At 61.7% G+C, this 57,671-nt stretch carries 43 protein-coding genes and 1 pseudogene (2 of these 44 running past the window's edge); 28 read left to right on the plus strand and 16 right to left on the minus strand.

The window, feature by feature from the left end:
* Nucleotides 1-540: the 3' portion of an isocitrate/isopropylmalate dehydrogenase family protein gene (locus NDI79_RS16260; protein WP_310929663.1), read on the plus strand. Its footprint begins 522 nt before the window's first position; only the last 540 of its 1,062 coding nucleotides appear in the window; its start codon lies off the left edge, out of view; it ends in the stop codon at nt 538-540.
* Between the two features lie 68 nt (nt 541-608).
* Here the strand turns inward: NDI79_RS16260 and NDI79_RS16265 are convergent, their stop codons facing one another.
* The gene (locus NDI79_RS16265) at nt 609-1,721 is read right to left on the minus strand and encodes an endonuclease/exonuclease/phosphatase family protein (RefSeq protein WP_425499625.1); all 1,113 of its coding nucleotides are present in this window, start codon (nt 1,719-1,721) and stop codon (nt 609-611) included.
* 686 nt (nt 1,722-2,407) lie between these two features.
* Between NDI79_RS16265 and NDI79_RS16270 the strand changes: the two genes are divergently transcribed.
* Nucleotides 2,408-3,274, plus strand: a complete 867-nt coding sequence (locus NDI79_RS16270; protein WP_310929665.1) for a hypothetical protein — start codon at nt 2,408-2,410, stop codon at nt 3,272-3,274.
* Nucleotides 3,275-3,376: 102 nt separating this feature from the next.
* Nucleotides 3,377-3,586 carry a KTSC domain-containing protein gene (locus NDI79_RS16275; RefSeq protein WP_310929666.1) on the plus strand — a complete coding sequence of 70 codons (210 nt, stop codon included), beginning with the start codon at nt 3,377-3,379 and terminating at the stop codon, nt 3,584-3,586.
* Between the two features lie 889 nt (nt 3,587-4,475).
* On the opposite strand, the gene NDI79_RS16280 is transcribed toward NDI79_RS16275, so the two are convergent.
* Both NDI79_RS16280 and NDI79_RS16285 read right to left on the minus strand, forming a co-directional pair.
* Entirely contained in the window at nt 4,476-5,177 is a 702-nt protein-coding gene (locus NDI79_RS16280; RefSeq protein WP_310929667.1) for an acetate--CoA ligase family protein, read from the minus strand.
* Complete coding sequence (locus tag NDI79_RS16285; RefSeq protein ID WP_425499619.1) at nt 5,174-6,586, minus strand: acetate--CoA ligase family protein; 1,413 nt, start codon at nt 6,584-6,586, stop codon at nt 5,174-5,176. The genes NDI79_RS16280 and NDI79_RS16285 overlap by 4 nt, the downstream gene beginning before the upstream one ends.
* Nucleotides 6,587-7,159: 573 nt before the next feature.
* Here NDI79_RS16285 and NDI79_RS16290 point away from each other — a divergent pair.
* The 10 genes from NDI79_RS16290 (at nt 7,160) to NDI79_RS16335 (ending at nt 18,395) form a co-directional block, all read left to right on the plus strand.
* Complete coding sequence (locus NDI79_RS16290) at nt 7,160-7,921, plus strand: IclR family transcriptional regulator (RefSeq protein ID WP_310929670.1); 762 nt, start codon at nt 7,160-7,162, stop codon at nt 7,919-7,921.
* A 97-nt stretch (nt 7,922-8,018) separates the two neighbouring features.
* Nucleotides 8,019-9,326 (plus strand): ABC transporter substrate-binding protein, encoded by a 1,308-nt coding sequence (locus NDI79_RS16295; protein WP_310929671.1) that lies wholly within the window; start codon nt 8,019-8,021, stop codon nt 9,324-9,326.
* Nucleotides 9,327-9,396: 70 nt separating this feature from the next.
* Nucleotides 9,397-10,365 (plus strand): branched-chain amino acid ABC transporter permease, encoded by a 969-nt coding sequence (locus NDI79_RS16300; protein WP_310929672.1) that lies wholly within the window; start codon nt 9,397-9,399, stop codon nt 10,363-10,365.
* Nucleotides 10,362-11,486, plus strand: coding sequence for a branched-chain amino acid ABC transporter permease (locus NDI79_RS16305; protein ID WP_310929673.1), 1,125 nt, complete (start codon nt 10,362-10,364; stop codon nt 11,484-11,486). Before NDI79_RS16300 ends, NDI79_RS16305 begins: the two co-directional genes overlap by 4 nt.
* Nucleotides 11,479-12,294 carry an ABC transporter ATP-binding protein gene (locus NDI79_RS16310; RefSeq protein WP_310929674.1) on the plus strand — a complete coding sequence of 272 codons (816 nt, stop codon included), beginning with the start codon at nt 11,479-11,481 and terminating at the stop codon, nt 12,292-12,294. The genes NDI79_RS16305 and NDI79_RS16310 overlap by 8 nt, the downstream gene beginning before the upstream one ends.
* Nucleotides 12,291-12,998, plus strand: coding sequence for an ABC transporter ATP-binding protein (locus tag NDI79_RS16315; RefSeq protein ID WP_310929675.1), 708 nt, complete (start codon nt 12,291-12,293; stop codon nt 12,996-12,998). Before NDI79_RS16310 ends, NDI79_RS16315 begins: the two co-directional genes overlap by 4 nt.
* A 109-nt stretch (nt 12,999-13,107) precedes the next feature.
* The gene (locus tag NDI79_RS16320; protein WP_310929676.1) at nt 13,108-15,051 is read left to right on the plus strand and encodes a 3-hydroxyacyl-CoA dehydrogenase/enoyl-CoA hydratase family protein; all 1,944 of its coding nucleotides are present in this window, start codon (nt 13,108-13,110) and stop codon (nt 15,049-15,051) included.
* A 47-nt stretch (nt 15,052-15,098) separates the two neighbouring features.
* Nucleotides 15,099-16,289, plus strand: a complete 1,191-nt coding sequence (locus NDI79_RS16325) for a thiolase C-terminal domain-containing protein (RefSeq protein ID WP_310929677.1) — start codon at nt 15,099-15,101, stop codon at nt 16,287-16,289.
* Nucleotides 16,286-16,771, plus strand: coding sequence for a Zn-ribbon domain-containing OB-fold protein (locus NDI79_RS16330; protein ID WP_310929678.1), 486 nt, complete (start codon nt 16,286-16,288; stop codon nt 16,769-16,771). The genes NDI79_RS16325 and NDI79_RS16330 overlap by 4 nt, the downstream gene beginning before the upstream one ends.
* A 1-nt stretch (nt 16,772) precedes the next feature.
* Complete coding sequence (locus NDI79_RS16335) at nt 16,773-18,395, plus strand: long-chain fatty acid--CoA ligase (protein ID WP_310929679.1); 1,623 nt, start codon at nt 16,773-16,775, stop codon at nt 18,393-18,395.
* Between the two features lie 151 nt (nt 18,396-18,546).
* Here the strand turns inward: NDI79_RS16335 and NDI79_RS16340 are convergent, their stop codons facing one another.
* The 3 genes from NDI79_RS16340 to NDI79_RS16350 form a co-directional block, all read right to left on the minus strand.
* Nucleotides 18,547-19,035 carry a DUF3237 domain-containing protein gene (locus NDI79_RS16340; protein WP_310929680.1) on the minus strand — a complete coding sequence of 163 codons (489 nt, stop codon included), beginning with the start codon at nt 19,033-19,035 and terminating at the stop codon, nt 18,547-18,549.
* Nucleotides 19,036-19,187: 152 nt separating this feature from the next.
* Complete coding sequence (locus tag NDI79_RS16345) at nt 19,188-20,648, minus strand: YjiH family protein (protein WP_310929682.1); 1,461 nt, start codon at nt 20,646-20,648, stop codon at nt 19,188-19,190.
* 1,583 nt (nt 20,649-22,231) lie between these two features.
* Nucleotides 22,232-24,073 carry an ABC transporter substrate-binding protein gene (locus NDI79_RS16350; RefSeq protein ID WP_310929684.1) on the minus strand — a complete coding sequence of 614 codons (1,842 nt, stop codon included), beginning with the start codon at nt 24,071-24,073 and terminating at the stop codon, nt 22,232-22,234.
* A gap of 359 nt (nt 24,074-24,432) precedes the next feature.
* On the opposite strand from NDI79_RS16350, the gene NDI79_RS16355 reads away from it, so the two are divergent.
* The 4 genes from NDI79_RS16355 to NDI79_RS16370 are packed head-to-tail and all read left to right on the plus strand — an operon-like array spanning nt 24,433 to nt 28,709.
* On the plus strand, nt 24,433-25,443 hold the full coding sequence (locus NDI79_RS16355) for an ABC transporter permease (RefSeq protein WP_310929686.1): 1,011 nt from the start codon (nt 24,433-24,435) through the stop codon (nt 25,441-25,443).
* Nucleotides 25,430-26,473: an ABC transporter permease gene (locus NDI79_RS16360; protein WP_310929687.1), complete on the plus strand. Its 1,044-nt coding sequence runs from the start codon at nt 25,430-25,432 to the stop codon at nt 26,471-26,473. Before NDI79_RS16355 ends, NDI79_RS16360 begins: the two co-directional genes overlap by 14 nt.
* Before the next feature lie 3 nt (nt 26,474-26,476).
* The gene (locus NDI79_RS16365; RefSeq protein WP_310929689.1) at nt 26,477-27,556 is read left to right on the plus strand and encodes an ABC transporter ATP-binding protein; all 1,080 of its coding nucleotides are present in this window, start codon (nt 26,477-26,479) and stop codon (nt 27,554-27,556) included.
* Complete coding sequence (locus NDI79_RS16370; protein WP_310929691.1) at nt 27,543-28,709, plus strand: ABC transporter ATP-binding protein; 1,167 nt, start codon at nt 27,543-27,545, stop codon at nt 28,707-28,709. Before NDI79_RS16365 ends, NDI79_RS16370 begins: the two co-directional genes overlap by 14 nt.
* A gap of 110 nt (nt 28,710-28,819) precedes the next feature.
* Here NDI79_RS16370 and NDI79_RS16375 read toward each other — a convergent pair whose 3' ends face one another.
* Entirely contained in the window at nt 28,820-29,098 is a 279-nt protein-coding gene (locus tag NDI79_RS16375) for a hypothetical protein (RefSeq protein WP_310929693.1), read from the minus strand.
* Nucleotides 29,099-30,281: 1,183 nt separating this feature from the next.
* On the opposite strand from NDI79_RS16375, the pseudogene NDI79_RS16380 reads away from it, so the two are divergent.
* A pseudogene (locus NDI79_RS16380) lies at nt 30,282-30,554 on the plus strand (primase-associated protein); the annotation flags it as partial.
* A gap of 139 nt (nt 30,555-30,693) precedes the next feature.
* Here NDI79_RS16380 and NDI79_RS16385 read toward each other — a convergent pair.
* The gene (locus tag NDI79_RS16385) at nt 30,694-30,861 is read right to left on the minus strand and encodes a hypothetical protein (protein ID WP_310929695.1); all 168 of its coding nucleotides are present in this window, start codon (nt 30,859-30,861) and stop codon (nt 30,694-30,696) included.
* Nucleotides 30,862-31,312: 451 nt separating this feature from the next.
* Here NDI79_RS16385 and NDI79_RS16390 point away from each other — a divergent pair, with 451 nt between their 5' ends.
* The 3 genes from NDI79_RS16390 to NDI79_RS16400 all read left to right on the plus strand — a co-directional run bounded on the left by NDI79_RS16390 (nt 31,313) and on the right by NDI79_RS16400 (nt 34,470).
* Nucleotides 31,313-31,972 (plus strand): helix-turn-helix domain-containing protein, encoded by a 660-nt coding sequence (locus NDI79_RS16390; protein WP_310929696.1) that lies wholly within the window; start codon nt 31,313-31,315, stop codon nt 31,970-31,972.
* Nucleotides 31,973-32,463: 491 nt separating this feature from the next.
* The gene (locus tag NDI79_RS16395; RefSeq protein ID WP_310929697.1) at nt 32,464-33,837 is read left to right on the plus strand and encodes an aminomethyltransferase family protein; all 1,374 of its coding nucleotides are present in this window, start codon (nt 32,464-32,466) and stop codon (nt 33,835-33,837) included.
* 207 nt (nt 33,838-34,044) lie between these two features.
* Nucleotides 34,045-34,470 carry a cupin domain-containing protein gene (locus NDI79_RS16400; protein WP_310929698.1) on the plus strand — a complete coding sequence of 142 codons (426 nt, stop codon included), beginning with the start codon at nt 34,045-34,047 and terminating at the stop codon, nt 34,468-34,470.
* A gap of 53 nt (nt 34,471-34,523) precedes the next feature.
* On the opposite strand, the gene glyA is transcribed toward NDI79_RS16400, so the two are convergent.
* The 4 genes from glyA to folP all read right to left on the minus strand — a co-directional run bounded on the left by glyA (nt 34,524) and on the right by folP (nt 41,309).
* Entirely contained in the window at nt 34,524-35,768 is a 1,245-nt protein-coding gene (glyA, locus tag NDI79_RS16405; RefSeq protein ID WP_310929699.1) for a serine hydroxymethyltransferase, read from the minus strand.
* Between the two features lie 147 nt (nt 35,769-35,915).
* Nucleotides 35,916-36,782 (minus strand): methylenetetrahydrofolate reductase, encoded by an 867-nt coding sequence (locus NDI79_RS16410; RefSeq protein WP_310929700.1) that lies wholly within the window; start codon nt 36,780-36,782, stop codon nt 35,916-35,918.
* A gap of 147 nt (nt 36,783-36,929) precedes the next feature.
* A complete protein-coding gene (locus tag NDI79_RS16415; RefSeq protein ID WP_310929701.1) occupies nt 36,930-38,144 on the minus strand; it encodes a DUF8073 domain-containing protein in 1,215 nt (404 codons plus the stop codon).
* A gap of 762 nt (nt 38,145-38,906) precedes the next feature.
* The gene (gene folP / locus NDI79_RS16420) at nt 38,907-41,309 is read right to left on the minus strand and encodes a dihydropteroate synthase (RefSeq protein WP_310929702.1); all 2,403 of its coding nucleotides are present in this window, start codon (nt 41,307-41,309) and stop codon (nt 38,907-38,909) included.
* Between the two features lie 368 nt (nt 41,310-41,677).
* Here folP and NDI79_RS16425 point away from each other — a divergent pair, with 368 nt between their 5' ends.
* The 4 genes from NDI79_RS16425 to NDI79_RS16440 all read left to right on the plus strand — a co-directional run bounded on the left by NDI79_RS16425 (nt 41,678) and on the right by NDI79_RS16440 (nt 49,276).
* Nucleotides 41,678-42,652 (plus strand): formyltetrahydrofolate deformylase, encoded by a 975-nt coding sequence (locus tag NDI79_RS16425; RefSeq protein ID WP_310929703.1) that lies wholly within the window; start codon nt 41,678-41,680, stop codon nt 42,650-42,652.
* 581 nt (nt 42,653-43,233) lie between these two features.
* Nucleotides 43,234-45,786 (plus strand): GcvT family protein, encoded by a 2,553-nt coding sequence (locus NDI79_RS16430; protein WP_310929704.1) that lies wholly within the window; start codon nt 43,234-43,236, stop codon nt 45,784-45,786.
* A 93-nt stretch (nt 45,787-45,879) separates the two neighbouring features.
* Nucleotides 45,880-47,142 (plus strand): threonine ammonia-lyase, encoded by a 1,263-nt coding sequence (gene ilvA, locus NDI79_RS16435; protein ID WP_310929705.1) that lies wholly within the window; start codon nt 45,880-45,882, stop codon nt 47,140-47,142.
* Between the two features lie 340 nt (nt 47,143-47,482).
* Nucleotides 47,483-49,276, plus strand: coding sequence for a BCCT family transporter (locus NDI79_RS16440; RefSeq protein ID WP_310929706.1), 1,794 nt, complete (start codon nt 47,483-47,485; stop codon nt 49,274-49,276).
* 62 nt (nt 49,277-49,338) lie between these two features.
* Here the strand turns inward: NDI79_RS16440 and folE are convergent, their stop codons facing one another.
* The 4 genes from folE to NDI79_RS16460 form a co-directional block, all read right to left on the minus strand.
* A complete protein-coding gene (folE, locus tag NDI79_RS16445; RefSeq protein ID WP_310929707.1) occupies nt 49,339-50,073 on the minus strand; it encodes a GTP cyclohydrolase I in 735 nt (244 codons plus the stop codon).
* Between the two features lie 56 nt (nt 50,074-50,129).
* The gene (locus NDI79_RS16450; protein ID WP_310929708.1) at nt 50,130-50,510 is read right to left on the minus strand and encodes a Rid family detoxifying hydrolase; all 381 of its coding nucleotides are present in this window, start codon (nt 50,508-50,510) and stop codon (nt 50,130-50,132) included.
* A gap of 138 nt (nt 50,511-50,648) precedes the next feature.
* Nucleotides 50,649-51,221, minus strand: coding sequence for an anthranilate synthase component II (locus NDI79_RS16455; protein ID WP_310929709.1), 573 nt, complete (start codon nt 51,219-51,221; stop codon nt 50,649-50,651).
* A 1-nt stretch (nt 51,222) separates the two neighbouring features.
* A complete protein-coding gene (locus NDI79_RS16460; protein ID WP_310929710.1) occupies nt 51,223-52,734 on the minus strand; it encodes an anthranilate synthase component I family protein in 1,512 nt (503 codons plus the stop codon).
* A 343-nt stretch (nt 52,735-53,077) separates the two neighbouring features.
* On the opposite strand from NDI79_RS16460, the gene NDI79_RS16465 reads away from it, so the two are divergent.
* From NDI79_RS16465 to pdxA, 3 genes are all read left to right on the plus strand, one after another.
* Nucleotides 53,078-53,971 (plus strand): bifunctional methylenetetrahydrofolate dehydrogenase/methenyltetrahydrofolate cyclohydrolase, encoded by an 894-nt coding sequence (locus NDI79_RS16465; RefSeq protein ID WP_310929711.1) that lies wholly within the window; start codon nt 53,078-53,080, stop codon nt 53,969-53,971.
* A gap of 1,536 nt (nt 53,972-55,507) precedes the next feature.
* Nucleotides 55,508-56,764: a four-carbon acid sugar kinase family protein gene (locus NDI79_RS16470; RefSeq protein ID WP_310929712.1), complete on the plus strand. Its 1,257-nt coding sequence runs from the start codon at nt 55,508-55,510 to the stop codon at nt 56,762-56,764.
* Nucleotides 56,757-57,671: the 5' portion of a 4-hydroxythreonine-4-phosphate dehydrogenase PdxA gene (pdxA, locus tag NDI79_RS16475; protein WP_310929713.1), read on the plus strand. The gene runs 87 nt beyond the window's last position; the window shows 915 of its 1,002 coding nt (coding positions 1-915); the start codon lies at nt 56,757-56,759; its stop codon lies off the right edge, out of view. The genes NDI79_RS16470 and pdxA overlap by 8 nt, the downstream gene beginning before the upstream one ends.

The raw sequence follows: 57,671 nt of genomic DNA on the forward strand, positions 1-57,671 counted from the left end.
GCCGCCCGCGAGGGGAAACTGACCAACGTCACGAAGTCGAACGCGCAGGCGTACGGTATGGTGTTCTGGGACGACGTGGTCGAGGAGGTGAGCGCCGACTACCCCGGCGTGGAGGTGGAGCGACTGCTGGTCGACGCCGCGAGCATGGACTTCGTGCGCCGCCCCGAGGAGTTCGACGTGATAGCGGCGTCGAACCTCTTCGGCGACGTCCTGACCGACCTCGGCGCCATTATCTCCGGAAGTATCGGGCTGGCACCCTCCGCGAACGTCGACCCGACGGGGACGTATCCCTCGATGTTCGAACCGGTCCACGGGAGCGCCTTCGACATCACGGGCGACGGCGTGGCGAACCCTCTCGCGACCGTGCTCTCGTGTTCGATGATGCTCCGGAACCTCGGCGAGGAGGATGTCGCGGACGCCCTCCGCGAGGGGGTCGCGGCACAACTCGCCGACGAATCGGCGCCCCGAACGCCGGATATCGGCGGCGAGGGGACGACCGAAGAGGTCGTCTCCGACCTCCGAACCCGACTGCTCGGGTGAGTACAACCGGGACCGCGAGGTGTGTCGCCTCCGCCGACTCGGAACTCCTCGCTCTCGGCAGACTGCGGCTACTTTCCTTTCTTCCCGGGGTTCGTCGCGATGTCGGCCCAGACGAGTCGGTGGTCCGACGCTTCGTCGACGTCCTCCAGCAGACCGTCCTCCGTCGTGGCCTCGCTCGGCCAGACGACCGACGAGTCCCGCAGCGAGAGGTCCGGAGAGGGGAGGACGTAGTCGATGAGTTCGACGACGCCCTCCACGTCGCCGCCGGAACGCGTCCCGGTGGGAAGGCCGTACTGGAACCCGCCCGGACTCGTCGGGAGGCGGTCGGTGTTGAAGTCGTCGTTGTCGACGAAGAACTTCTGTGCGGGTTGGAGCGGGCGGGCGTCTCGACCCCGGCCCGGGCCGGCGTTCATGTCGCCCATTAGCACGTACGACGCGTCGTCGTCGAGACCTCCGTGCTCGCCGCTGTCGTCGTAGATGTACTCCTCGCCGGCGACGTAGTCCGCGAAGAACCGGACCTCGTCGTGGTTCCACTTCCCGTTGAAGTTGTTCGCGCCGTCGAAGCCCGGCGGCGTCGGGTGCGCGAACAGGCCGTGGACCGTTCCCCCCTTGACTCGGAACGGAACGTCGACGTGCGTCTTCGAGGAGAGCCGGTAGACGTCGAGTTCCTCCTCGGTGAGGTAGAGCGCCGTCCCGTCGCCTTCGGGGTCCGTGACGACTCCTTCCTCGCCCTTCACCGGGATGAGGTTGTCTGGCATATCGGCCCACTTGAACGTCTGGAAGGTCCGTATCTCCGATTCTACGATCGGGTACTTGCTCGCGACCGCGAACGCGTAGTGGCCGGGGAACTCACCGAACCCGAACGCGTCGCCGGGCCGCGCACCGGCCTCTCCGTCCTTGTTGAAGTCGTAGTCCTCGTCGGGGAGGACGCCCGTGTTGCTGGTCGGCTGGTACGTGTGTTCGTAGTCGATACCGTCGAGGTCGTCCCGTTGCGGAACGCTGAGGTAGTTCTCGACGAACGCGTCGATATTCGTAGTATCGGTGTGTTCGCCCTCCTGCAGGTTGTTCGTGAGTTCGTTGACGACGAGGACGTCCGGTTGAGCCTCCTGAACGACTCGGGCGGCCGCCTCCGCCTGCTCGTCGCCTTGCTCTTGAACCTGCCCCGTCTCCAGTTCGATCACGTTGAAGGCCGCGTAGCGCACCCCGCGCCGCCGGTTTCGATTCCGTCGCCCCTGTCGACCGCTAGCGACACCGGTCAATCCGGCAGCTGCTGCCGTACCGCCTATCGTCTTGAGTAGCGTTCGTCTCGTTTGAAATAGCGACATCGAGTACGTTGATACAACGGGTTGTTATTAAATTCATAATATGTGTATCGGAGAAATTTTCTAATCCGAACTAATATCTCGCCGGTCGACGATTCGCAGTAGCGGTTCCGACGACAGTTCCCTGCTTCCGTGATTGATACTCACTGACATCTCGTAGCCCGGCCGAAACTCGCCGAGGAGGGATCCGCCGTCGCCGCCCACGCGAGAAACCTCCGTCCTCGGACGTTGGCGAGAATGCGGACGAACGCACGGTCTCGACTCAACAGACGTGTGATCTTCCGAACCGCCGGAATAGCGGTTCGCAGGTCGTCTCTCCCGGATTCTACGGCTTGAATGGGGTGGGATGAGGGGACAGCGCTGACCCCCTTAAATCTACTTTGCTTTATTGGACTAAAACAAAGTAGACTGTAAACTCGCCTGAAGCACGGAATTTGCCATCTATACGCCACCACTGTACAGATTTCAAATATATAAACTACCAGTCGCTATACCAATTCTGTTCGTACGAAGACTTTTTGTTTGAAGGCAGAGAGAGTCAATTGATGTCCGAGGAAAATAACAAGACATCTACGAGCACCGACGATACGGCATCTACTTCCGATACCGACTCCCCTATTGGCTCCTCTTCTCTCCAAGAACTATGGGAGACGCTCGCTTCTCTTCCGGCACTTGAGCACCCAGTTATTGAACCGGGTTTCGTTCATGCCGGGGTTGAGAATGTAGTCCGGAATCAACGGAGTGTCGAAGAGATTGTTCAAGAGTACGTGAGGTCAAGCGGAGTAGAAAGGATGTCAGACGCATTCTCGCCCCCTGAGTACCGGCAGGGGATTGTGCAGAGTACGGCTGAACAGGCCGCCAAGAGAATTCACAAGGCGGGCGTAAGTGCGGCTCTGCAACAGTTCCACGAACCCGAAGCCATAGTTTCTGCTCTTCAGCCTGCTATCCAGAATCAAAAGCTACTCGCCGAGGTCGTCGAAGAGATCGCTCGGCCAGCAGGAGCATCTCTTAGTCCCTCCCTGTTCGGAGTACCATCAACTTCGACCTCATCTACTGCCTACGCCCAGACCGAATCGGTTAGCTTCACCAGCGGTGTCGCAGTAGGCGAAAGTCGAACATCGACGAGTAACAGTTCGGCTTCGCAAGCAGTCTCACCGTCACATCGCGTCGACGATTACTCGTTTGCACTCCGGCAACTGCAGATCTTCTCCCTTCATTGTCGATACCGTGCTACGGAAGTTATAGACAACCCGGACGAAATCGCGGTCGTCACCCTTGTTGCTATTGTGTTCCTGCTCCAATTCGTGGAAATAGAGACCCTGACTGAGTTTGGCGCGCTAGCCGGTCTCTCCGGACTGGCCGTCCGTCTTGCCCTCTTCACTCTCAAAAAAGACAGACCAGGAATCAAGTAGGAGCCTTAGTCCCCTGCGAGGGCCGTTGCTTGTCGCTTCCGACTTCGGTTTTTCACGTAGATGTTCTTAACTGATAGTGGGGCCAACAGAGAGTCAGCGAGAATGAACAGAAAACCCGTCTCTTCCAGTAACCTCCGGAGTGTCGGATACGATTCATCGGCAAATACGTTAGAAATCGAGTTCCATAGCGGTCAAGTGTATCAATATTTCAACGTTCCAGAGTCAATCTACCAAGGGCTGATGAACGCCGCTTCGCACGGCAAGTACCACCACCGACACATCAAAAACAACTATCGATATAAGCGCATCTAGAACCAGTTAGAACCGACTCAGATTTTGATGGGGTGTAGAAGAGAGCAGCGCTGTATGCACTGAGAAAATGATACTCGGCTATTGACGGATCTCTTCCGAGAGGCACTGTCTAGTTAAACTGGATCGGCCGATTTCTCTCGCTTGAGGCGGATAGTGAGAATCATACTGAGTTTGAGAAACGACTCGACGGCTACTCGACCGGAGAGATGAGTAGTAGGGCGAACTGAATTCAGAGTTTGCACCGCTCTGTTTTCGTCAAGGAGCGAGCCTCACTCGTCCAAAATCGCTTATCTAGACAGTGCCCTCGGATATTCTTTCCTACTTTGAGCCCATCAGATTTTAGATAGGACGGAGTAGCTATCGGAAACGCAATTAAGTAACGCAATATAAATATAGGGAATTAAATATGGTTATTGTATAATTTCGACCTAGAAATATTCGGCCATACGTCGCATATCCGTACCTAAGTACCAAAAATCATGTAGGAGAGCACAACAGTCATACGAATTCTTTATTTGTTGCTTTTCCTCCGGCGGGGAGAGATGTAACGACGGAAATGGGTCTGTCTGACGTCTGAATAGAGGAGTTACAGGAGGGTCGCAATATACTGGACTTGAATCCGCCACGGTCGCCCACGCTTCTAGTTGGTGTCAGTCGTGCTGATCGCCCTCAGAGTCACTGACTGGGTCAAACTGAACGTGTGACCTATTACTCTACTTTTTGGAGCTGCCCCGCGTAGGTGGGTCCATCACCACTGAGTGGGTCGAATCCTGCGGTAATTACGGTTGCAGGCGGCAGGCCGGACGTCAAATACATTACTGAGCATCACGCGAACTCGGAATGCATCGGCAACCGGGGGCAACTATTTTCGGCCGCCGTTTTTTGCTCATCACTCGTCGCGCAACGTGATGACGGCGTCCAGCGCTAGTGCACCGTCGACGGACGCTAACACCGGATTGACGTCTATCTCGGCGATTTCCGTCCGTTCCGCCAGTAAGTCGCCGACGGTCCGCAGGACCGTTGCAAGCCCGTCGATATCCGCCGGGGCGCTCCCCCGGTACCCTTCGAGTAAGGGTGCGGAGCGAAGTTCTCGAAGTGCGGCGCGCGCCTCGGCGTCGGTGATGGGGGCGAGACGATGAGCGGTGTCCTCGAAGAGTTCGGTGAACACACCGCCGAGGCCCGCGAGCACGACCGGTCCGAAGGATGGGTCGCGGATTCCACCGACGATGACTTCCGTTCCGGAGGCCGTCTCCGCAGCGGCTTCGACGAGCACCTGAGCTTCGATACCGGCGTCGTCCGCGCGGCCCAGTATGTCTGCCGCGACATCAGCCGCTTCGTCCGCGTCAGTCACACCGACCGTCACGCCGAGACCGTCCATCCATTCGCTCTTGTGGACGACCGCCGGCGACGACACCTTCAGTACGGCGGGAAATCCGATCTCTTCGGCGGCATCTGCGGCTGCTCCGGGCGTCGAGACGACCTCGAATGCGGGCGTATCGACCCCCCACTCGGTGAGCACCGTCTTCGCTTCGGCCTCGGTGAGCGTCGTCCGACCGTCGGTGCGGGCGCGGGCGATGGGGTCCTCGCTCATCGGGTGCTCACCCCCGCGGGCGCGGCCGACGCAGAGACTCTCGCGTACTCCGCAAGCGCGACCATCGCATCCGCGACGTCTTCGGGTGACTCGAAAACGGAAACACCGATCTCTTCGAGAGCGGTGCGGTCGGCTTCCATCTGCGAGTGCGGAGCGGCGGTGGCGAACAGAACCGGTTTGCCGGTTTCCTCGGCCAATCCGTCGAGGGCGTCGACCGGGAACCCTAACGCGGCTTCGTGCAGTTCGTAGACGACTACCGCGTCGACGTTCGTATCTTCCGCCACCGCCCGAACGACGTCGCCGAAGGCTGGCATCGGTCGACCGGTATCGACTGGATTAGCGGCGTACGTAATTCCGGGGAGGATTTCGGTCACCCGCTCGGTCGTCTCCTCGGAGAGCGACGGGAGTGAAACCCCCGCCTGCTTGAGACGGTCCGCGATGACGATTCCGGGTCCAGCCTGCGCGGTGACGATACCGACGTTCGTTCCACGGGGAAGCGGTGCCGTCGCGGCGAGATGACCGGCGTCAAGCAGTTGGCTAGTAGATTCGACTGTCGGTACTCCGTACTGCGCGAATCCGGCCTCGTACAGCGCATGGTCGCCCGTGAGTGCTCCCGTGTGCGATTCCGCGAAATCGCTCACGTCGGCGGTGCCGACTTTGTATGCAAACACTGGTGTCTCCGCGTCGTAGCAGGTTTCGAGCAGCGAGCGCGCGTCGTCGGTTCCCTCAAGGTGAAGGGCGATCGCGCTCGTACTCGGGTCGGAATCGAAGTAGTCAATCGCCTCCTCGAAGCCGACGTTTGCCCGGTTCCCGAGACCGACCATCGCGGAGAGGCCGCGGCGCTCGTTCACCGCCCGAAACGCGACCGAATGAGCGATGCCGCCGCTCTGAGCGATCACGGCGAGGCCGCCCGCCGGGACGTCCTCCACCCCGGTCGCGAACGAAGCGTAGAGACCCTCGTCCGGGACGACGAAACCGCTCGTATTCGGGCCGAGGAGAGCGATACCGTGCTCCGTTGCACTCGCGGTGATCCGTCGTTGAAGCTCCCTTCCGTCCTCGCCTGCCTCCGCGAAACCGCCCGCGTAGATCACCGCTGCGCCGACCCCCGCTTCCCCGCACTCCTCGATAGTGTCAGGGACGACCGAGGCTGGCACACAGAGGAGCGCCAGATCGACGTCATCATCGATGGCTCCGATCGAACCGACGAACGATTCGCCGAATATCTCGCCCTCTCGGGAGGGATTCACCGGATAGACGGGCCCCTCGAAGTCGCGGACGTTCTCCATCGCTTCGTATCCGATTTTCCCCTCCGTCGTCGACGCTCCGACGACGGCGATCGAGGAAGGATCGAACAGCCTGCTAATCTCGATAGTGCGTGTCACGTGCACCCGTATTCGGAACGTTCTCATAGTGCTTTCGGGAGCACGTCGTCTCGATCGCGGTCGGGTTTCGTCAGGCGCCGTCTGAGGCGCCTGCGCTTCCACTCTGCGCCTCTCGAACGGCTGCGTACGGTGGTCAGTGCTACTGCGGATATCTCGAATGGTGTAGATTACCGCTTCCCGTTCCGGTCGACGATCAGAGGCGCACAGCAGCGAAGGCCGCTACTGAGTCCGCGACTACTGCTGTGCGATGACTCCGGCTCTGAGCGATCGATTCGTCTATTCTCCGAGATCCCCGTGAACGGTTAAAAACTAGCCATACAAGACTAAGTCTGTAATGGGTCAGGAGTCCCCTCTCAGCGCTTTGCATGAGGTTCGGTGTCGTTTACCAACGTACACTCCCGGCGGTCTCGTATTTCGGAACGGGGCGACAGGGGGGCGTTCGAGAAATTCGGACGACCGAACGCGGCCCCTGCGTCGGGGATCCGTGATTCGTGAGTTTGTATGGACGTAGCCTTGGTAGCTAACCACACGGTTGTGCGAAGCGGCAAACGTCCGAGATAATCGGATGATTTATACCCGCCGCGTACAGAACGATAAACCATGAGTAATAGTGTGTCGGGGCTGAAAACCGTCGAACGGGCGTTCGAGATACTCGAATTACTCAAAGAGAAGAAGGAAATCGGCGTCGCGGAACTCGCCCGCGAGATGGATATTCCGAAGAGCACGGTCCACGACTATCTCCGTACGCTGACGTCGATGGGCTACGCCGTCAACGAAAACGGGAAGTATCGACTGGGATTCAGACTGCTGGAGTTCGGGGGACAGCTGAAGTACCGGAACCGATTGTTCCACATCGCGAAGCCGGAACTCGAGCGCATCGCCGAGCAGACGGACGAGATAGTCAGCGTCAACGTCGAGGACCGGGGCCGTTTTGTCATTCTTCACGCGGAACACACCTCGAAGTCGCTCCAACTCGGAATCTATCCCGGAATCACGATTCCGATTCACACTCACGCGGCCGGCAAAGTGATGCTAGCCGGATACGACGACGGCAGGGTAGACGAAATCATCGACCAACACGGGCTGACCGCGGTGACAGAGCACACGATTACCGACCGCGACGAGTTGGAGGCCGAACTGGAAACGATACGCGAACAGGGATACGCGGTCGATTGGGACCAACAGGTCGTCGGGATGGGCGTCGTGGCGGCCCCGGTGAAGGTCGAAGATCAGGTCGTCGGATCAATCGGCATCGTCACCCCTACAGACCACCTTCGGGACGAGGAGTACTGCGCCGAACTCGCGAGCGAGGTACAGAAATCGGCCAACATCGTCTCGGTAAACTACCAGTACTCTCCCTAAGGACCTAGAGACGCCCTCTACTCCTCGATATCGGTAGAATGGAAAACCTGCGACTATTGTCCACAATCTATAAGTACCATCTCACGCTGATAGAGGTATGCCTAATCGTAGCAGGCGAGAGCTACTCAAACAGGTTGGCGGAGTTTCGACAATCGGCGTCGCGGGTCTCGCCGGGTGTGCGGGGAGCCCGGGAGAGAACGGCGGCGGCGGTGGAACAGGCTCAGGGGGTGGCGGGTCCGGGTCAGAGGAAGGCGGGTCCGCTGGCGGCGGGAACATCGATGAGTTGACAGTCGGCGTCTTCGCACCGTACACGGGTGCGTTCGCACCCTGGGGAGAGTCCGTGACGGCGGGCTCCGTTCTCGCGAAGGAGGACCTCGAATCCGAGTTCGACATCTCGATCGAACTTCGGGAGTACGACACGGAAACCGACCCGAGCACGGCGCTCGAACGGATGAAACGGGCCGTCACGTCCGACGGTATCGACTTCGCTCACGGCGGAATCTCCTCCGCCGTCTGCACGAGTATCGGGTCGTGGGCGTCTAACAACGGCGTCTCCTACATCGCACAAGGGGCGTCCGACTCCATCACCGGGAGTGCGTGCGCCGAGCACATGTTCAGTGTGTATCAGTCGAACACGATGATGGCGCGGGCGGCCGGACCGCGAATGGCGAACGAGGCCGACTCGTGGTACATCCTCTACTCCGATTACGTATGGGGACAGACTGCAAACGAGGTGATCAGCTCCACCCTCGAGGAGAACGGTGCGACGGTCGTCGGGGCGGACGCGACGCCGTTCCCGGGCGACGACTACACACAGTACATCAACAACGTCCAGAACTCCGACGCCGACGCCGCGGCGTTGCTCATCCCCGGTCTCGACGCCCGGTTAGCGATGGAGCAGATGATGAACACCGGTCTCCACGAGGAACTGACCCTGATGTTCCACCAGTTCGAGGATCTCGTGATGTGGGGGCTCGGAAAGGAAGCCGCGGCGGCGGTCGATATCGGACCGACGGGATGGGTGAACGCCGTCGACACCGGCGAGGAGTTCAAACAGCGGGTGGTCGAGGAGAGCGAAACAGACCCGTTCGCCCGTCACTACATGGCCTACGCATCGCTCGACCAACAAGTTCGTGCGGCGATGCGAGCGGGGTCAACCACCGCTGCGGATATCACGAGCGAACTGGAGGGCCACGAGATAGGGAGCGCCGTCGCCGACATTCAGCCCGGGACGCTGCGCTGGCGCGCGTGCGACCACCAACTCATACAGCCGACCCACGTCGTCTCCGGACTGGAGACGAGTGCCATGCAGGACGACCCGTGGAAGCAGTGGTTCGGCGTCGACGAGACGCTGGCCGGCAGTGACCTCGCACGAACGTGCGAAGAGACGGGCTGCCAACTGTAAGAATCGTCACATGGCGTACACGCTTCCACCGTCACTCAACCCGGCAAGCGAGGAGTCGTCTCCGGGAGCGATGGCACTCATCGTCGTTCTCGCGCTGCTCCTCGCGAACGCCTTCGCGATGCGACCCGGACTGTTCGTCGACCAGGTGGTCGGCGGTCTCGTCTACGGGTTCATACTCGTCCTGTTGGCGCTCGGTCTCTCGATCATCCTCGGGTTGCTCGGCGTCGTGAACTTCGCGCACGGGGCGCTATTCATGCTCGGGGCCTATCTCACGTTCCAAGTCGTCGTCGAGTGGGGCCTCTCGTTTTGGGTCGCGCTTTTCGTCGTTCCGCTGCTCGTGGGCGCGTTGGGCATCGTTATCGAACGAACCGTCCTGTATCGACTGTACGACGAGACGCCGCTCATCGGTCTGCTGGCGACGTTCGGACTCGCGCTGATGCTGGACGAGGCCACGCGCGCGGTCTGGGGGGCGTCGCCGCTCAGCGTGCCGACGCCGGAGGTCCTCTCGTCGAGCTTCGATCTCGTTATCACCAACGTCGCCAACTTCCGGCTGTTCACCGTCCTCGTGAGCGTCTGTGCCATTACGGCGGTGTACCTGCTCATCGAACGAACGGACTTCGGTCTGTCCGTCCGAGCGGGGGTCTTGGACCGAGAGATGGCCGAACTCGTCGGCGTCAATATCCCGCTTCGATTCGTCCTCATGTTCTTCCTCGGTGCGGCGACCGCCGGCCTCGGCGGTGTCCTCCGAGGTACGGAGGTCGGAATGGACATCGGGATGGGCGATCAGTTCATCATTCTCGCATTCGTCGTCGTGGTCGTCGGCGGGGTCGGAAGCCTGTTCGGGAGCGTGATATCCGGACTGCTCATCGGCGAGGCCGTCTTCGTGACGCCGCTCGTTCTGAGCACGCTTGCCAGCAGGACCAACGTCGCGGCGTTCGACATCTCGGGAATCGGCGGACTGATGCCGTACCTCGTGATGATCATCGTGCTGCTCGTGAGGCCGCGCGGCCTGTTCGGACAGGAGGGCTTCCTCGAATGAGCGGACAGCGCTCGCCGACCTCCATCGTCAACCGAATAAGCGACGCGGTGCCGGTCGACTCCGTGTCGACACTGCAGGTTCCGCTCGGATTGCTCGCCATCGTAATCTTCATCCGTCCGGTCGTCTCCCACCCCCTACTGCTCGGCTACGAGCAGATAGCCAACACCATCCTCATCTGGATGCTGTTCGCAGTGGCGTTCAACCTGCTCATCGGCTACTCCGGTCTCCTCTCGTTCGGTCACGCGATGTTCCTCGGTATCGGAGCGTACGGGGCCGCTATCGGGACGCTCACGTGGAACCTCCCGTTTCTGCTCTCCGCGGCCATCGGCATCACAGTCGCGACGCTTCTCGGATACCTCCTCGGTCGGCTCACGGTCGCCCGCGGGGAGATTTACTTCGCCATGCTGACGCTGGCGTTCGCCCAGTCCATCTACTTCATCGCCAACCAGAACTACGGCGGTCTGACCGGCGGGAGCACCGGTATCAGCGGAGCGCTGCCGGCCTGGATAGAGAGCTACCGCGGCGTGATGTACGTCTCTCTCGGCTGGGTCAGCTTCGACTGGTACTACCTCCTCGCGACCGTGTTCGTGGTCGCGGGGCTACTCCTCTGGCAACTGGTCCGCTCACCGTTCGGCCGGACGCTCGCCGCGCTCAGAGAGAACGAACAGTTAGCCCGCGCCGTCGGCATCGACGTCAAGCGGTACAAAGTGTGGGCGTTCACGCTCAGTGCGGCGTTCACCGCACTCGCAGGCGTGTTGCTGGAGATAAACAACCAGGGAGCGACCCTCCACAACCTCTCGATAAACACGAGCGGTGACATCATTCTGATGACCATCCTCGGGGGGACGAACTACTTCCTCGGCCCGGCCGCGGGCGCGTTCGTGTGGCTGTTCGCCGAGGACTTCCTCACCGAGTTCGAGATGCTGGTACTGCCGCTCTCGGAGTTTCCGATCGTGACGATCGAACTCTCCGGAGTGCTCGCGTACTGGCAGTTCTTCCTCGGACTGTTGTTCGTCGCCGCCGTACTCGTCGCCCCGAGAGAGGGACTCTGGGGTCTGTGTAGAGGGACCCTCGAACGACTCTACGACCGAATCAACGGAGACCAGACCAAACATGAGTGAATCGAAGCACGGCGAGAGGCGTCGGGCGGAGGAGAGTTCGACCGCGGGGACGGAGATACTACGGACGGAAGAGTTGACGAAGACGTTCGGGGGAATCGTCGCCCTCAGGAACGTCGACCTCTCGGTCGAGCGAGGCGAACTACACGCCGTCATCGGCCCGAACGGAGCCGGTAAGACGACGCTGTTCAACACGATTACTGGCACGCTGCCGCCCTCAAGCGGAAGGGTGTGGTTCGACGGCGAGGACGTGACCGACCTTTCCCAAGAGGAACGCCCCCACCGTGGGCTCGCGCGGTCGTTCCAGTCGAATCAGCTGTTCAACGATCTCACGGTACTGGAGAACGTCCGTATCGTCGTTCAGACGATGCGCTCCGGGACGTTCGCGCTGAACGTGCTCGGGGACGGCCGCTCGAAATATCGCGAGGAGGCGTCCGACTACTTGGAGCGAATCGGACTCGACGGACAACACAACACGAAGACGAAGAACCTCTCGCACGGTGACCAGCGTCGACTCGGTATCGCCGTCGCACTCGCGACGGAACCGTCGGTACTGCTGCTCGACGAACCGACCAGCGGTATGGGGTCGACGGAGACCCGAGAGACGGCCGATATGATCGACGAGTTGCGACAGGAACTCGGACTCACGATCCTCCTCATCGAACACGATATGGACATCGTCCTCGCCATGAGCGACCGAATCACCGTCCTCAATCAGGGCGAGATTCTCGCGACGGGCGCCCCCGACGTGATTCGAGAGAACGAAGAGGTGCAGAACGCCTACCTCGGCGGGATGCGGGAGGAGCTATGACGCTCTTAGACGTCGACGGGCTGGAGGCGGGATACGACACCGGACAGGTGCTCTTCGGCGTCGATCTCTCCATTGACAGCGACGAGGTCGTCTCGCTGCTCGGTCGGAACGGCGCGGGGAAGACGACGACGATGCGGGCCATCGTCGGCGCGGACGTGCCCCACGTCCGCGGCGGCACCATCACCTTCGACGGGCACGACCTGCGGGCGGCTCGAAGCTACGAGATACCGAAACTGGGCCTGTCGCTCGTTCCCGAGGGACGTCGGTGCTTCGACGAACTCACCGTCGAGGAGAACGTGAGGCTCGCCGCCAATCACGCCTCCGACCCGCTCGACCGGGAGTCGGTGTTCGAGCAGTTCCCCGAACTGGACGACATGCGCGACCGACCCGCAAAGAACATGAGCGGCGGGGAAAAGCAGATGTTAGCGATCGCACGGAGTCTGGTCGCGAACCCGAAGATGATACTCTTCGACGAACCCTGTGAGGGTCTGGCACCGTACATCGTCAGACGGATCGAATCGATCATCACGGATATAAGCGAGAATCGGGACGTGACCGTCCTCCTCGTCGAGCAGAACGTGGCCGTCGCCATGGCGGTGGCCGACCGCCACTACATCCTCGACGAAGGGGTTATCGTCGACGAAGTATCAACAGAGAAACTAAAAGAGGACGAAAGCCTCAGACAGAAATATCTCGGCGTGTGACGCCGCTGGACCCGCTCGCCTCCGACTCGGGTTCCGAGCGGCCGTGCCGTCCTGATGGAAATTTTATATATCGAAAAATTAAAACCGTCGGGGGCGAAGCTTTGGGGTGATGGCTATCGAGATAGAGACCGTTGCAGTCCTCGGAGCCGGTAGTATGGGCCACGGAATCGCCGAGGTGGCCGCACTCGCCGGCTACGACGTGGCGATGCGAGACATCGAGCAAGATATCGTCGAAGAGGGGTACGGACAGATCGAGTGGAGCCTGAACAAGTTAGCTGAGAAAGGGCAACTCGACGAGGAGGCCGACAGCGTCCTCGCCCGAATCGAAACGACCACCGAACTGGACGCCGCGGTCGAGGACGCCGATTTGGTCGTCGAAGCGGCTCCCGAGGACTTGGAGATAAAACGAGACGTCTTCGCCGACGTCGACGCCGCGGCCGGGCCGGAGACGATCCTCGCCACGAATACGTCTAGCCTGCGCGTGAGCGATATCGCGATGGCGACCGACCGGCCGGAACGATGCTGCGGCCTTCACTTCTTCAACCCGCCCGTGAAGATGGATCTCGTCGAGGTCGCCTCGGGCGAACAGACTCGGGACGACGTAGTCGAGGCCGCGATCGAATTCGTCGAATCGCTCGACAAAACCCCGATCTACGTCCGCAAGGACGTTCCGCAGTTCGTCGTCAACAACGTGCTCACCCCCTACATGGGCGAGGCGGCGTGGATGCTCGACGACGACGCGTCCGAAATCAGCGAGATCGACGCCGCGATGACGTTCAAGCGCGGGTATCCGATGGGGCCGTTCGAGCTCAACGACTTCGGCGGATTGGACATCTTCGCACACACCCGCGAGCAGTGGGGTGACCCCGTCCCCGAATCGGTCAGTCGTCGCATCGACGCCGGGGAGTTGGGCCGAAAGAGCGGTCAAGGGTTCTACGACTACGAGGCCGGGTCGGGGGCCGACTACGAACCCACCGAAGGCGACTCGGTCGATACGCTCCGCATCGAAGCCCGGATGGTGAACGAGGCGGCGAAACTCGTGGGAGACGACGTGGCGGACCCGGAGGACATCGATATCGGAATGCGACTCGGCGGCGGTCTCCCGGAGGGGACGTGCCGGACTGGAGACAAGATTGGTCTCGATATCGTCGTCGAAAAACTCCGCGAGCTACACGGGGAGACGGGCGCGGAACGGTACGAGCCGGCAGAGTACCTCGTCGAACTCGTGGAGGCCGGCCATACCGGCGAAGACGCCGGTCGCGGGTTCTACGACTACCGCGACGGCGGTCCGTATCACTTCATCAGCCACGAACTGACCGACGACGGGCGCTTGAACGTCGTGTTCGATCGGAAAGAGCGGCTCAACGCCTTCTCGGAGGATATGTTCGCCGAACTGCGGCGAGTCCTCGAATCCGTCGACGACGAGGACGTCTCGGTCGTCGTTTTCGAGGGCGCAGGCGACCGCGCGTTCTCGGCGGGTGCCGACATCACGGGGTTCACCGCATCCGAACCGACGGAACTTATGCACGTCGACGAGGCGATTCAGGCGGTCTACGAGTTCCCACGGCCGACCATCGCGAAGATAGACGGGTTCTGCCTGGGTGCGGGACTCGAAATCACGCTCGCGTGCGACCTCCGCATCGCCTCCGAGGGCTCCTCGCTCGGAAGTCCCGAGATCGACCTCGGTCTCATTCCCGGCGGCGGCGGTACCCAGCGTCTCGTACGCCTCATCGGTGAACCCCGGACGAAAGAGCTCGTATTCACGGGAGATCCGATATCGGCGGAGAAAGCGGCCGAGTGGGGTATTCTCAATCGCGTCGTTCCGAAAGACGACTTCGAAGCGGACGTCGACGAACTCGCGACGAACATCGAGAACGGTCCGCAGACGGCACTCGAAGTCGCGAAGAACGTCATCAACGAGGGACAGAACGCCAGCCTCGACACGGGTCTCGCGCTGGAGAGTCAAGGATTCGGACTACTGACGACGACCGATGATATGCTGGAGGGCGTCGCGGCGTTCAAGAAAGACCGAGAGCCGGACTTCTCGAACTGATCGACGGAACAACCAAGTACACGGAAGATGATTTCAAAACACGAGACATGACTCGAAACGTCGGAATCGTCGGCGGCGGTCACACTCGTTGGGGTGACCGCGACGCCACGTACAAGGACTTGATACAGGAGGCGGGTAAGGCGACGTTCGAGGACGTACCCGACGTAGGCCCCGAGGACGTCGAAGGACTGTTCGTCGGATCCGTCCAGCCGGAGCGGTTCGCCTTCCAAACGCACGTCGCGCCGATGGTCGCCGAGCTGATCGGCGTCGACGTGGACACGATGATCGCGAGAACAGAACTGGCTTGTGCGAGCGGACAGGCCGCGCTTCGGTACGCGTGGCTTGCCATCGCCGCCGGGCAACTCGACGTTGCGCTCGTTCTCGGCGCCGAGAAGATGAATCTCCCGGAGGCACACGGGGGGGAGGCGCAGGCGAGCATGACGAACGTGATGGACCGCGAGTTCGACGGGGTCAACGGGCTGAACGCGCCGCCGTACTTCGCGATGGTCGCACAGCGCCACATGCACGAGTACGGGACCACCCGCGAGCAACTGGCGACGGTGAGCGCGAAGAACAAGAGCCACGCCGCGCACAACGAGTTCGCGCAGTTTCAGCGCGAAGTCACTGTCGACGACGTGCTCGATTCCTACCCGCTGTCGCCGCCGCTGTGTCTGTTCGACTGCAGCGGTATCACCGACGGCGCGGCCGGCCTCCTCCTGATGAGCGAAGAGAAAGCGCGAGAAGTGACCGACGAGGCGACGTACATCACCGGAAGCGGACAGGCCTGTTTCGCGAGCAACTCCGTCAACAACCTCCCGTCGATGTCCGGTTGGCCGCAAGCGACGACGGCCGCCGAGAACGCCTACGAGCAGGCGGGTATCGACGACCCGGTGAAGGACCTCGACGTCGCGGAGATTCACGACTGCTTCTCGATCAGCGAAATCGTCGAGTACGAGGACCTCGGCTGGGTCGAGAAGGGCGAGGGCGGACAGTTCGTCGAGGACGGACGGAGCGAACTCGACGGCGATATCGGCGTCAACCCGCGCGGCGGCCTCCTCGGATGCGGCCACCCGCTGGGAGCGACGGGCGTCTCGCAGGCGCTCGAACTCCACCGGCAGTTCCGTGGCGAGGTGCCCGACGAACGGAGCGTCCCCGACCCGGAGACCGGATTGATACACAACCTGAGCGGCAGCGCGTCCGTTCACAGCGTCATGGTGTTGGAGCGTGGTCGGCCATGAGCGAGGACCGCCGGACCGTCGAGATACCGGATACCATCGAGCTGCCCAGACTGCTCGACTTCTACGAACTCCAGACGGCCGAACACACGGGCATCGCGGAGTTCTACGAGAACCTCCGAGCGGGGGACCTCACGACGACGCGGTGTACGGACTGTGAGGAGATACACTTCCCGCCACGAATCGTTTGTCCGGAGTGTCACAGCGATGCGCTGGAGTACGTTGGTCTTCCAGAGACCGGCGAACTGTTCGCGTTCTCGACCGTCCGAGCGGGTGCACCGCTCGGCATGGAGGACGAGGTTCCGTTCGTGACGGGCATCGTCGACCTCGGCGAGGTCAGACTCAGCGCTCGAATCGACGGCGCCGACTACGACGAGTTGTCCATCGGCGACCCCGTCGAACTGTCCATCGTCGACATCGACGGGCCCGCCGACCACGAACGCGCGTTTTTCCGATTCGAGCCGACCGGCGATGGAGGCGAGTGAGATGTTCGACTACGAACTCACCATCACGACGTTCCTCGAACGAGCGACCGAGCGCTTCGGTCACAAAGAGATCGTAACGAAGACTGGGAAGGACACTCTCCACCGTTACACGTACGCGGACGCCTACGAACGAATCGCACAGTTGGCGCACGCGCTCGACGACTGCGGGTTGGACGCGGGGGACCGAATCGCGACGATGGCGGCGAATCACTACCGGCATTACGAACTGTACTTCGGGCCGGCGTGCAGCGAACGGAGCGTGCACACGGTGAATCACCGCCTCCCCGACGAACACCTCGTGCACATGATAAACGAGGCCGAGGACCGACTCGTGTTCGTCGACCCCGCCTTCCTCGAAACGGTGGAGGGCGTCGCGGACGAACTGGAGACGGTCGAGCGATACGTCGTTCTCGACGACGACGTGCCCGAGACGACGCTGGACCCCGTCGTCGATTACGAGTCGTTCATCGCCGACTACCCGACCGAGTACGACTGGCCGGACATCGACGAGGAGACGGAGTTCGGTCTCTGTTACACCTCGGGGACGACCGGGATGCCGAAGGGGGTTCCGTACTACCATCGCAAGATGTTCCTCCACACGTTGATGCACAGCCACACGGACGTGTTCGGGATAAGCGAGAACGATACCGTGATGCCCGTCGTCCCGATGTTCCACGTCAACGGGTGGGGGCTTCCGTACACGGCGACGTTCTGCGGGTCCAAGCTCGTCCTGCCGGGCGGGCACACGTCCGTCGACCACATCGCCGATCTCATCGACGGCGAGTCGGTGAGCGTCGCGGCCGCGGTTCCGACCGTCTGGATAGACATGGAGAAGCGCCTCGGCGATGACGAAGAGGGGGTGCTCGACAGCCTCAAGAAGACCCTCATCGGCGGGAGTTCGCCGCCCGAGTCGCTCATACGGAAGTACGACAACGTGTACGAAGCGCCGATTTACCAGGGGTACGGGATGACCGAGGCCTCTCCCCATCTCGCGAACACGCTCATGACGACGGAAGCACAGAGCCTCCCGGAGGACGAGCGCTATCAACTGCGCATGAAACCCGGTATCCCCGCACCCGGCGTGAGACTCGAACTCCGCGACGACGACGGCGAACCGGTCGAACAGGACGGCGAGTCGAAAGGGGAGATACACGCCCGAGCGCCGTGGCTCATCGACGAGTACTACGAGCGCCCGGAAGCGACCGAGGCGGCGTTCTCCGAGGACGGCTGGTTCAAGACCGGCGACATCGGCACCATCGACGAATACGGCTATCTCAGCGTCGTCGACCGGGTGGACGACGTCATCAAATCCGGCGGCGAGTGGATCTCCTCTATCGAACTGGAGAACGAACTCATGGGTCACGACGCCGTCGAAGAGGCGGTCGTCATCAGTGCCGACCACGCGAAGTGGCAGGAACGGCCCGTCGCCTACGTCGTTATCGACGGCGACGCGACCGAGGACGACCTGCGCGACCACCTGCTACAGCGGTTCCCGAAGTGGTGGCTGCCAGATCAGTTCATCTTCGTCGAGGACGTGCCGCGGACGACCACCGGCAAATTCGACAAGGTTCGTCTCCGCGAGTCGTTCGCCGAAGAGTTCGGAACCCTTCCGACCGAGGAGTGACGCCGACGCCGGATGGGACCGCGCTCGCGGATCGGTCGACGGCGGTATCCCGGACGCGGGGTGACGTCCGAACCCCCTCTCGAAATCGGACATCACATCTTTTACGGCTCGGGTCGTTCCCCCGGTAATCGATTCGACGTCCGACGGCGCTTCACTTCACGCGGTAGACTGCGAGTTTTACGCCTCTCGGTTGGCGGGTTCCCGAGGCGACGAAGACGTTCCGCGTGAGCCACTCGAGGTCCGCGTCGGACGTCTCGAACCGCGGCGTCGACTGGAAGTAGACCTCGTCCGGGGAGACGGAGTCCCCGTCCCGGAGTCGCTCTTTCACCTCCGATGATGCAGAGCGAATCCCACGGTTTTCGACGTACACGCGGGAACCGTCGTTGGTCTCGAAGGCGTACTTCGCGACCAGTTCCGTCGGCCGGTCGGTACGGAACAGTTGGTAGTCCGCCCCGGCGGAGATGACGTGGCCCTGAATGCGACCCGACACCGTTCCGCCCGTGATGGGGATGATACGGCGTTGCCCGTCTCCGGTGTCGCCAATCTCGATTGGTTCGTCGACCTCGACGTCGATATCGAAGACGTGTTCGAGGGTCGGTCCGCGAGCGTCCGCGCTATCTGTCTCCGTTTCGTCTACCATGTCGTTGGTCTCTTCGCAGATCATCATAAACACTGCTGCTCTCTTCGCGTCGGTCACATACTGGCGAGCAACGACGGGCGACAGCGAGTTCGCGACCGAGATCGGACCCGCCCACGACAATCCTGGTACCGGAAGACAGTAGCTGCAGTCACTTACAGCAGCCCGATAGCCGCGGCGGCGTGAGTCAGAGCGGCGGCGACGGGAACGAGGAGCACGGTTCGAAGCACGAGTAAGAGAAACAGGTCGCGGAACCGGATGGGGATGTCGTCGAACATGTCGACCATCATGGGTGCGGTCGCCGAGAAGAAAATCGCCTGAGAGCTCGTCACGACGAGAACGAACACTTTGGTGACGATGTCGGTCTCGACGACGAGCGTCGCGGCGACGAAGTACTCGGCCCCGCCGATGATGATCGCCGTCGTCGCGATTTGTGGATTGGGGATCGCGAGAAGGTCCAGAATCGGAACGAACGGCGTCGCGAAGAACGTGAAGAAACCGGTGTTCTGCTCGATGAGGAGCACGGCCATCGCGATCGCCAGCACCGTTCCGACGAAGGAGGCGGCCAACTTCGCGCCGTCGACGAAACCGACTATCGATGCGCGCGTAATCGATTGACCGTTCTTCGCCGTCCGCACGCCCTCGTTGAACGCGAATCGGAGGTAGTCACTGACCGTACCGGTAAACCTCGGTTCCGGGTCCGGTTCCGCGATGTAGTCGTCGGGGACCCTCGAGAGGGGCGGCACGCGCACGAGAACGCCCGCGACGACGAGACTCGCGAGGAGGTAGAGCAACACGACGACCGGGAAGATATCCAAAACGCCGAGAACTGCTGCAACGGCTCCCACGGTTCCCAAGTTCGCGGTCGCAAAGCAGGTGCAGATGACGAACACCTCGCGCTTGTTGTAGCCACCGCGGTCGAAGACGTTTCGGGTGAGGTAGTAGCCGATGCTGAACGACCCGAGCCACGACGCCGCACTGTCGAGCGCCGACCGCCCCGGAAGGTTGAACAGCGGGCGCATGATCGGCTGTGCGAGCGTTCCGACGAACTGGAGTCCGCCGAGTTCCGCGAGCAGATTCACGAATACCGCGCCGATCGGAATGACGAGTGCGATAGTGAGTACGAGCGCGTTCCATGCGGTCCCGACGACGGAATCGGAGAACAACCACCCCGGACCCATCCCCAGCAGTATCCCGGCCGCGAGAAAGACCCCCGCGACTCGAAACACCCAGAAGAGCGACGACGTCTGCCAGTAACTCAGTTGAAGCCGCGACGCCGTCCGTTCGCTCACGGTGTACACGCCGCCGTAGTGCGACTTCGCGAGAGTCGTCAACGCGGCGCCCGCCAGGATCAGCAAGAACGAAGACAGCTCGACTGCGGTCATCGACGCGCTCTGAACGAGACCGATCATCACGTCGAGCGGAATCGTGGTGCGCCCCTCCCATTCGATCGGAAAGAGGAACACGAACACACTCGTCAGGAATGCGACAGCGAACTTCAACTTCGAGCGCCATCCCGTCTCGACGAAATCAACGTCGTCTATCGATCTCTGCTCCGTCGAAGCCGATGCGCTGGAGATGTGCTCCTCGCTCTCCCAGCTCTCGCTGCCGAACATACGAGAGACTCCATATTGTTCATAATAAAACTACTGGACATATCCCGTCTGCGAATTTCGCGGCCATTACGGCTGAGATATCTTGTAGAGGAACCGATACAGAAGACAGAAGCAGCGAGAGCGTTCCGATCCGGTACCGTCCTCGAACGATTCTAACATGAATTTCTCAGACGATCTCTTCTTCCCCCTCTGAGTACTTACGGTGACACTCCGTGCCCGTTTCCCTTCCCTACCCTTCGTCCGAAATATTCGAACGACTGGCATCTCATCTTGTGTAGAATTGTGTATCGTTCAGGTTAGATTCGGTCTCCTTCAAACGAGAAGACGACCGCGGATCAGTACACGGAACTGACGGAGCGGACGGAAACGTGACTGTCTCTTCGTCCTGCTAGGTAACTGCTCGCTCTTTCCTATACAGGAACAAGTTACAGATGTAGGTATGTAATGCAAATCTGGGCTGTTCGACAAAATCGGACCACGAGCGGAGAAGATATCTCTTGAGAGCGTTGATGTTCGAGATATCCGCAGGAGAGGACGACGCAACTGGGCTAGAATCCTCGCTACTGGGATACTCGGAGGGAGGGTTGTCGCGCCGGCGTAGGTGGAGACACGCCATTCTCCGTTCGGAAGGGTTAGTTCTACGACTAGACGAAGTAATTCTATACTTATATTCCCATCTATAATCTTACTTTGGCGCGGAATATACTTACATGACATTATCTAGTTACTAGCTAGGCCAAATCGAAGGAATCTATCCTATACTGTCTTCAAATTCGACGGGTATCTGAGCATCATGGCCGAATCCGGTGTCTGAGACGGTGCGAACATCGACTCCAGTCCGGTCCGCGAGTGTCGGTCGTACAGTAGTGTCGACTTGTACATCGGCCACTCAACGTACGATCGGTGGGCGATCCGTCGAAAGACAGTTCTGCGAGATTGAGGAGTTGCAGCCACTACGAGACGATGAACACGACACGCTCAAGAACTCGTCTCTCTCCACAGGAAGGACACTTCGATCTTGAGTTCAACGAGATCTTATTCCGGTATCCCAACTACTCGCGATCAAAAGCCATCGACTAGACAGCGCCGTCGCTGCTCACCGAGCGGTCACTTATCCTGGACAAACGGTTATCCGATTCCCATCTGCCTCTTCAACAGCGTGAGAACGGTGTTTGCTGTTCGCAATGGTGGGTGTTCGTACTCCCTGGTCAACTTGACCTGCAGGAGACTGGCGGCTCCCAAATTGAGTACAGCAGCCACGCGAACGCTCTGATGGGCGTCTCTTAGAGATAGTGTGCGAACGAGACACGAAGCGTCTCGCCACTGTTTGAAGGACGTGCGAGGTCAACAGCTTCGAGTGCTGCCTATCAAGATGCTGTCAGGTATGCACCGACTCGTAACTGCGCTGGGAATCGGTGGACGTGGGGATGCAGTGAATGCTATCCAGTACGAGCGGACGGAGCCAATCCATCTCTCGGGTAAGTCTCCCAAGTAGTGTTCGCAGGACGAGATATAGTGATACTCTACTCTGTGGTGCGTACAACCGGACCTACCTCGATCTGAAGTTTTACTCGCGATGCCAGTTAGGACTGTTGACGGGCGCTAACAGCGCCGACACGGGGCAACCAGTAGTAATGCGACTGTACGTAGAGCACGTCGGATTCCTTGTCCGGAACGTCCCACTCACTAGTGTCCCAGAACGCTTGCGACTGGTCCTCGACGATGGGATAGATCGGTAGCGATTGATTTACTGCCCACCCTAGCTCTTTGATCAGCTGTTCTCGTCGACTCTGTTCGGTCACCGTGGCGAGTTCCTGGAGCTTCCCGGTGGTGTCAAACGGAGATGTCTCCCCGCTGCGGTCGCCGAGCGGTGGAACTGATGGCTCTTCGGGGAAGCCCAAATTCGTCACGGTATCGCTGTTGAGTAACCACGACTGGATGAAGAAGGGAGCGGTCTGCCCGGAGTTGTTCCAGAACCACGGACACATCTTGAAGTTCGTCGGTCCCCAGTACTGTCCGAAGAACGTCGTGTTCTCAACGTTGGTGTTGGTCGCCTCGATCCCGAAGTCGGACAATTGCTGTGCGACAACGTTGGTGAGCGTTACATGGTCGCTCCACCCACCGGGGACCGGAATCTCAAACTCGAACGGGTCCCCGTTCGGCTTCATCCACGTTCCCCCTTCCTTACTGTACCCCTCCTGTCGAAGTAGTTCGGCTGCCCGGTCCGTGTTCGTATACGAGGAGAACGAGTCTGCCTCGTCACCGAGATACTGACTCCACGTATCGTTGTGAAAACTTCCGACGCCGGCTGGGACTTCAACAGCCGTCTTCGTGATATCGGAGAGTTCCCCAATCGCCCCTTGGTCGATGACATTTGCGACCGCCCGACGGACGTTCCGCCGACCGAAGTCCTCGTCGTTGTGGTTGAACGCCATCGAATAGCCGTTGTATGCCGGGATGAGGAACTGGCGGACCGCATCAGGAAGTGTCTCGCGGATCCGACTCGGGAAGATCGTAGTTGTGGTCGCGTCGAGACTAGTGAGGTTCTTCATCGCCGCCCACTGCTGTTGATTCTCTGCCATGAACTGCACCTCGTAGTAGGGGAAGTTGATCTGGTCCGCCGAGGGGTGATCTTCGTACTTCGAGAGAGTGAGCACCTGCTGATTCGCCGACTCGAACTGGAACGGACCAGAACCGACCGGCTCCTCGATCTGATGGTCTTGGATGTCGCCCTGCAGCGTGGTCAACTCTTCTTCAGAGATATCATCACTGTACCGTTCGACGAACTGTCCGTACTCGCTCGTCGGTGTGTTGAGCCAACTCTGAGAGAGGGTCGTCATGATGACCCGCTCTTGGTAGCTATCGGCCATCTCGTACTCGACGGTGGTATCATCAACCGCTGTTACGCCGTTGAGGTAGTCCGCGACTGGATAACCGAAGATGCTGTCGATCGTGAACTTGGTGACAATGTCTTCGGCGGTTACGGGTTCACCGTCGTGCCACGTGTCTCCCTCACGGAGGTTGACGGTCAAGGTAGTTCCATCGATACTCCACTCTTGGAATAGGTACGGGATGAGCTCCCCCGTGCTTCGATTGTTCCGGAGGAACGGGTCGAACACCATGTATCCTCCCTGTTCGGCGTAGTTACTCGGCGCGTAGGGATTCCATCGGAGTTCCGTGGGGACGTATCGGCCCGGAATCGTGAGTGACTGATCCATTAGGCCGTTCCCCGCTCCCTCACTGTCACGAGTAGCGTTGCCGGTACTAGTTTCGTTGTTGAGCATACCACCGACTCCAGTGTTGGTCCCCTGAGTGGGGGTGTCACTGGAGCAACCGGCCAGCGCGCTCACACCAGTCAGTCCAGTTGCGGCGAGGACTGCTCTTCGACTTACGGGAGACTCTCCGCTCTCGTCGTTGTCGCTCATATTACATATTAAAGACAATGATATAGATAAATCTTCCGGGAAAGTATCGACATGCTACTCTCCGTGTACTTCCACGATTCATCGCCGTGGATCGTACTGTCGGCACAGTCAGTGATGTCCTCAGAACACGCGGCTCCAGTATGACCGGAGTGCTGCACAGATCGGATCAAGGTGAGCGCGAGGGCCTCTATTTGACCCTCGGAGAACCTATCGTGAGTGAAAAGAATTGAAGCAGGGTCTGCCAATCTCTTGGATCGGGTGTTTGAGAGAGGCTTGAATGTTAGTGTTTATGATGATTTTCAAGATCTATTTTCTTAAATCAGGAAGGTTCATATGGGCGGGTCAGGAACTACCGCTGCATGGTAAGCCGTATCATTAGGAGGCTGGCGCAAGCCATACTCACAGTATACGTCGTGGTTACTCTCACGTTCGGGATGATCCGGCTGATGCCCGGCGGCCCGATGGACTACTTGCGAGGACAACTCATCCAGTCGACTGGCGGTCAAGTGAGTACCCAACAGATCAACCAACTCGTGGAGGCGTACACTAACGTCAATCCCGACCAACCGCTCTGGTCACAGTACATCGACTACGTAATCGAAATCGCGAGCGGGGACTTTGGCCGGTCGGTCGTGTACAACGACCCGGTTTCGCAGATTCTCGCCCAAGCGTTGCCGTGGACGCTCCTACTGATGGTGACGTCGCTATTCCTGATGTTCGTCGTCGGCGTCGGATTGGGTGCCGTGATGGCGTACCACGAGGGGGAGCGGGTCGACCTCGGTGGGACTCTCGCGGGTATCCTGCTCAACTCGATCCCCTACTACGTGGCCGGGATCCTTCTCGTGTACGTACTCGGCTACCAGCTGGAGTGGTTCCCGACCGGCGGACGGATGACTCAGTCGACGGTAGTCGGGTTCAACTACCCCTTCATCGCCGGCGTGTTCCACCATGCGGCGCTACCGATCGTTTCGCTAGTTATCACCGGCTTCGGCGGGTGGGCGCTCAGTATGCGTGGCAACAGTATCCGTATCCTCGGAGAGGACTATCTCCGTGTTGCCGAGTTGCGGGGACTGCCCTCACGGCGGATCTCCCTGTGGTACGTCGGTCGGAACGCGATTCTCCCGATGTACACGGGACTACTGATCAATATCGGATTCATCTTCGGTGGATCAGTTATTCTCGAACAGATCTTCCGATACCCCGGCGTCGGGTACTACCTCTACACTTCAATCGGGGCACGCGACTATCCGCTGATGATGGGCGGATTCCTCGTCATCACCATCACCGTCGCGATCGGTGTGTTCATCGCCGACGTGACGTACGGCTACATCGACCCGCGAGCCGGAGGGGAAGGCAATGAGTCATACTGAAACGACCGACGACGACAATCAGCCGGAAGAGGGTGAAAATTCGCTGTTTCAGGTCGAATCGGAGATCGAGCGGACACGGTCGGAACGGTACCGTCAGTGGTTCGAGACGTGGGTACTCGCGTCATGCCGGATTGCGTGGGGGGACTGGCGTATCCGAGTCGGATCTGCCATCCTGATCGCGTATATCCTGATGGGGACAGTCGGGGTACTGCTCACTGATCCGCCAACGATCGGCGAGGGGACACGTTTCATCGGGCCGTTCGAGAGCTGGCAGTTCCCGCTCGGGACCGACAACGTTGGACGGGGGATCATGGCCCAGATCGTCCACGCGACGCCGTGGATGCTCCAGATGGTGCTCGCGGGCGCAGTGTTCTCGACAATACTCGCAGTGGCCGTTGGTACTGTTTCGGGATACAAGCGCGGTACCGTCGACAGCGTGCTGATGACGATCACGGACATCGCGATGACGATTCCGGGCCTGCCACTCGTCATCGTTCTCTCGGTACTGCTCCAACCGCGGAATCCGCTCGTGATCGGGATCGTTCTCGCGATCAACGCTTGGGCTGGGCTGGCACGTTCGATCCGGTCGCAGGTACTCACCCTTCGAGAGGAGTCGTACATCGAAGCCTCACGGACCATCGGCGTTCCGACGTTCATCATCATCAGAGAAGACATCCTTCCAAATCTGATGCCCTACGTCGTGGTCAACTTCATTCAGGCGGGACGGAACGTGATCTTTGCATCGGTCGCGCTCTACTTCCTCGGCCTGCTCCCCACGTCGGGTCCGAACTGGGGTGTCATGATGAACCGAGCGTACACGACTGCAGGTGCGCTCTACACCGCGGAGACGGCGTACTGGTTGATCTTCCCGATGGTCACGGTTATCCTGCTCGTGCTCGGACTAATCTTGTTCGCACAGGGTACCGACCGACTGTTCAATCCCCGCGTCCGCGCCCGTCACGCGGGCGAGGGCAAGGGGATGAAAGCGACGACGGGCGACGACGAAGATACCACACAGGGGATGTTCTAGTTCATGAGAACACACCACTCACAGCAGACGACAGCATCGGAAGAGGATACGATCGTCACGGCACGCGACCTCTCGGTGTCGTACGACCTCGACCGGGGAGAGTCGCGCGTACTCGACGGCGTCGACGTCGACATCAGGCGCGGCGAGATCCTCGGTGTCGTCGGCGAGTCGGGGTCGGGCAAGTCGATGTTCGCCTCCGCGTTGCTCGATGCGGTCCCGGAACCGGGGTTCACGATGGGTGACATCCAGTACTATCCCGAGCGCAGTGAGACCATCGACGTACTCGACCAGACCGAGGAGGAACTCCGCCAGATGCGTTGGGAAGACATCGCGATGGTGTTCCAGGGCGCGATGGACTCGTGGAACCCGACGATCAGTATCGGGGACCACTTCGAAGAGACGCTGAAGGCACATCGCGTGCCGAAGGGAGAGGGGATGGAACGCGCGCGCCAACTCATCTCCGATGTCTATCTTGACCCCGATCGCGTGCTCAGTTCGTATCCACACGAGCTATCGGGCGGGATGAAACAGCGCGCGTTGATAGCACTCTCCCTGATCCTCGAACCGGAGGTGTTGGTGATGGACGAGCCGACGGCCGCACTCGACCTGCTGATGCAGCGGTCGATTATCGCGCTGCTATCCGATCTGCAGAAGGAGTACAATCTGACGATGGTATTCATCACACACGACCTCGAACTCGCGTCCGGACTCGCCGACCGTATCGCGGTGATGTATGCGTTCGGATTTTGTGAGATCGGACCCGCGAACAAGGTGATCAACAGTGGTGGTCACCCGTACACACGCGCGCTGATCAACTCGACGCCCAATCTCAACACACCGGTCGAGGAGATGGAACCGATCGAGGGTGAGAGCCCGGATCCGGTGAACGTCCCCGACGGCTGTTCGTATCACCCTCGCTGTCCGCTCTCGGACGAGCACTGCATCGAATCCGACCCCGCAATGAGACCAACACCGTCTGACGAACCTGACGCACCGCACGAGGCGACCTGTCACTACACCGATAAGGTCCCAGAGGAGATCCCGCTTCACATTGAGGGGGTGCACTACGATGAGCGGGAGTGACCGCACTCCCGACGACCGTGACGTGGTCGTCTCACTGGAGGACGTTAAGGTTCACTTCGAAACAGAGAGCGGGTTCTTCTCCGAGACCGAGACTGTCCAAGCTGTCAACGGCGTGAACCTCGACATCTACGAGAACGACGTGGTCGCGCTCATCGGCGAGTCTGGATGTGGGAAAACCACACTCGGCAAGACCGCTATTGGACTTCAGCGACCAACCGAGGGGAGCGTCAAGTACCGAGGGCAGGACATCTGGGAAGCACGCGACGACGGGAAGGGTGCAGAGATCCCGTTTGGGAACATCCGCCGGGCGCTCCAGATCATCCACCAAGACCCCGGGAGTTCGCTCAACCCCAATCGACGGGTACTGAACACACTCGAACGTCCGCTGAAAACGTGGTACTCAGACATGTCGACCGACGACCGCGAGGCGCGTATCTACGGGATGCTCGAACGCGTCGGCATGAAGCCCGCTGCCGATTACGCGGGACGTTACCCACATCAACTGAGTGGTGGCGAAAAACAGCGAGTCGCGTTGATCCGCGCACTGCTGATGAATCCCGACCTCATTCTAGCCGACGAGGCGGTCAGTGCACTCGACGTGAGTCTCCGAGTCGACATGATGGACCTGCTGCTCGAACTCCAAGAGCAGTTCAACACCTCGTTCCTGTTCATCAGCCACAACCTCTCCAACGCCCGGTACTTGACGAAGAAGACGGGGGGTCGAATCGGGATCATGTACTTAGGTCAGATGGTCGAGATCGGGCGAACTGAGCGCGTACTCAGCGCTCCACAACACCCGTATTCGAAGGTACTCCGGTGGGCCACGCCGGACCTCACCGACGGCGCGACGGACGTCTCGGAACCTCCGATTCGTGATATCGACATCCCCGATCCCGTCAACCCGCCATCCGGCTGTCGATTCCACACGAGATGCCCACAGGCGCACGAGGCGTGCGTTGAACAGGAACCGACGTTGGAAGAGGCAGCCGAACAGTCGAACAACGACTACGCCGCGGCGTGTTTCCGTGTCTACGACGAGAGCCACGACTACTGGCACACTCCACCGCTTGAGGGAGTCGAAGAGGCTCCTGATCCCGAGGAATTCCTGAAAGACGAGGGAGACAGTCGCGATCGGAGACAGAGAGATAACTGACTGCCTCTAATTCAATCTCTCTTCCTGTGATAGCGGGAAGGGGAAGGACAGTCCGTATCTTGGAGCGAGTTCGAGTCTTTCATTGAGCGGCCTGAACACCGCCGACCAGGTCACCTTTTATCCCACGATTGACGCTCTGCGCGTTCGATTTCCCGTTGTCTGAGCCGATAGAGCACAAACGAGACCGGGATCAACGTCACGACGACTAGTACAAGGTCAAGAACTACGACGACGTATCCGGGGTCAGAGGGATCGAGAGAGGCCACAGCTAACGCGACGATGGCAAGTAGACCAAACAGTAGGTCAGCAACTGCGATGCCGAACCAGAGAAAGCTGAAGCTCTCCATAACGTCCCAGAACTCCTCCCATGACCAACTTGACCCTGACATTAGTATTCATCCGTATCTGTGCGTCAACCCTCTTAATTCACATGTCTCCGCCGATCTCAGCTCTCAAACTCCCACCAAGCCTGTAGAGTCGACAGCTTTCGACATCCCATCAGCACGGATACCGAGCGTGTTCTGAATGTGAGAACGAACTCTCCGTTTCTGCATCCAAAATCCGTCTCCATTCACGGAAATTACAATACTAGTTGTGTAATTCTAAGCCAGATAGGATTCTACGCACGAGAACAATAGTCAATGGGCAGACTAGTTCAGTCTGAGGTCAACAGCTTCCAACCGGTGCTACATCTTTAGTTTCTCTAGCAGTATTTCAGTTACCCGATGGTTAGTTGCTTGTTCCTCACTCGTTTATCTCAATTATCTCCCGGAATAGTACAATCAAAAGCCTCGTTCAATCGGATTCTACAGCAGAGTGGCAACGCACCTTCATTTACCGCCTCACGACTAATCTTAGGGTTGTGGCTGGGGTGACTATCCCATGATCTGTTCACCATCTGAGTGATAGCTACCGATTTGATGGGAATCTCGTCCTCATCCTGCACTAAGGCTTATACGATTCAACAGCCACGTTGAACGGTTCAGTGAAGGACCTTCTCGGCGTCGCTGTAACAGTCCGTCGCGTTTCGCATCTTCCTCTTTCATACAAGATGGACAACTAGTATGGTCGCCATAGGTTTCGGATAGAGACGCCCCAAATTCATTTCTATAGCCCCGATATATAGAAACATACTAGAAAATATGGTTTTGTTTTCTGCACCCACCTATAAAGTCAGAGAGTATTCAAGCGAAACAGAGATTCTAATGCAAGTTCGGTATAAGAATACATTTGACCCTAGTTAGGTCTGTATGATTCTATAAGCGAGTCAGTAAAATCTCGCAATTGTCTTAACCGACAGTAGAGAACGGCGTCTCAAAATATTAGTTAACAATTTACACCGGGTGCCGTTTATATCTATATTCCCATATGAAGTAATGACCTACATCCTCCGAATAAAGAATCCACTTATTCAAATTCTGTATATGTAACTGGTACATGCTGTGACTCTGACGGCGCATTCCTCTTCCCAAGAATGAGGTCTTGATCAGCAACCACCGAAGACGTCAGTATTCCCTGCTGCGACTGGACCGACCCTGTCACTGCGCCCGCCTTGACCGTCGTTTACTCGGTGAGCTCTATCGAGTGATCGAGGCGTCTGAGGCCGAGGACGACTGGGAATTATCTGTGACGGATTGGATATCGAGTCCGAGCAGTCTCGCGAAGACGCTGGCCGACCACGAGTCCCATTTGGCGGTCACGATTGACCGCGACGGGCGTGTCAGTACGTATCGGACCGAGCCAGCTGGAACCGGCGCTGAACAAATCGGAGTTCGAGAGATCGAGGATCTCTTCGAACTCCCCTGTATGGCGAATATGGAGGAGCGGCTACACGAGAAGAAGCCTCCCTCCGCCATTTGTTGGTTCGTGTTCTCACTAAGTTGGAGATAGAGGGATCTATCGGGTATATGAGAATCGTTCACTGGAAATACTGGCCCCTCGACCAATCCTATCCGCCAAACGGCTGAGACTGTTCTAAGAGCTACTACTTGTCGTACGTGTCAGGAATCAGCACCACTCCGTGGAGGTCGAGTACGTCGCCGACGACGTCGCCGATGCACTCGAAATCGGGCGAAACCGCTGCCGCAGGTAGATAGAACTTCGTATTCTCCTTCTCACTCACGTCTGCGCCGGGCTTGGTCAGTTCGCTCATCGCAACTACCACTTACGGTTGTCCCTCCTTAGCCGCTAGCACGTACAACTTCGGGCTATTTAGTATGAAAGAATCTGTGTAATTGTTCCTGATGGACTAATGGACAAACGACGGCTTCGGACAGTCGACAGGCACGGGATGCTCCGGTGTGACTGCGAGTTGGGCCTTTCCGTTCATTCCACAGTTCCGCGTCAACACTTGCGTCGTTGCAAGAGGTAACATACCCCGATTCCGTACCTCGATCGATGTATTCTACGGCAGATTCTCCTCCTCGTCCACCGGCAATTGTTGCCCTAAAAACAACATTTAGGATATAAGTATATATTCACCCTAGTACTCACAGAACTATGTACGGAAAAGCATCCATATCCGAAAAAACTGGAGGTATCGAGGCTGTAACCGGGGTTCAGGTGGTCGAGCGATCCCACCCACCCGAGAGAGAATCGTGCCAATGTCAATAACTGCTAAAATCCACATCAGACACGACCGACTCGCGCTCGTTCCGACGCTACGTGCCCTCGACGACATAAAGATCAGAGTTATTTCTCAAGGAACGACCAATCCCGGGACGACCGTCTTTCCCTTCCTCGTCGAATGCGACGACCGGGCGTCACTAGAGAGAGCGCTGGACGACGATCCGACGGTCGCGAGCTACAAACTCGTCGACTGGGAGGACGGGAGCGGCATCTACTACATCGAGCACGCCGACGGAACGAAACTGATCAGCGCCGTCGTAACGGACGTCAACGGCTTCTTAGCCCACACGGAGACCAAGGGAAACGGTTGGCTCGTTCGGCTCCTTCTCCCCGACAAGGAGGCGCTCAACTCGGTGTGGCAGTACGCCCGCGAGAACGACATTTCGCTCGAGATAATCGAAATTTACGGAAACGAGAGCGCGGGAGGCGAAAGTTCGTACGGGCTCACCCTCGAACAGCGGGTCGCTCTCCGAACTGCCTACCAGAAAGGGCACTTTCAGGAACCGCGAGACATGTCGCTGACCGAAGTCGCCGAGGAGATGGGACTGTCGTCGACGGCGATGAGTGGTCGACTTCGGCGTGGAATGCGGAACCTCATCGCCGCGACGATCGCCGAACCGAAAGACGAAGAGTGAACGACGACGCTCAGAGAGGAGCTACGACCACCGAACCGGTTGGAATCGCTCCGCGCCGCTTCTCTCGACTCCGTTCACGGTACACCGAAAGCGGAGCGACAGCGCATCTATGGCCGAAACGAGCGATATTGTCTCCATCACGTACCGGACTCTGATTCCTGCACCCGAAGACGGCGACGGCCGGAGGTTCGTACCGAAGAACGACAGTGACCGCGGGCTCTCTGTGAAGATTGTGTTCCGGTGGTTACCCACTGTTCTTCCGGACGAAGAACGCCGAGCGGAATCGCCGCATCGTTCCAGTCGTCCGCTCGCTCGGTAACGGTCGAAGCTCCCAGTCGGGCGATTTGCGACGGGCGGAGCCACCGTATCTCCCGACGCCGCATCACGCTCGATGCGGCCGTTGAAGGGGGTGAATACCCCGGAGGGGATATAAAGGACAGACGTGTTCAACACTGTCTTTTATCTAGGTTTACCCTGTTGGATTGAGTGCTATGACAGAGGATGCCGAACACCCGAACCATCCGGGTGTCGACCAGTCGGACCGCGTACTGCCACGAAACCTCCGCCAGAGCGGCGACCCGGGTATCCAGATGCTCGTCTCGACCCGCGTGCGGAAGTCACCGTTCTTCGACAAGTCGTTCAACGAGGAGGGCGCCTGGCGCTGTACGGTGTACAACCGAACGTACCACCCGCGCGGCCTCGTCGAGCCCGAAGAGGGCGGTGCGATGGCCGAGTACGAGGCGCTGACCGAGAAGGTCACCCTCTGGGACGTCGCCGTCGAGCGGCAGATTCGCGTGAAGGGACCGGACGCCGAAGCGCTCACCGACTACGTCATCACGCGTGACGCCACCGAAATTGACACGATGAAGGGCAAGTACGTCATCCTCTGCAACGAGGACGGCGGCGTTCTCAACGACCCGATCCTGCTCCGCGTCGAGGACGACGAGTTCTGGTTCTCGATTTCGGACTCCACGCTCATGCAGTGGCTGCAGGGCGTCAACGTCGGGAAGGACTTCGACGTCGAGATCGACGAGATCGACGTCGCCCCGATGCAGATTCAGGGTCCGCTCTCCGAGGACGTGATGATCGACGTCGTCGGCGAGGAGGTCAGCGAGATCGCCTACTACGGTCTGATGGACGCCGAGATCAACGGCTGCGACGTGCTGGTGAGTCAGACCGGATTCTCGGGCGAGAAAGGCTTCGAGATCTACGTCAAGGACGCGATGGAGAACGCCGAACGCGTCTGGGACCCGGTGCTCGACACCGTCAAAGAGCACGGCGGGATGCAGATCGCCCCGGGTCACCACCGCCGAATCGCGGCCGGGATCCTCTCGTGGGGCCAAGACATGGACCACGAGACCTCGCCGTTCCAGGTGAATCTGGGGTACCAGGTTCCCGACGACAAGGAAGGCGACTACATCGGCAAGGAGGCGCTGGAGGAGCAGAAAGAACAGATCGAGAGCGGCGAGTACCCGTTCAACCTCAAGATGGTCGGCCTCAAGATGGCCGGCGAACCGATCCGCGACTACGCGCCGGACTTCTGGATCGTCTCCGACCCCGACACGGACGAGGAGTGCGGGTACATGACGTCGCCGTGGTGGAACCCCGAACTCGAGACGAACATCGGCCTCGGGTTCGTTCCCGCGGAGAAACTCCAGAACGAGACCGGAGCGGAACTCAACGACGAGATCTACGAGGAGGACCTCGACATCGAGTTCGAGGTGCACCTCCCTGAAGAGTACTCCGAAGAGGGCGACGAACCCGTCTACGCCACGGTCGCCGAGGTTCCGTTCAAGGAGTCCGTCAACCCGAGCGCCCGCGAACAGGCGAAACTCAGCGCGGCGCAGGAAGCCAGCGACGACTGATCGAGCGAGACCGAGGCGACCCGCGCCGCGTTCGACGCGGAACCGACATCGCCCGGCCGTCCACTTTTCTCTTTTTCGACCGTGAGCCGCGGGACCCGGGTGCGCTCGGTGCGGACTGAGTCGGATGTCGACCAGCGTGAGGTGCCGAGAAACAGAACGTCGCGCTCGCCCGGCACGCCTTTGGCGGGCGTGGCCCACTCGACCGATATGGGGGACGACTTCGCGATCGTTGACCCGACGGACGTATCGAAAACGTCGTTTCAGACCTGCGAGACCGAGGTCAAAATGCTCACCGAACCCCTCGGAGCGACCGAACTACGCGTCAACCAGGTGTTCGTCGACCCCGGCGAGGTGGCCACGCCCCACACCCACGAGGGACAAGAGGAGGTGTTCGTGGCGATGACTGGTGGGGAGATCGAAATCGAAGGGGACCTGCACGCCGTCCCGGCGGGCGGCGTCGTCCGCGTCGGCGAGGACGTCGTCAGGAACCTCTGTAATCGCACCGGCGAGTCGACGCAGGTCTGGCTCGCACTCGGCGCACCGCCGGTGGGCACCGCCGAGGATTTCGGCGCCTACGTCGTCGCCGACGGTGACGACGAGGACGACACCAGTAGCGTAGACGAGACCCGCTGAGGCGAGCCGACGCCCCGGGGGACCGTTTCACTTCACGACCGACTCTCCGGCGCTCAGTCGTACAGCGGGTGCCGCGCGGCAAGGTCGTTCACGCGGTCGCTCACGTCGGCGACGACGTCCTCCGTCGGCGACTCGACGATTTCGGCGACGATTTCGGCCACTTCCCGACAGGCGTCCTCGTCGAATCCGCGGGTCGTCAGGGCCGGCGTCCCCGCCCGGATCCCCGACGGGTTGAACGCCGACCGCGTCTCGCCGGGAACGGTGTTCGCGTTCAGGACGATCCCCGCCTCCTCTAAGGCGGACTCGACCTCTTTCCCCGTCGTGTCGGGGTGTGACGGCCGGAGGTCCACGAGCACGAGGTGGTTGTCGGTGCCGCCGGAGACCAGGCTGAGCCCGCGTTCCTGTAGGCGCTCGCCGAACGCCTGCGCGTTGTCGACGGTCTGTTTCGCGTACGTCTCGAACCCGGGATCCAGCGCCTCGCCGAATCCGACGGCCTTGCCGGCGACGTTGTGCATCGCCGGACCCCCCTGGGTACCGGGGAAGACGGCCTTGTCGACGGCGTCGGCGTGCTCCTCGGAAGTCATGATGATGCCGCCGCGACCGGAGCGAATGGTCTTGTGCGTCGACCCCGTCACGAAGTCGGCGACGCCCACCGGGGACTCGTGCACGCCCGCGGCGACCAATCCGGTGATGTGCGCGATGTCCGCGAGGTGGTACGCCCCGACGGCGTCGGCGGTCGTCTGGACCCGCTCGAAATCGACTTCGCGGGGGTACGCGGAGTATCCCGAGACGATCACGTCCGGGTCGAACGACTCGGCTATCTCCCGAAGTCCCTCGTAGTCGACGTACCCCGTCTCCGGGTCGACCTCGTACTGCTCGACGTCGTACACCTGCCCGGCGAAGTTCGCCGGGTGGCCGTGACTCAGGTGGCCGCCGTGCGTGAGGTCGAGCGAGAGAATCTTGTCGCCCGGGTCGAGCATCGCCAGGTAGACGGCCATGTTCGCCTGCGACCCGGAGTGGGGTTGGACGTTCACGTGCTCGGCGCCCCAGAGCTCCTTCGCGCGGTCGATCGCCAACTGCTCGATTCCGTCGGCGACCTCGCAGCCACCGTAGTAGCGCTCGCCCGGATAGCCCTCGGCGTAGTTGTTGGTCAACTCGGAGCTCTGGGCCTCCATGACGGCTTCGGAGACGTGGTTCTCGCTGGCGATCATCGCCAGCGTGCCGTTCTGTCTGGCTCGTTCCTCTTCGAGCAGTTCGGCGGCGGTCGAATCCGTCTCGCGGACGGTGTCGTACGACATGCGTAGGTCTCCGAACCGCCGCCTAATAGTCTATCCGCAGACATGACCTGACGGACGGTCGACCGGTCGTGTTTGAAGCGCGCGAACGAGCGGACGACGCGTCCCCGGAGGTAGCTCGTCGACCCGCGGTGCGACGGCGCGAGACGGTTACCGCTCGAGACGTTCGAGCCGCCAGGACTCGAGGTCCGCCGTCTGGTTGAACGCGTAGATGTGGAGGCCGCGGATGTCGTACGCCTCGTTGGCGACGTAGGGAGCGAGGCCGTCGATCAGTTTGTCCGGCTTGTACGTCCCGCGGGAGCCGACGAGTTGGCGGACAAATCCGAGGATTCCGGTCGTCTTCTTCAGGAACTGGATCGAGTCGCCGACGCCGACCTTCTGTGAGATTTCGAGCAGCCGCTGGTACTTCATCACGCCCGGAATGCCGACCTCGACCGGCAGGTCGACCCCGCGGTCGCGCACCTCCGATATCCACTCGAGCACCGTCTCGGGGTCGTAGCAGAGCTGCGTGACGATGTACGTCGCGTAGGGTTCCTTGCGCACCATCGACTCTCGGAGGGTCTCGTCGTCCAAGAAGGCGTGACCCTCGGGATATCCCGTGATGCCGACTTCCTCGAACTCGTACTCGGTCTCCTCGAGCGCCGTGAGGAGGTCGTACGCCGACTCGAAGTCGCCGGCCGGTTCCTCGCGGTCGCCGCCGGGAACGAAGATGTCCGTGACGCCCGCCTCGGTGAGTCGGCGGGCGATCTCCGCCAGGTGCTCTCGGTCCTCCACGTAGCGGGCGGCGACGTGCGGAACGACCTCGTATCCCCGTTCGGCCGCCATCTCGGTCTTCTCGACGGTGCGGTCGATGCCGAGTTGGGGCGACGTCGTGATGGCGATCGTCGCCCCGTCCGGGAGATGAGCGATTTCCTCGTCGAAACTCTCGAACGGCATGAGTTCGTAGCGGGTGTTCCCGAGGAGAAGTTCCACGTTGCTGACGTCGTCGACCGTTTTCGACTCGGATTTCAAGGACATCGCTTGTGCCAAGGATTGGTGTGGAATCACTTCCCTTTGCGGGTGACTCACAGCACCCATTTAAGTTGACCGACGACGCCGAGCGACCGGCGGGTTCGGAGCGTTGGTTGCGCGGACCGCAGCGACGGATCGGGGGCGGCGGTCGGCCTACGCGCTCCCGGCGCTCCGGCGGATCTGTTCGGCGACGTCCTCGTGCGATATCTCCTGTCGTCGCCCCGCCGGGAGCCGTCTGGGGACGAAGTCGAGTAGGTCCAACTGTCGGAGGAGTTCCCGCGCGTCCTCCTGTTCGAGGTCGAGCCGCCGCGCGAACCCGTACAGGGTCACCGAGACGGTGACCGCGTCGACCACGTCCGGGATCTGAACGCTGTTCGGCAGCCCGATTCCGTCGGTGACGAGTTTCTCCGCACCGACCGCGTCGGGGGACGGTTCGGACGAGGAATCTTCCTCCGACTCCCATTCCTCGTCGGGGTCCGTTCCCGACGAGTCGGGAACCGTGCTCTGCGCCGTGGACGGGTCGGACTCGGGTTTCGGGCCGTCCGGTTCGCCGGTACCGGGTTCCCGGAGTTGGGACTCTCCGCTCTCCGACTCTTCGGTCCGGGGAACCGTATCGTAGGTGGTCGGGGAGTGGATATCGGCCTCGATCATGTACCGTCTGACGGTCTCCGAGGTGACGTCCATCTCGATTAGTCGCGTCATCTCGGTGAACGTTTCGCACCGTTCGTAGAGTCGCTCTAAGTACTCGACGTCCTCGCACGGGAGGACCGACTCGTCCCGAACCGCCGCGAGTTCCTCGGCCGCGGACGGCGATGCCGTCGGTCCGTCACCGCCGCGCTCGTCTGCCTCGGTTCGGTCTTCCCCCGTCCCGTCGCCACCGCCGAACGCCTCGACACCGTTCTCGGCCGTTCTCTCGATGCTATCCGAACTCTCGCCGGCCGCTAGCTGGGTTCCGTCCGCACCTACGTCCGTCTCGGCGTCAGCGTCGTCCGTCGAAACCATCCCCGAGGCGTCGGTCAGCGGCTCGATGACGACTCCGACGGTGAGTACGAGTTCGCCGTCGTCGGTGCTCGATGCTCCCCGGACATCGGCGTCGACGGACGCTCCGTGGTGTTCTACGACGTCTGCGAGGTTCGACGCGGAGAACGAAACCTCGACGCCGCCTTCGTCGTCGACCGACGCCGACTCGGCGACGAGCGTCGGCCTCTGTCCGCCCGCTGAACCAAGGACTGCGGCCGAAACGGTGATTGTCGCCCGAACCGCTCGGTCGTCGTCCGTCGTCGTCTCGACCGCTCGTACCGACCCCCCTTCTGACTCGTACCGCTCGACGATTCGAGAGAGAAGGTCGAAGCAGGTTCCGAGTGACATGCGTTGATAGAACATAGCATACTATCAAGCATAATCGTACGTGGGGAACAGCCCACCCTTTTACTATCCCTCCGTGGAAGAAAACCTATCAATCATCGAGAGAGCCGAATCACCCCTCCTCGCGAAACCGACGGCCCCTGAACGCTATCGCACGCTGATTCGCACAGCTATCCGGCATCGGTTCCATCGAAATCAACAACAGGGTGAGAAGCTTAGAACTCACCCGAGTTCACGGTCTCGGCCCTTCTACTCACTCGCAAAATAAATTCGCTATCTCTAGGACGAATCCGGGCACTCCCGGATACATCCGTTCGAAGCGTACTTGCGACCGAATTGAGACGCCTCCGATCGGGACATAGAACGCCGGAACGCCGACAACGACGTTGGCTCACCGGAGTGCAGGAACGGTGGTAATAAATATCAGTTCTTCACGCTCACATTCGCGGAAAACGGGCTTAGACACGGGAAGACAAACGATAGGACCCGTTCTCGAGCGCTCGAAATCCGAGAGGACGCAGGTCGAAGCTCACCGCCCCGAAACCGAACCTCGACCGGATGGAGATGCGGTGAATACCCGCGGAGTTCGCTCCGTCTCGACCCTTTCGACGCCTTCTACTCCGCAGACTGCGAACTGCGCGGGGAGCACACCAGCGGCTGACGGGTGGTACTCCGCCGCGCAGTTGCGAAGCGCACCGCTTCTCGGTGCGCTCTGCGGTTCTGTGATCCGAATGAGTTTTCGAGAATTCTTCTACCGGAAGAAGATCAGTCGTACGTCCCACTTATCGCACGACGCGTCCTGACCGCAGCGGCGTTCTCCGCGACGTCGTGAACGCGAACGACGTCCGCCCCTCGATCGGCCGCGATTGCTGTGGTCGCTATCGTGGGTGGTAGTCGTTCGGTGGAACTGCAGTCGACGCGCTCGAACATGGACTTGTGCGAATGGCCGATCAGGATGGGACATCCGAGAGCGCGTAGCTCCCCTAGCCTGTCGACCAACTCGAAGGAGTCTGCGGCGGATTTCCCGAATCCCAGCCCGGGGTCCACGATAATCTGCTCGCGATTCAGCCCCGCCTTTTCGGCGAGCAACACCCGTTCGTTGAGCTCTCGGACGACGTCTTCGACGACGTCGTCGTACGCTACCGCGTGGTTCGGATCCACGGGCGTGTCCACGCTGTGCGTGATGACGGTCGGCACGCCGTGGTCGGCGGCGACGAATCGCATCTCCGGATCCGCCAGTCCGGAGACGTCGTTGATCATGTCTGCACCCGCATCTAAGGCGGCGTCCGCGACGGCAGCCCGTCTCGTGTCGACAGAGATCGGCACCTCGACGTCGGAAATACGCTCGATGACCGGGACGACGCGTTCGATCTCCTCTTCGACCGCGACCGGTTCGGCCCCTGGTCGGGTGCTCTCTCCGCCGATGTCGACGACGTCCGCGCCCGAGGAGATCATCTCGCGGGTCCGTCGGACGGCGTCCTCGACTCGGCCGTACCGGCCGCCGTCGTGGAAGCTGTCCGGCGTCACGTTCAGAACTCCCATGACCGCTGTGTCGGCGTCCCACGGACGCTCGCCGGCTGTCTCCTCCCTATCGATGGTCTCTCTGAACCGGTCCAGCGTGTGCGAGAGTCCCAGTTCACCGCGGCGCTCCGCGTCGGAGAGACGCTCGTACTGGGCGGTGGTTCCGGACAGGACTGCGGGAACGTGTCTGTCCGAGGAACCAGCTTTCGAGAGGACGCACGTTCCGCCGATCCGTTGCATCAGCCGCTGTAAGTACTCCGCCTGTTCGTCGTACAGCCACGTCTTGAACGTGTGCGTGGCGACGTCTCCGACGAACTCCTCGTCGGCGGACGCCTCTGCGAGAACGGAGCGCGCGGCGTCGGACGTCCGCACCCGCTTCGGAATCTGAAGCCGCGTCCAGCGATTGCGAGCTTCGGCGACGACGTACAACGAACCCGTGACTAGCACGCAGTCGTCCTCGTCAGCCGCGTCGAGTGCCCGCTCGACGGCCGTCTGGACCGTTTCGTCCCGTCTGATCTCGGCTGAACGCGACGCGAACGCGTCCGAGAGTGCGTCGAAGGAGGCGGCCCGACTCACGTCCGGTCGACAGAGGCGAATCACGTCGGCTCCGGGGAGTGCATCCGACATCTCCGCGTGGTCCTTCTCCGTCATGGCCCCGAAGACGAGGTGTGTCTCGTCGAACTCGTACCGGTCGAGGAGGTCTGCGACGGTTCGACACGCGGCCGGGTTGTGAGCGCCGTCGAGGATCACGAGCGGGTCGGTGGACAGTATCTCGAACCGACCCGGCCAGTGGGTGCTGCGGAGACCCCGTTCGATAACCGGGGCATCGACGTCCGAAACCCGCCGGGCGAGCGTCGCCGCGACTCCGGCGTTCGTGGCCTGATGTTTTCCGGGCAGCGGGAGGTTCGCGGCGACGTCCCAGTCCGGACCGACGATGGAGACGGAGGTTTCGATACGCGAGGGCATCTCCCCCTCTCGAGCGACGACGTCGGTCTCCGTATCGCCCACCGTGAGAACGTCCGTTTCCGCTCGGATCGCTTCGAGCGCTTCGCCGTCCGCGCTCGTCACGAGTCGTTCCCCGTCGGGTGCGACCTGCGCCTTGTCCCGCGCGATTTCCTGAACGGTCTCGCCGAGGATGTCGGTGTGCTCCAAGCTCACGTTCGTGACCGCACTCGCCACCGGGTCGACCACGCTTGTCGCGTCGTGCCGACCGCCGATACCGACCTCCAGAACCGCCACGTCGACGTCCTCGGTTCCGAAGTACTGGAGTGCGAGTACGGTGAGCACTTCGAAGTAGGTGGGACAGTCGTCTTCGTCCCGCAGACGGGAGATACACGGTTCGATCTCCTCGACGAACGACCCGACGCGGTCTTTCGGTACTTTCCGCCCGTTGATCCGAACGCGCTCGCGAAAGTCGTTCAAGTCCGGGGACGTGTAGAGTCCGACGTCGAGACCCGCCTCTCGCAGTATCCGTTCGAGCATCACCGCCGTGCTTCCCTTCCCGTTCGACCCCGCTATCTGGACGTGGTCGACGCGTTCGTGAGGGTCCCCGAGAGCAGACAGCATTCTGGCGGTCGTCTCCGTTCCGAGCTTCGGTCGGGAGCGGTTCAAGCTCTCCAGATAGTCGACTGCCTCGTGGTAGTCCATACCACGTAGGAACGCCGTGTCTGTATTAATTTGTTGCCACACCTATAGCCGGACGAAAGGGCTCAGTGGCGAGTGTGTGTTCTCTGCGCGCCGCTTCGGGCGTTCGCCGCGCTGTCCGATGTTCTCTATATATCAACCCATTCATGTGATGTGCTCCGAAACACAACGTATCCCAGTGCTAGCAGGAGAAACAAGCTTAATGAGCGGAGACGCAGAAAAACGGCGTGAATGCCCGACACAGAGACACGGAGGTCCGCGTCACCGGACTACGACCCGTTACCCGGTGAGCAGACGGACTCTACCTCCGACAGATCGACTCGTCGAAAGGGACCGGAACAGACGGTAGCGGCCGGAGGAGAGGACCCGCTATGAGTCGCGAGTGGACCGAGATAACCGTCATCGGAGAGGACGACACGGGCCTCATCTCCGAGGTGACCTCCTCACTGTTCAATCGCAACGTCAACATCCTCGATATCAATCAGGCCGTCCGAGACGGCACGTTTCGGATGATGATGCAGGTCGATACCTCGGAGATGGTGACGACTCGGCCGAAGTTCCGAGAGGACCTCGAGGACCTCGGCGAGCGGTTCGACGTCGAGGTACAGATAGAGTTCCCGTCCGACTGCCAGAACCGGTCTATCGCCGTACTCGTCACCAAGGAGAGTCACTGCCTCGAAGTGCTACTCGAGGCCGAGGACAACGGCGACCTCGGTGCGGATATCGAGGTGGTTATCGGTAACCACGACCACCTCCAGTCGCTCGCGTCGAAGTACGACGTACCCTTCCACGACATCGGCGACGAGAAAGGGACCCCCGACGAGGAGAGGCTGCTCGACCTGCTCAGCGAATACGGCGTCGACCTGATCGCGCTGGCGCGCTTTATCCGTATTCTCTCGCCCGAGGTCGTCTTCCGCTACGAGAGCCAGATAATCAACGTTCACCCGAGTCTGCTCCCCGCGTTCCCCGGCGCCGCCGCGTACAGACAGGCTCTCGAAGAGGGTGCTCGTATCGCCGGCGTCACCGCCCACTACGTGACGACGGACCTCGACCAAGGGCCCATCATCACGCAGCGTGCGTTCAATATCCCCCCGGGGGCCACAGAGGAGGACATGAAACGGCTCGGGCAACCGCTCGAGGCCGAGGCGCTCCTCGAAGCCATCCAACTCCACCTCGACGACGAACTCTCCGTACAGTTCGGTCGGACGGAGTTGGAAAACCCCGAAGAGACCGACGCGCAACTCGGCGCTCCCGACCAACTCAACCAGATCATTCCCGACGGTCCGATCGACGGTTTCGACGAGACGCCCATCGAGTTGGACGAGACGGCTACCGCCGACGACTGATTCCCGTACCGAACAGTCACCTCGTCAGTTCGTTCGCGGCGACGGCGGTGAGTGTTCTTCTTGAGCGGTTTCCACTTGGTTTCTGTCTTCGAGGCCGAGTTCACTCGGAGCGTACCCCTGCTATTTCACGGTGATCACGATAGCTAACGACGGAGACACCGGCCAACGACCCGGCGTTCGGCGGTGGAGACAGCCAGCAATTCGGTCGGTACCGCCGCGGCGGATGGTTCGGGACTCGCTCCGTTCGAGACTGGCAAGGAACCACGTCAATCGGCCGGTGAAATGTCCCGAGCGGCACGAGCGCTCGTGTTCGCTCTCCCCGAATATCAGGAAGAGGAGTAAAAGAGGCGACGGTACCGCTGCTCGCGGGAGGTAGCTCTCTGTTCCGGACTAGTGACCGAGCCGCGGTTTCCACCACATCAGAGTATCAAAAATGTGTTAGTTTATGCTTGGGATGTTCGTTGGGTGACGAATTGAGGATATTGTGGCTACTGAGCGCCTCTCAGGAGGGTTCTGAGTTAGAACTCCCGGGGGCACCGGTGTATTTAACATACTGACGGCAAGAATCGGCTGTAACAGAGATGAATGCCACGGACCTTCCTGATCAGTCGACGACTGTCGTCATCGGCGCGGGCGCGGTCGGGTGCAGCGTCGCATACCACTTGACGGAACTCGGCGCCGACGACGTCACCGTCGTCGACCAAGGCCCGCTTCCCGTCACCGGCGGGTCGTCGGTCCACGCGCCGGGGATCATGTTTCAGACGTCGCCGTCGAAGGTACAGACGAAGGCCGCCTACTACACCAGTCGCTTCCTCTCGGACATCGGCACGTACGACGAGGTCGGCGGCATCGAGACCGCCCGAAGCGAGGAGCGTATGGACTTCCTCCGACGTCGCTTCGAGTGGGCGACCTCCTACGGGCTTCCCGACCCCGAACTCCTCTCGCCCGAAGAGGTCGGCGAGCGACTCCCGTTGGTGGACGAGGAGGAGATTCTCGGCGGCTACTACTCCCCGACCGACGGCCGCGTCGACGGCATCGAGACGCTCCAGTGGTACATCGAAAATACGCCCGCGAACTTCGTCGGCGACACCGAAGTGGTGGACCTCGAGGTGTCGAACGGCGAGATAACATCGGTCGTCACCGACAAGGGGCGCATCGACTGCGACCGCTGCGTCATCGCGACGAACAACTGGGGCTACCAGACCGGCCAACTCGCCGGGCTCGACCTCCCCATCGCGCCGGTCGAACACCAGTACGTCGTCACCGAACCGATGGAAGAGTTGGCCGACGCCGACTCGGCCGTCGGCGACAACACGGCCGGACTCGACGTCCCGGGCAACCGCGCCATCCAGGAGTACATGAGCGAGGGACCCAACCGACCGGTGGGCCGCGACCAGGACCACTCGCTGTACTTCCGAACCCACGGCGACGCGCTCGGCATGGGGTCGTACAACCACGAGGCGCTGTCGGTCGACCCCGAGGAGATGGGTCGCAACAGCGAGGACCAGCAGTCGTCGGTCCGCGGATTCACCAAGAAGCACTGGGAGCGCCCGACCCACCCCGACCGCGACAAATCCGCCAAGCAGGCGTTCGACGAACTCCTGCCGGCAAGCGCCGACCAGGAGTACGCCGTCACCGAGAACGGCATCTTCGTGTTCACGCCGGACGGGATGCCCGCCGTCGGCCCGACGGCGCAGGTCGACGGCCTCTGGACCGCGCTGGCCATCTGGTGGACCCACTCCGCCGGCTACGGCCGCATCGTCGCCGAGTGGATGGAGAACGGCGTTCCGCGGCTCCCCTCGGGACCGGTCGACTCCGGCGGCATCCACGTCCGGCGCTTCGAACCCCACGCCGGCGAGAAGGACTTCTTCGTCGACCGCGGCGCCAAGCGCTACGAGCAGGTGTACAGCATCGTCGAACCGCGCTGGCAACCCGACGACCACCGCGGACTGCGCACGAGTCCGTTCTACGAGCAGCAGCGAGACCTCGGTGCGGAGTTCGTCCAGAGCGGCGGCTGGGAGTCGGCGCAGTACTACGAGTCCAACGCCGACCTCGTCGACCGGTACGAGGACCAGATTCCGGAGCAGGACGGCTGGCAGGGCATCAACCGCTCACCCGTCCAGGGAGCCGAACACCTCCACACGCGCGAGCACGTGTCGATGTTCGACATGACCACCTTCAGCTCGATTATGGTCTCGGGCGAGGGCAGCGGCGAGTTCCTCCAGCGGGTGTGCAGCAACGACATGGACATCGAGGAGGGGAAGGTGCGCTACTCGCTCCTCTTGAACGAGGGCGGCGGCATCCTCGCAGACGTCACCGTCGTCCGCCTCGGCGACGAGGAGTACATGGTGACGACCGGCGGCGGCAACTCCCCGCGCATCCACGGCTCGTGGCTCGAAGAGCACGCCCCCGAGACGGTTTCCGTCCACGTCGAGGAGGGCGCGAAATCCACCATCGGCCTCTGGGGTCCGAAGTCCCGCCTCCTGCTCCAGCGCTGTACCGACGCGGACGTCTCGAACGACGGCTTCCCGTACTTCAGCGCGAAGCAGATGTACGTGGGCGAGGTGCCCGTCATCGCGTTGCGCGTCTCGTACGTCGGCGAACTCGGGTGGGAACTGTGGACGCCCAGCGAGTACGGCCGGCGCCTCTGGGAGACGCTGTGGGAGGCCGGGCAGGACCTCGACGTGCGGCCGATGGGCGGCGGCGCCCTCGAATCGATGCGCCTCGAGAAGGGGTTCCGCCTCTGGGGGACCGACATCGACACCGACTCGAACCCGTTCGAGGCCGGTCTCCCGTTCGCCGTCGACATGGAGACCGACTTCATCGGTAAGGACGCGCTCGAAGCCGCGAAGGAGGAGGGAATCGACTCGCGCATCACTCCCCTCACGCTCGACGACTCGACCGACATCGCCCTGAGCGGACGGCCGGTGCTGAAAGACGGCGAGGCGATCGGATACGTCCAAGCCGGCGACTACGGGTACACCATCGGAGAGTCAATCGCGTACACGTACGTTCCGAGCGAACACGCCGAAGCCGGGACGGACGTGCAGATTCGGTGCGAGGGCGAACTGTACGACGCGACCGTGCGCGAGGAACCGCTGTTCGACCCCGGCCGGGAGAAGATCATCCGGTAACGCGGGGTCCTTCGGCATCATCGATTCGAAACCGCGCTTCCGTCCACGAGCGATACGCGCTCGAAACACCCTCCCTCACCACACCTACTACCCATGACCGACGACGACGCGGACGGACTCCCCGTCCGGTACGCAGAGATCGAAGGGGCACGCGAACGCCTCGACGACGACAGTGTCGTAAAGCAGACGCCCGTCGAGCGGAGCACCTCGCTCGGCGAGTTCGTCGACGCGGAGGTCTACTTGAAGATGGAACACCTCCAGTGGACGGGCTCGTTCAAGACCAGGGGCGCGTACAACAAGATCAGCCAAGACGTCGAACGCGGCGTCGACGAGTTCATCGCCGCGAGCGCCGGCAATCACGCGCAGGGTGTCGCGCTGGCGGCGACGAAGTGCGGGGCCGACTCGACGATATACATGCCGGAGAACGCCCCGCAGACGAAGGTCGACGCGACGCGCGACTACGGCGCCACGGTCGAACTGGTCGGCAAGGACTTCCAAGAGACCATGTCGCGGGCGCAGTCGGCCGTCGAAGGGACGGACGCGGAGTTCGTCCACGCCTACGACGACACGGACATCATCGCCGGGCAGGGAACGCTGGGCGTCGAGATGTACCACGACTGCCCCGACGTCGACACGGTGGTCGTCCCCATCGGCGGCGGCGGGCTCATCTCCGGTATTTCGACGGCGATCAAACACCTCTCCCCGGAGACGCGCGTCGTCGGCGTGCAGGCGACCGGGGCGGAGACGGTCCACGAGAGTCTCGACAAGGGAATGCCGGTGACGCTCGACGAAGTCGACACCATCGCCGACGGAATCGCGACCGGCGGCATCTCGCGGACGACGCTCGACATCATCCAACAGAACGTCGACGAGGTGGTCACCGTCTCGGACACCGAAATCGCCCGCGCCATCCTCGTGCTCCTCGAACGGGCCAAACAGGTCGTCGAGGGGGCGGGCGCCGCGTCGGTCGCGGCGATTCTGAGCGACGAACTGGACGTGAGCGGCGAGACGGTGATGCCGCTGCTCTGCGGCGGGAATCTCGACATGACGCAGTTGCAGACGGTGTTGGTCCACGCGCTCACCGAACGACGACAGCTCCTCCAGCTTAGGGTGCACATCGACGACCAACCGGGGAAGATGCAGGAGATATCCGGCTGTATCGCCGCCCACGGAGCGAACATCCGCAACGTCCGCCACGACCGGTCCATCGAGGACCTCGAAGTCGGCGAGGCGTATCTCGTGTTCGACGTCGAGACCAGCGGCGTGGAGCACGCGGCGTCGATCGTCGACTCCCTCGAAGAGGCCGGCTATCCCGTCGCCGACGTGACGAAAGCCCGGCAGGACGCGTCTCGATGAGAGTCGCATCACCGCGGCCGAGCAGGGACTCGAACGCGGCGGACACAGCAGTCCGCAGCGCGTAAACGCGCTCGCCGCCCCCTTGCCGACGGAATCCGACGACCGACCCGATATCGGGAGAATCCGTCCCGCTCTCCATCCACAACCAGACACTATAACGAACTATACGTGAATATTTATCACTCTCCGTTCACTCCCCAACATGAGGTTGTGTATCATACGACAGCACGGCCAGACGAGACGCTGGGCGACTTGACCGCGACGACTCCGAGGACGATGAACGCACGATTGACCGAGCGACCGCACCGTACTCGACCGGCGCGTCACCGGGTGGAACCACATGCCGGACGATGAGCGGACGACGGGGGAAACGTCCGAGGGACTGCAAGTAGAACTGTTCCACCCGGACTCCGACCGAGCACCCGGCGACACCAATATCGAGAAGTTCGGATTCGACGTTCACCCGGTCGTCTTCCCGATTTCGTTGGTGATCATCGTCGCGTTCGTCGCGGCGACCATCCTCCTCGGAGACCGGGCGTCCGAGGTTTACGGCGCAGTGTTCGCGTTCATCAACACGAACTTCGGGTGGTTCTACATCATCGCGGTGAACCTGTTCATCGCCACCATCCTCTACTTCGCCTTCAGCAAGTACGGTACCATCCGCATCGGCGGCGTAAAGGCGGAGAAGGAGTTCAGCGACTTCTCGTGGACGGCGATGCTGTTCAGCGCCGGGATGGGAATCGGGTTGATGTTCTACAGCGTCGCCGAACCGATGTGGCACTTCGGCAACGGAGCCTCCGGATCCATGGTCGTCCCGCCCGCGTTTACGGCGGACGGCGGGACGTCCGCGGCCGCCACCGTCGCGATGGCTCAGACGTTCTTTCACTGGGGGTTTCACCCCTGGGCCGTCTACGGCCTCGTCGGTCTCGGACTCGCCTTCTTCTCGTTCAATCGCGGTCTGCCACTGACGTTCCGATCCATCTTCTGGCCGCTACTCGGAGAGCGCATCTACGGGTGGCCGGGTCACGTCATCGACTTGGTGACCGTATTCGCCACGCTGTTCGGTCTCTCCACCTCGCTCGGACTGGGGGTCACGCAGGTCAACACGGGGCTCTCGTACGTCGGGGGCGACATCCTCGGCCTCGTGAGCGTCCCGACGGGAGATATCCCGCAGGTGGTTCTCATCGTCTCCATCACGGCGGTCGCAGCGCTCTCCGTCGCGGCCGGACTGGAGGGCGGGGTCAAACGACTGAGCACGCTGAACCTCTACTTGATGTTCGCCATGCTCGCGTTCCTGTTCGTCGTCGGACCGACGCTGTACGTCCTCGGAGTACTTTCGGGAGGGGTCGGTGCCTTCCTCGACAATCTGTTTCAGTTGAGCTTCTTCACCGGCATCGTCGGCGGGGGTGCACAACTCGGCGCGTACTCCGTCCAAGGGTGGATGGGGAACTGGACCGTCTTCTACTGGGGCTGGTGGATCGCGTGGTCGCCGTTCGTCGGGATGTTCATCGCGCGCATCTCGAAGGGAAGGACGGTTAGGGAGTTCGTTCTGGGCGTGCTGTTTCTCCCCGCACTGTTCTCGTTCGTCTGGCTGGCCACCTTCGGCGGCTCCGCGCTGTGGATCGAACTCGTCGGGAGCGGAGGCGTTGCGACCGCCGTCGCCGAGCAGGGACAGGCCACCGCGATGTTCGCCATGCTGAACCAGTTTCCGCTGGGGGCGCTCTCAGGACTCCTCGCGACGCTGCTCGTTATCACCTTTTTCGTCACGTCCTCCGACTCGGGGTCGCTGGTCATCGATCACCTGACCTCCGGCGGGAAGCACGACGTACCGAAAGTTCAGCGCATCTTCTGGGCCGTCACCGAGGGCGCCGTCGCGGCCAGCCTACTCGTCGGAGGGGGACTGAACGCACTGCAGACCGCCGTCATCACGACGGGGCTCCCGTTCGCGGTCATCCTCGTGCTGATGTGTTACACGGTGTACCTCGGGCTCGACAACGAGTACGAGATCCTCCGATCCGAACAGTTCGCCGACCGAATCGACCACCTGACCGCAGAGCAGGACGTGGACGTCGTGACCAACGACAGCGAACTCGTCACCGAGGTCAGGAGTTCCGACGCGGAAGGTGGTGACTGACGCCGTCGCGGTTCGATTCTCTTCCTCGCGGTCTCCCTCGTTCGGGATGTGTCGAGCGTCGTTCAGAACACGTCGGGAGTCCAGTCACTGTCTCGGACCGACTCGCGGAATCGCTCGCGGTCACCCGACGACAGTTCACCGACCGATTCGTGCGTCGTCGTCGCCGTCGCCGTCTCGACGCCCCGCATCGCCTCGCACATGTGCGTCGCAGTGACCTCGACGACGACCCCCTCGGCTTCGAGTTCGTCGGCCAGACCGGTTGCGATGCCGCTCGTCAGCGCTTCTTGCGTGGTAAGTCGCCGCGACCGCCACCGCACGTAACGCACGAGCTTCGAGAGTCCGACCATCGACGCCTCGGGTTTGTACGCGACGTGTGCGACCCCGTAGAAAGGGAGTAGGTGGTGCTCGCACATGCTGTACAGCGGGATGCCCGTCTTGATGACGAGTCCGTCGGTCTCCGCCTCGAAGGTTCGCATGGTCGGCTTCGCCGCCTCGCGTCGGCCCTCGGTGAGCGTCTCGAACATCGCCGGCACGCGGCGCGTCCACGTGTCGGAGACGCCGCGCGCGTCGGGGTCGCGGCCGACCGCCTCGAGCAGCAGTCGAGCGCCCTCGCGGGCCTTCTCGTGGTCGAAACCTTCCGCTTCGGTCGACCCGGTCGACCCGGCCACCTCGGCCGTCCCGGTGGCCTCGGTTGTCGGCGTCGCCTCCTCGGACTCGGTCACGCCGGTCGGGACGGTCGGTGACGTGCCGTCCCCGGCGTCGTAGCTGCGGTCACGCTGCTGGTCGTGCGGGTCCATCGCTCTGTCTTAGGCGGTCTGCGTGCAAAAAAGTGCGGTCCCCGAGGACGGCCGCCCTACTCGGTCGTCGCGATGGCCTCGATTTCGACCGCCGCACCTTTCGGGACGGCACCGGCCCCGACGGCGCTGCGCGCCGGCGGGTCCTCGTCGAAGTACTCGCCGTAGGACTCGTTGAACGCGTCGAAGTCGTCGATGTCGTCGAGGTACACCGTCGTCTTGAGGACGTCGTCCAGCGACAGTCCCTCCGATTCGAGGATGGCCGCGACGTTGTCGAGACACTGCTCGGTCTGCCGGCCGACGGACTCGTCGTCGAGCAGTTCTCCGTCCGTCGTCAGTGGAAGCTGACCCGCGGTGATGAGCACGTCGCCGTTCATCGTCGCCTGACTGTACGCCCCGACCGCCGCCGGTGCGTCGTCGGTGCTGATGGTCCGTTTCACGTGAGAGCGTACCGACCGGAGCCACCTTAAATCCCGGCCGCTCGGTTCACAGTCGCCACATCGTGACAGCCGCCGTACCAGTCGTGGATTCCCCCGAGGGAAGCGAACGAGAGCGACGGTGAGTCGAGACGACCCGTCTCAGGCGCCCGCAATCGACGAGCAGAAATTCTCGACGATGCGCTTGCCCGCGTCCGTGAGGATGCTTTCGGGGTGGAACTGAACGCCGAGATGCGGCCGGTCGACGTGGCGCACGCCCATCACGACGCCCCGTTCGTCGTTCGTGTACGCCGTCTCGACGAGAGCGCCGGGCAACTCGCCGCTCTCGACCGCCAGCGAGTGGTAACGCCCCACCTCGAACGGGTCGTCGACGCCGTCGTACAGCGCCGACCCGTCGTGGCGGACCTCGGAGGGTTTGCCGTGAACGACCTCGGGGGCGTGGACGACCGACCCGCCGTTTGCAGCGCACAGTGCCTGGTGACCGAGACAGACCCCCAGCGTGGGATAGTCGAGGTCGCGGAACACGGGGACGGAGACGCCGGCGTCGGCGGGGGTTCCGGGCCCGGGCGAGACGACGACTCCGTCGGGGTCGAGGTCCGAGATTCCGGCGACGTCGATTGCGTCGTTGCGCCTGACGACGACGTCGTCGAACTCGCCGACGTACTGGACGAGGTTGTACGCGAACGAGTCGTAGTTGTCGACGATGAGTATCATCTCACCGGGCCCCCTCGAGCGTGTCGGCGGACTCGACGGCGAACGACCCCCGCTCGCCGAGCGCCTCGTCGACGGCGTTGACGAGCGCCCGGGCCTTATCCAGCGTCTCCTCGTACTCCGAGACCGGGTCGGAGTCGTGGACGATACCGGCGCCGACGCGCAGGCGATACTCGCCGCCGCGGCGGACGAGCGTCCGGATCGTGATGTTCAGCGTCGCTCGGTCGTCGAAGCCGAACACGCCGATGCTCCCGGTGTAGGGGCCCCGGCGGCTCGCCTCCACTTCGTCGATAATCTCCATGGTCCGGGGTTTGGGCGCACCGGTAATCGTCCCACCCGGGAATACGGCCGCGACGGCGTCGGCGATGCTCACGCCCTCGCGGCGACGGCTCTCCACGAGCGAGACGAGGTGCATCACTTCCGAGTAGCGGTCGACCCGGCGGTACTCGGTGACGTCGACGCTACCGTACTCGCTGACCTTCCCGAGGTCGTTGCGCTCGAGGTCGACCAGCATCGCGTGCTCGGCCCGCTCCTTGTCGTCGCTCGTAAGGTCGCGCTCCAGTTCGGCGTCGGCTTCGACCGTCCCGCCCCGCGGTCGCGTGCCCGCGATGGGTTCCGTCGACAGACGGTTGCCCTCGACATCTAGCAGTAGTTCGGGACTGGCGCTGACGAGGTCGATACCGGGGAACTCGAGCAGGCCCGAGTACGGCGCCGGATTCACACGCCGCACGGCGTCGTACGTCTCGACCGGGTGGACGGCCGCGGGGGCGACCAGCCGGTGCGACACGTTCGTCTGAAACGTGTCGCCGTCACGAACGTGCTCCTTCACCCGACGCACCCGCTCGGCGAACGCCGCCTCGCCGCACCCGCTCTCGAACGTCGCCCGTCGGGTCGCGACCGGCGGGGAGTCGACGGCCGGCTCCCCGCGGAGCGCGGATTCGGCCAGTTCGTTGGCCATCTCCACGCCGGCCTCGTAGGCCGCCGCGGGCGACTCGTGCTCGTCGACCACGGGACAGGCGGTCACCCGCAGTCGTACGTCGCCCTCGGTCGGCGCCTCCCAGGCGGCGACGCGGTCGAACACGCCGAGTTGGAGTCGCGGGAGCCCGTCCGGGGCCGTCGTCGCCGGCAGGTCCTCTAGCTCCCGGGCGACGTCGTAGGAGAGCCAGCCGAACGCGCCGCAGGGGTACGGAACCTCGCAGTCCCCGCGGACGAGGTCCTCGCGGTCGAGCAGCGAGTCGATGGCGTCGACTGTCGGACTCTCCCCGTCCGGCGAGGCCGCGTCGGCGGCCACCTGCAGGCGCTCGACCGGGTCGACCGCGAAGTATCCCCAACCGGACTGTCCCCCGGTCGTCTCGAGGAACACCCCGTCAGCGTCGCCGTCGCGGGCCCGACGATAGGCCTCGAAGGGGTCCGAGACGGTGACCCTCACCTCCACGGGGACCCGGGCCCCGACCGGGGCCGAGGCCGCGGTCCCGACGAACGATGCGCGCTCCGTGACGACTGACGGCTGGTTCATGTGAATCGGACAGCCCTGAGGGGGGACCGGCGGTCAGTTTCCATCGTTACTCGAACCGAGATGTCCGTTCACAAAAAAACCTTCTTCCGCGCCGGCGTCCCCTGCTGGAGTTCCGCGGTCCGGCCGGTTCACCGTCCCCGAAGAAGTTCCACGGGGGGTGGCTTCAATGGGTGGAAGATGACTCACGATGGCTTATTAGGATAGATGAGGAGACGGGAATAGAGAGCCCGTCCAGCGCGACGTTCGCCGGCACGTCGGCCCGCCGCCACAGGAGTGTGGCACGCGGCGCAGCGCATCCGGACCGGGGCCGGTCCGAACGTCGGCGACGGCGCCATCATCCACCATGACCACCATCATCGACGGAAAGGAGATTGCGGACCGAATACGGGCAGACGTATCGGACTGTGCGGCGCACCTCGCCGACGAAGGCGTGACCCCTGGACTCGCGACGGTCCTGATGAGCGACGACGGAGCCAGCGAGACCTACGTGTCGATGAAACAGCGGGCCTGCGAGGAGACCGGAATCGAGGGAATCCATCGGGTGCTCGACCCCGAGGCCTCGGCCGAGACCCTCCTCCGACAGATAGACGATTTCAACGACGACCCGAGGGTACACGGCATCCTCGTTCAGATGCCGGTACCGGACCACGTCGACTCTCAGGCCGTACTGGAACGCGTCGACCCGATGAAAGACGTAGACGGATTTCACCCCGAGAACGTCGGACGGCTCGTAACCGGGAACACTCGGTACAAGCCCTGTACTCCCCACGGAATCCAGAAGCTCCTCGAAGCCGCCGACATCGAAACCGAAGGGAAAGACGCGGTCGTCGTCGGCCGGTCCGACATCGTGGGGAAGCCGATGGCGAACCTCCTCGTCCAGAAAGCGCCGCGGGGCAACGCCACCACGACGGTCTGTCACTCCCGCACCGACGACCTCGCAGAGAAGACCCGAACGGCCGACATCGTGATCGCCGCGGCGGGCGTCCCCGAGATGATCACCGGCGACATGCTTTCGGAGGGCTGTACGGTAATCGACGTCGGCGTCAACAGAGTCGACGCCGAGACGGAGAAGGGGTACGAACTGGTCGGTGACGTAGCGTTCGAGAGCGCGAGCGAGAAAGCGGACGTCATCACTCCCGTCCCCGGCGGTGTCGGTCCCATGACCATCGCGATGCTGATGTACAACACCGTCAAGGCGGCGAGCCTGCAGTCGGGCGTCGACGTCGAACTCCCCTGAGAACAGCCGTTCTTAGATCGTTCAGGAAGTGGCGACGACCCGTTTCGGCACGTCGAACGTCTTCTCCGGTGAAGGGTCCCGACTCCGCTCCGAACTCGAAGCCACCTCCTCCACCGAGTGTCGCGGCCGCTGACTCCGCCTGCGTCCGCTCTGTTCTACAACATCCGAAACTCCGGGTGTCAACGTCCGTTAGAACCATCTTGAGAACTGTCGTGGGTCTTCGCGACTGAACGGCGTCGATAGCTTCCGCTCCGTCTCACTCGGTGTGGGACTTTCGTTCGGAAATCATAGTCATCTTCATACTATTCTGTTTACCTGTGCAAAATTGACTGGCTCCAGTTCTTACTATTTTTGGAGTCTCCGTTTGCTTCGCCGTCCCTCCGCCCGTGCGAACGAAATCACATACGACGTTTCCCGTCGAGACAGCTAGACGATATTTCGAGTCGTTGATTCGGTGAGTACAGCTGATACCGCCGACAAGCCCGTTTCCGGTGTCTCGTCGCCGCCGACCTGTATTCGATAGATGAAACTACACCCTCGGCCGGCCCTGTCAAAGCCGTTTGGCGAACCCACGACATTGCTTCTGCGGGAAACAATCTGTTCGTATCTCGAAGGATTTCGGGTTCGAGAACTGCGCTTCGGGAACCTACGAAAACTTCGGCCGGTCGCCGGTTGAACTGCCTAAGCCCCTAGCGAGGAGAATTAGTCCGGTAGCACCTACTCGTATCCGGGAGAGCGGACAGTCCTCAGTCGGTAACCGTCTTTATTTACCATCGTCCGTTACGGAGCTAGTAGTGTAATTTTCTTCGGTAATCGGGGTCGGCGTTGAGAACTCAGCGGTCGCGTGTGACGACGGTGCGCATCACTTTCGGGCGCGTCTTCCGCACGTGGGGAAATTACGAGCCATCGACTCGTCAGACATTAGTAACAATAACGACGGAAACCGGGGGTGCGTCGGTATGTAGGAACGGGAGACACCTCGAAAGATGTAGTGACATACTGCGGCCTCTCTATCGACGTCCGCGAATCACTACCGACCGACGCCGTCTGAACCTAATTACACCCGTCCACCGGCCGAACGCGGGACGTTCCGCATCGGTGAACAGTATATCCGCGTATACGCTGGCGTGGTACATTCACGTAGGCGGTCATTAGTTCTCAGGAGGGGTGACGAACACGACCAGCGTCACAGAGGCGAACGTCACTCTGGTCGAAAGCATCGAGCGGTCCGGCGTCGAGTGGACCGGTTCGTTTAGCGTCGGAAAACGACTGCTCCGCCGGCAATGGTCGAGTATATCACGGACGATTCGGCAAATTCGTGCCGGTGTGACGAGGGAACCGTCCGTTCAGTAGACGAAGCGCTCGAACGGGCGGACGACGAACTGCGACTCGTTACAATATTAGGCATGTAATTTATCGCCGGCTCCCCGCCAGTAATCGTTTAGCCTGAGTAAACACGCAGGGGAAGTTCGACGGTCGTTCGCTCCGGCGAAATAATCGCCAACGTTTATGACCGGGTGTGACGAGTAGATGACCATGTACTCCGTGATAGTCGTCGCCGACGACCTCACCGGTGCGATGGACACGTCACAGGGGTTTGCGGCCCGCGGCTACGAGACGGCCGTCGTCGCCGACCCCGAAGCCGAGATAGGAGCCGTAGGAGAGGAAGGGGCCGTACTCGGAATCAACACCGACACCCGCTACGACGACGCGGACGACGCGGCAAGAAGCGTCTCCGAGGCGGTCGGAGCGACGCCGGCGCGGACCGTCTACAAGAAGATAGACTCGACGCTGCGCGGGAACTTCGTCGCGGAAGTGGACGCCGCACTGAACGCGGCGGAGTCGGAACTGGCCCTCGTCGCGCCCGCGTTCCCCTCCATCGGCCGAACGACGGAGAGAGGTATCCACTACGTCGACGGGACGCCGGTCTCGGAGACCGAGTACGGTGACGACGAGAAAGGACCCGCCTCGTCGTCGATACGCGAACTGTTCGCGTCGGTCGACCGGCCGGTCGAGACGGTATCGCACGCGGCGCTCGGGTCGGATGATAACGGAATCGCGGCCGCCGTCGAACGACACGACCGCCCCCCGGTTGTCGTCTGCGACGCCGTCGAGGACGACCACCTGGCCGACATCGCGGCGGCGGCGGACGGGTTCGACGCGCTGTACGTCGGGAGCGGCGGTCTGGCCGCGCACGTGCCGGTGCGGGGTTCGGAGCCCGACTTCGAGTTCTCGCGGCAGTTCCCCGACGGCGGGGCGCTCGGCGTGGTCGGAAGCGTCAGCGCGACGACGCTCGCGCAACTCGGGCGGGTGCCCGAAGAGGCGGTCGTCCCCCTCGACGGACCGGCTCTCGTCGCCGGAGAGGAACCGGACGCCGCCGTCGAACGAGCCGTCCGGCGGTTGAACGAAGGCCGTCCGGCGGTCCTGACCGCGGCGACCGACGAGGCCGCCATCGAGCGTACGCACGCCGCGGGTCGAGAGGCCGAACTCGCGTCGCCGGCGGTCCGCGAGCGGGTGGCGAACGGACTCGCGTCGGCCGCGGCGGCCGTCCTCGACGAGGAGACTCCCTCGGGACTGCTCCTGACCGGCGGCGACGTCGCGGTGTCGGTGATTCGGGAACTCGGCGCGACGACCATCCGACTGACTGGCGAGGAGGTCGAAGCGGGCATCCCCCTCGGGACGTTCGCCGATGGGGGTACCCCCGAAGTGCCGTTGGTCACGAAGGCCGGCGGATTCGGCTCCGAAGAGACAATCGTTAATTGTCTGGACGTGTTCTCCGAGAACGATGCGTAGTCACGAGCCCCTGATCGGAATCACGATGGGCGACCCCGGCGGAATCGGTCCCGAGGTAATCGTCAAAGCGTACCCGAAGCTACGCGAAGTCGCTCGGCCCCTCGTCATCGGCGATGCGGACGTCATCGAGGCCGCAATCGACGTGTGTGGCGTCGCTCTCGCGGTCGAAGCCGTCGAATCCGTCGCGGACGCGAGCTTCGACCGCGACCGAATACCGGTGTTGGACCTCGATTTGGTCGACGAACTCGTCCGCGGAGAGGTCCGCGAGGCGTACGGGGCCGCGAGCCTCCGATACGTCGAGCGCGCCATCGAACTCGCCGTAGCGGGGGAGATAGACGCCATCACGACCGCGCCCATCAACAAGCAGTCGACGGGGCTCGCCGGCAGCGAGTACGCCGGCCACACGGGGATGCTCGCCGACTACACCGACACGGAGAACTACTCGATGATGCTCGTCGAGGACGACCTCCGGGTGACGCACGTGAGCACGCACGTTCCGCTCCGAGAGGCCTGCGACCTGGTGACGACGGAGAGCGTCTTGGAGACGGTCCGACTCACGGACGAGGCGCTCCGCGACCTCGGCGTCGACTCGCCGTCGGTCGGCGTCGCGGGGTTGAACCCGCACGCCAGCGACGGCGGACTGCTCGGCGACGAGGACGACGCGGAGATCAGACCGGCGGTCGAGCGCGCCCGCGAGGAGGGTATCGACGCGACGGGTCCCGAATCGCCGGACACCGTCTACGTCCGCGCCGCCCGCGGCGAGTTCGACTGCGTCGTTTCGATGTATCACGACCAGGGACACGTCCCAATCAAGATGCTCGGATTCGCCGGCGGCGACGCCGTCTCCGGGGTCAACGTCACCATCGGACTGCCCATCGTCCGGACGAGCGTCGACCACGGCACCGCC

The sequence above is a fragment of the Halogeometricum sp. S3BR5-2 genome (assembly GCF_031624635.1).
Taxonomy (GTDB): Archaea; Halobacteriota; Halobacteria; order Halobacteriales; family Haloferacaceae; genus Halogeometricum; species Halogeometricum luteum.

Bases quoted from the DNA above. Each gene is read 5' to 3' on its own strand.
- NDI79_RS16355 (WP_310929686.1), top strand. From the start codon at position 24,433: ATGGTAAGCCGTATCATTAGGAGGCTGGCGCAAGCCATACTCACAGTA.
- NDI79_RS16285 (WP_425499619.1), bottom strand. From the start codon at position 6,586: ATGAGAACGTTCCGAATACGGGTGCACGTGACACGCACTATCGAGATT.
- NDI79_RS16325 (WP_310929677.1), top strand. From the start codon at position 15,099: ATGACTCGAAACGTCGGAATCGTCGGCGGCGGTCACACTCGTTGGGGT.
- folP (WP_310929702.1), bottom strand. From the start codon at position 41,309: ATGGACTACCACGAGGCAGTCGACTATCTGGAGAGCTTGAACCGCTCC.
- NDI79_RS16280 (WP_310929667.1), bottom strand. From the start codon at position 5,177: ATGAGCGAGGACCCCATCGCCCGCGCCCGCACCGACGGTCGGACGACG.
- NDI79_RS16300 (WP_310929672.1), top strand. From the start codon at position 9,397: ATGGCACTCATCGTCGTTCTCGCGCTGCTCCTCGCGAACGCCTTCGCG.
- NDI79_RS16370 (WP_310929691.1), top strand. From the start codon at position 27,543: ATGAGCGGGAGTGACCGCACTCCCGACGACCGTGACGTGGTCGTCTCA.
- glyA (WP_310929699.1), bottom strand. From the start codon at position 35,768: ATGTCGTACGACACCGTCCGCGAGACGGATTCGACCGCCGCCGAACTG.
- NDI79_RS16460 (WP_310929710.1), bottom strand. From the start codon at position 52,734: ATGAACCAGCCGTCAGTCGTCACGGAGCGCGCATCGTTCGTCGGGACC.
- NDI79_RS16390 (WP_310929696.1), top strand. From the start codon at position 31,313: ATGTCAATAACTGCTAAAATCCACATCAGACACGACCGACTCGCGCTC.
- NDI79_RS16400 (WP_310929698.1), top strand. From the start codon at position 34,045: ATGGGGGACGACTTCGCGATCGTTGACCCGACGGACGTATCGAAAACG.
- NDI79_RS16275 (WP_310929666.1), top strand. From the start codon at position 3,377: ATGAACAGAAAACCCGTCTCTTCCAGTAACCTCCGGAGTGTCGGATAC.
- NDI79_RS16270 (WP_310929665.1), top strand. From the start codon at position 2,408: ATGTCCGAGGAAAATAACAAGACATCTACGAGCACCGACGATACGGCA.
- NDI79_RS16470 (WP_310929712.1), top strand. From the start codon at position 55,508: ATGTACTCCGTGATAGTCGTCGCCGACGACCTCACCGGTGCGATGGAC.
- NDI79_RS16415 (WP_310929701.1), bottom strand. From the start codon at position 38,144: ATGTCACTCGGAACCTGCTTCGACCTTCTCTCTCGAATCGTCGAGCGG.
- NDI79_RS16350 (WP_310929684.1), bottom strand. From the start codon at position 24,073: ATGAGCGACAACGACGAGAGCGGAGAGTCTCCCGTAAGTCGAAGAGCA.
- NDI79_RS16340 (WP_310929680.1), bottom strand. From the start codon at position 19,035: ATGGTAGACGAAACGGAGACAGATAGCGCGGACGCTCGCGGACCGACC.
- NDI79_RS16440 (WP_310929706.1), top strand. From the start codon at position 47,483: ATGCCGGACGATGAGCGGACGACGGGGGAAACGTCCGAGGGACTGCAA.
- NDI79_RS16330 (WP_310929678.1), top strand. From the start codon at position 16,286: ATGAGCGAGGACCGCCGGACCGTCGAGATACCGGATACCATCGAGCTG.
- NDI79_RS16360 (WP_310929687.1), top strand. From the start codon at position 25,430: ATGAGTCATACTGAAACGACCGACGACGACAATCAGCCGGAAGAGGGT.
- NDI79_RS16290 (WP_310929670.1), top strand. From the start codon at position 7,160: ATGAGTAATAGTGTGTCGGGGCTGAAAACCGTCGAACGGGCGTTCGAG.
- folE (WP_310929707.1), bottom strand. From the start codon at position 50,073: ATGGACCCGCACGACCAGCAGCGTGACCGCAGCTACGACGCCGGGGAC.
- NDI79_RS16320 (WP_310929676.1), top strand. From the start codon at position 13,108: ATGGCTATCGAGATAGAGACCGTTGCAGTCCTCGGAGCCGGTAGTATG.
- NDI79_RS16345 (WP_310929682.1), bottom strand. From the start codon at position 20,648: ATGTTCGGCAGCGAGAGCTGGGAGAGCGAGGAGCACATCTCCAGCGCA.
- ilvA (WP_310929705.1), top strand. From the start codon at position 45,880: ATGACCGACGACGACGCGGACGGACTCCCCGTCCGGTACGCAGAGATC.
- NDI79_RS16425 (WP_310929703.1), top strand. From the start codon at position 41,678: ATGAGTCGCGAGTGGACCGAGATAACCGTCATCGGAGAGGACGACACG.
- NDI79_RS16465 (WP_310929711.1), top strand. From the start codon at position 53,078: ATGACCACCATCATCGACGGAAAGGAGATTGCGGACCGAATACGGGCA.
- NDI79_RS16365 (WP_310929689.1), top strand. From the start codon at position 26,477: ATGAGAACACACCACTCACAGCAGACGACAGCATCGGAAGAGGATACG.
- NDI79_RS16375 (WP_310929693.1), bottom strand. From the start codon at position 29,098: ATGTCAGGGTCAAGTTGGTCATGGGAGGAGTTCTGGGACGTTATGGAG.
- NDI79_RS16335 (WP_310929679.1), top strand. From the start codon at position 16,773: ATGTTCGACTACGAACTCACCATCACGACGTTCCTCGAACGAGCGACC.
- NDI79_RS16385 (WP_310929695.1), bottom strand. From the start codon at position 30,861: ATGAGCGAACTGACCAAGCCCGGCGCAGACGTGAGTGAGAAGGAGAAT.
- NDI79_RS16310 (WP_310929674.1), top strand. From the start codon at position 11,479: ATGAGTGAATCGAAGCACGGCGAGAGGCGTCGGGCGGAGGAGAGTTCG.
- NDI79_RS16455 (WP_310929709.1), bottom strand. From the start codon at position 51,221: ATGATACTCATCGTCGACAACTACGACTCGTTCGCGTACAACCTCGTC.
- NDI79_RS16315 (WP_310929675.1), top strand. From the start codon at position 12,291: ATGACGCTCTTAGACGTCGACGGGCTGGAGGCGGGATACGACACCGGA.
- NDI79_RS16295 (WP_310929671.1), top strand. From the start codon at position 8,019: ATGCCTAATCGTAGCAGGCGAGAGCTACTCAAACAGGTTGGCGGAGTT.
- NDI79_RS16430 (WP_310929704.1), top strand. From the start codon at position 43,234: ATGAATGCCACGGACCTTCCTGATCAGTCGACGACTGTCGTCATCGGC.
- NDI79_RS16305 (WP_310929673.1), top strand. From the start codon at position 10,362: ATGAGCGGACAGCGCTCGCCGACCTCCATCGTCAACCGAATAAGCGAC.
- NDI79_RS16395 (WP_310929697.1), top strand. From the start codon at position 32,464: ATGACAGAGGATGCCGAACACCCGAACCATCCGGGTGTCGACCAGTCG.
- NDI79_RS16410 (WP_310929700.1), bottom strand. From the start codon at position 36,782: ATGTCCTTGAAATCCGAGTCGAAAACGGTCGACGACGTCAGCAACGTG.